Annotated in this window: 40 protein-coding genes (1 of these 40 only partly in view); 26 read left to right on the top strand and 14 right to left on the bottom strand. The window is 66.6% G+C overall.

The window, feature by feature from the left end:
* The 4 genes from U4Y88_RS35405 to gltA all read left to right on the top strand — a co-directional run.
* Nucleotides 1-988 (top strand): FAD-binding protein (locus tag U4Y88_RS35405; protein WP_321789516.1); only part of this gene is annotated, 988 nt, incomplete at its 5' end.
* Between the two features lie 29 nt (nucleotides 989-1,017).
* A complete protein-coding gene (locus tag U4Y88_RS35400; RefSeq protein ID WP_103703222.1) occupies nucleotides 1,018-1,719 on the top strand; it encodes a succinate dehydrogenase iron-sulfur subunit in 702 nt (233 codons plus the stop codon).
* Nucleotides 1,720-1,734: 15 nt separating this feature from the next.
* Nucleotides 1,735-2,001 carry a succinate dehydrogenase assembly factor 2 gene (locus U4Y88_RS35395; RefSeq protein ID WP_167068785.1) on the top strand — a complete coding sequence of 89 codons (267 nt, stop codon included), beginning with the start codon at nucleotides 1,735-1,737 and terminating at the stop codon, nucleotides 1,999-2,001.
* Nucleotides 2,002-2,080: 79 nt separating this feature from the next.
* Nucleotides 2,081-3,382, top strand: a complete 1,302-nt coding sequence (gene gltA, locus U4Y88_RS35390; RefSeq protein WP_224012352.1) for a citrate synthase — start codon at nucleotides 2,081-2,083, stop codon at nucleotides 3,380-3,382.
* A 118-nt stretch (nucleotides 3,383-3,500) separates the two neighbouring features.
* Here gltA and U4Y88_RS35385 read toward each other — a convergent pair whose 3' ends face one another.
* Nucleotides 3,501-3,965, bottom strand: a complete 465-nt coding sequence (locus U4Y88_RS35385; protein ID WP_321789514.1) for a VOC family protein — start codon at nucleotides 3,963-3,965, stop codon at nucleotides 3,501-3,503.
* Nucleotides 3,966-4,179: 214 nt separating this feature from the next.
* On the opposite strand from U4Y88_RS35385, the gene U4Y88_RS35380 reads away from it, so the two are divergent.
* Nucleotides 4,180-5,514, top strand: coding sequence for a HAMP domain-containing sensor histidine kinase (locus U4Y88_RS35380; protein ID WP_321789512.1), 1,335 nt, complete (start codon nucleotides 4,180-4,182; stop codon nucleotides 5,512-5,514).
* Nucleotides 5,515-5,574: 60 nt separating this feature from the next.
* Entirely contained in the window at nucleotides 5,575-6,231 is a 657-nt protein-coding gene (locus U4Y88_RS35375) for a response regulator transcription factor (RefSeq protein WP_065060017.1), read from the top strand.
* A gap of 109 nt (nucleotides 6,232-6,340) precedes the next feature.
* Here U4Y88_RS35375 and U4Y88_RS35370 read toward each other — a convergent pair whose 3' ends face one another.
* From U4Y88_RS35370 to U4Y88_RS35360, 3 genes are all read right to left on the bottom strand, one after another.
* Nucleotides 6,341-6,751 (bottom strand): TerB family tellurite resistance protein, encoded by a 411-nt coding sequence (locus U4Y88_RS35370; RefSeq protein WP_310633662.1) that lies wholly within the window; start codon nucleotides 6,749-6,751, stop codon nucleotides 6,341-6,343.
* A 49-nt stretch (nucleotides 6,752-6,800) separates the two neighbouring features.
* Nucleotides 6,801-7,067: a zf-TFIIB domain-containing protein gene (locus U4Y88_RS35365; protein WP_224012348.1), complete on the bottom strand. Its 267-nt coding sequence runs from the start codon at nucleotides 7,065-7,067 to the stop codon at nucleotides 6,801-6,803.
* Between the two features lie 195 nt (nucleotides 7,068-7,262).
* Nucleotides 7,263-8,246, bottom strand: a complete 984-nt coding sequence (locus tag U4Y88_RS35360; protein WP_321789510.1) for a TerC family protein — start codon at nucleotides 8,244-8,246, stop codon at nucleotides 7,263-7,265.
* Between the two features lie 243 nt (nucleotides 8,247-8,489).
* On the opposite strand from U4Y88_RS35360, the gene U4Y88_RS35355 reads away from it, so the two are divergent.
* Complete coding sequence (locus U4Y88_RS35355) at nucleotides 8,490-9,254, top strand: M48 family metalloprotease (protein ID WP_224012346.1); 765 nt, start codon at nucleotides 8,490-8,492, stop codon at nucleotides 9,252-9,254.
* A 58-nt stretch (nucleotides 9,255-9,312) separates the two neighbouring features.
* Here the strand turns inward: U4Y88_RS35355 and U4Y88_RS35350 are convergent, their stop codons facing one another.
* Both U4Y88_RS35350 and U4Y88_RS35345 read right to left on the bottom strand, forming a co-directional pair.
* Entirely contained in the window at nucleotides 9,313-9,792 is a 480-nt protein-coding gene (locus U4Y88_RS35350; RefSeq protein WP_224012345.1) for a hypothetical protein, read from the bottom strand.
* A 99-nt stretch (nucleotides 9,793-9,891) separates the two neighbouring features.
* Entirely contained in the window at nucleotides 9,892-10,833 is a 942-nt protein-coding gene (locus U4Y88_RS35345; protein WP_224012344.1) for a MipA/OmpV family protein, read from the bottom strand.
* Between the two features lie 435 nt (nucleotides 10,834-11,268).
* Here U4Y88_RS35345 and leuC point away from each other — a divergent pair, with 435 nt between their 5' ends.
* From leuC to U4Y88_RS35260, 17 genes are all read left to right on the top strand, one after another.
* A complete protein-coding gene (gene leuC, locus U4Y88_RS35340; RefSeq protein ID WP_224012343.1) occupies nucleotides 11,269-12,678 on the top strand; it encodes a 3-isopropylmalate dehydratase large subunit in 1,410 nt (469 codons plus the stop codon).
* Between the two features lie 12 nt (nucleotides 12,679-12,690).
* Entirely contained in the window at nucleotides 12,691-13,341 is a 651-nt protein-coding gene (gene leuD / locus U4Y88_RS35335; protein WP_224012342.1) for a 3-isopropylmalate dehydratase small subunit, read from the top strand.
* Between the two features lie 197 nt (nucleotides 13,342-13,538).
* Entirely contained in the window at nucleotides 13,539-14,606 is a 1,068-nt protein-coding gene (leuB, locus tag U4Y88_RS35330) for a 3-isopropylmalate dehydrogenase (protein WP_224012341.1), read from the top strand.
* A 340-nt stretch (nucleotides 14,607-14,946) separates the two neighbouring features.
* Complete coding sequence (asd, locus tag U4Y88_RS35325) at nucleotides 14,947-16,068, top strand: aspartate-semialdehyde dehydrogenase (protein WP_224012340.1); 1,122 nt, start codon at nucleotides 14,947-14,949, stop codon at nucleotides 16,066-16,068.
* A gap of 166 nt (nucleotides 16,069-16,234) precedes the next feature.
* On the top strand, nucleotides 16,235-18,553 hold the full coding sequence (locus tag U4Y88_RS35320) for a FimV/HubP family polar landmark protein (RefSeq protein WP_321789508.1): 2,319 nt from the start codon (nucleotides 16,235-16,237) through the stop codon (nucleotides 18,551-18,553).
* Nucleotides 18,554-18,563: 10 nt separating this feature from the next.
* Complete coding sequence (gene truA / locus U4Y88_RS35315) at nucleotides 18,564-19,367, top strand: tRNA pseudouridine(38-40) synthase TruA (protein WP_224012338.1); 804 nt, start codon at nucleotides 18,564-18,566, stop codon at nucleotides 19,365-19,367.
* Nucleotides 19,368-19,464: 97 nt separating this feature from the next.
* Nucleotides 19,465-20,157: a phosphoribosylanthranilate isomerase gene (locus U4Y88_RS35310; RefSeq protein WP_224012337.1), complete on the top strand. Its 693-nt coding sequence runs from the start codon at nucleotides 19,465-19,467 to the stop codon at nucleotides 20,155-20,157.
* A 62-nt stretch (nucleotides 20,158-20,219) separates the two neighbouring features.
* Nucleotides 20,220-21,413, top strand: a complete 1,194-nt coding sequence (gene trpB / locus U4Y88_RS35305) for a tryptophan synthase subunit beta (protein ID WP_224012336.1) — start codon at nucleotides 20,220-20,222, stop codon at nucleotides 21,411-21,413.
* Nucleotides 21,414-21,434: 21 nt separating this feature from the next.
* Nucleotides 21,435-22,367 carry a site-specific DNA-methyltransferase gene (locus tag U4Y88_RS35300; RefSeq protein ID WP_321789506.1) on the top strand — a complete coding sequence of 311 codons (933 nt, stop codon included), beginning with the start codon at nucleotides 21,435-21,437 and terminating at the stop codon, nucleotides 22,365-22,367.
* Between the two features lie 60 nt (nucleotides 22,368-22,427).
* On the top strand, nucleotides 22,428-23,243 hold the full coding sequence (gene trpA, locus U4Y88_RS35295; RefSeq protein ID WP_321789504.1) for a tryptophan synthase subunit alpha: 816 nt from the start codon (nucleotides 22,428-22,430) through the stop codon (nucleotides 23,241-23,243).
* 118 nt (nucleotides 23,244-23,361) lie between these two features.
* Complete coding sequence (accD, locus tag U4Y88_RS35290; RefSeq protein ID WP_321789502.1) at nucleotides 23,362-24,234, top strand: acetyl-CoA carboxylase, carboxyltransferase subunit beta; 873 nt, start codon at nucleotides 23,362-23,364, stop codon at nucleotides 24,232-24,234.
* Between the two features lie 253 nt (nucleotides 24,235-24,487).
* The gene (gene folC, locus U4Y88_RS35285) at nucleotides 24,488-25,798 is read left to right on the top strand and encodes a bifunctional tetrahydrofolate synthase/dihydrofolate synthase (protein WP_321789500.1); all 1,311 of its coding nucleotides are present in this window, start codon (nucleotides 24,488-24,490) and stop codon (nucleotides 25,796-25,798) included.
* Between the two features lie 61 nt (nucleotides 25,799-25,859).
* Entirely contained in the window at nucleotides 25,860-26,753 is an 894-nt protein-coding gene (locus tag U4Y88_RS35280; protein WP_321789498.1) for an SPOR domain-containing protein, read from the top strand.
* A gap of 7 nt (nucleotides 26,754-26,760) precedes the next feature.
* On the top strand, nucleotides 26,761-27,255 hold the full coding sequence (locus tag U4Y88_RS35275) for a CvpA family protein (RefSeq protein WP_224012329.1): 495 nt from the start codon (nucleotides 26,761-26,763) through the stop codon (nucleotides 27,253-27,255).
* 138 nt (nucleotides 27,256-27,393) lie between these two features.
* The gene (purF, locus tag U4Y88_RS35270; RefSeq protein WP_224012328.1) at nucleotides 27,394-28,938 is read left to right on the top strand and encodes an amidophosphoribosyltransferase; all 1,545 of its coding nucleotides are present in this window, start codon (nucleotides 27,394-27,396) and stop codon (nucleotides 28,936-28,938) included.
* Between the two features lie 252 nt (nucleotides 28,939-29,190).
* Nucleotides 29,191-30,381, top strand: a complete 1,191-nt coding sequence (locus U4Y88_RS35265; protein WP_321789496.1) for an O-succinylhomoserine sulfhydrylase — start codon at nucleotides 29,191-29,193, stop codon at nucleotides 30,379-30,381.
* 7 nt (nucleotides 30,382-30,388) lie between these two features.
* A complete protein-coding gene (locus U4Y88_RS35260) occupies nucleotides 30,389-31,258 on the top strand; it encodes an MOSC domain-containing protein (RefSeq protein ID WP_321789495.1) in 870 nt (289 codons plus the stop codon).
* A 63-nt stretch (nucleotides 31,259-31,321) separates the two neighbouring features.
* On the opposite strand, the gene U4Y88_RS35255 is transcribed toward U4Y88_RS35260, so the two are convergent.
* A complete protein-coding gene (locus U4Y88_RS35255; protein WP_321789493.1) occupies nucleotides 31,322-32,176 on the bottom strand; it encodes an AraC family transcriptional regulator in 855 nt (284 codons plus the stop codon).
* A gap of 35 nt (nucleotides 32,177-32,211) precedes the next feature.
* Nucleotides 32,212-32,553, bottom strand: a complete 342-nt coding sequence (locus U4Y88_RS35250; protein ID WP_065059993.1) for an FKBP-type peptidyl-prolyl cis-trans isomerase — start codon at nucleotides 32,551-32,553, stop codon at nucleotides 32,212-32,214.
* A 217-nt stretch (nucleotides 32,554-32,770) separates the two neighbouring features.
* Here U4Y88_RS35250 and U4Y88_RS35245 point away from each other — a divergent pair, with 217 nt between their 5' ends.
* Nucleotides 32,771-33,538: a HAMP domain-containing sensor histidine kinase gene (locus U4Y88_RS35245; RefSeq protein WP_321789490.1), complete on the top strand. Its 768-nt coding sequence runs from the start codon at nucleotides 32,771-32,773 to the stop codon at nucleotides 33,536-33,538.
* 176 nt (nucleotides 33,539-33,714) lie between these two features.
* The gene (locus U4Y88_RS35240; protein ID WP_321789488.1) at nucleotides 33,715-35,175 is read left to right on the top strand and encodes a hemolysin family protein; all 1,461 of its coding nucleotides are present in this window, start codon (nucleotides 33,715-33,717) and stop codon (nucleotides 35,173-35,175) included.
* Between the two features lie 9 nt (nucleotides 35,176-35,184).
* On the opposite strand, the gene treY is transcribed toward U4Y88_RS35240, so the two are convergent.
* The 6 genes from treY to treS all read right to left on the bottom strand — a co-directional run.
* Entirely contained in the window at nucleotides 35,185-38,118 is a 2,934-nt protein-coding gene (treY, locus tag U4Y88_RS35235) for a malto-oligosyltrehalose synthase (protein WP_321789486.1), read from the bottom strand.
* Nucleotides 38,115-40,361, bottom strand: a complete 2,247-nt coding sequence (malQ, locus tag U4Y88_RS35230) for a 4-alpha-glucanotransferase (protein ID WP_224012321.1) — start codon at nucleotides 40,359-40,361, stop codon at nucleotides 38,115-38,117. The genes treY and malQ overlap by 4 nt, the downstream gene beginning before the upstream one ends.
* On the bottom strand, nucleotides 40,358-42,283 hold the full coding sequence (gene treZ, locus U4Y88_RS35225; RefSeq protein WP_321789484.1) for a malto-oligosyltrehalose trehalohydrolase: 1,926 nt from the start codon (nucleotides 42,281-42,283) through the stop codon (nucleotides 40,358-40,360). Before treZ ends, malQ begins: the two co-directional genes overlap by 4 nt.
* A 27-nt stretch (nucleotides 42,284-42,310) precedes the next feature.
* A complete protein-coding gene (gene glgX / locus U4Y88_RS35220; protein WP_321789482.1) occupies nucleotides 42,311-44,542 on the bottom strand; it encodes a glycogen debranching protein GlgX in 2,232 nt (743 codons plus the stop codon).
* Between the two features lie 66 nt (nucleotides 44,543-44,608).
* On the bottom strand, nucleotides 44,609-46,825 hold the full coding sequence (gene glgB / locus U4Y88_RS35215; RefSeq protein WP_310630408.1) for a 1,4-alpha-glucan branching protein GlgB: 2,217 nt from the start codon (nucleotides 46,823-46,825) through the stop codon (nucleotides 44,609-44,611).
* Nucleotides 46,818-48,113: the end of a maltose alpha-D-glucosyltransferase gene (treS, locus tag U4Y88_RS35210; RefSeq protein ID WP_321789480.1), read on the bottom strand. The gene runs 2,166 nt beyond the window's last position; the window shows 1,296 of its 3,462 coding nt (coding positions 2,167-3,462); the start codon falls outside the window, past its right edge; its stop codon occupies nucleotides 46,818-46,820. Before treS ends, glgB begins: the two co-directional genes overlap by 8 nt.

Here is a 48,113-nt window from a genome sequence, read left to right as displayed (position 1 = left end):
TGGCGAAGGCGGCATTCTGCGTAATTCGAACGGCGAGCGTTTCATGGAACGTTACGCGCCGACGCTGAAGGATCTCGCGCCGCGTGACTTTGTTTCGCGTTCGATGGACCAGGAAATCAAGGAAGGCCGCGGTGTTGGCGCGCACAAGGATCACGTGCTGCTCGACCTGTCGCACATCGGCGCCGAGACCATCATGAAGCGTCTGCCGTCGATCCGCGAAATCGCGCTGAAGTTCGCGAACGTCGACTGCATCAAGGAACCGATCCCGGTCGTTCCGACGATTCACTACCAGATGGGCGGTATCCCCACGAACATCAACGGTCAGGTCGTTGGCACGCCGAAGGGCCACGAAGAAGTCGTCAACGGCTTCTACGCCGTGGGCGAATGCTCGTGCGTCTCGGTGCACGGCGCGAACCGCCTGGGCACGAACTCGCTGCTCGACCTCGTGGTGTTCGGCCGTGCGGCCGGCAACCACATCGTCAAGCACGTGAAGGAGCTGAAAGAGCACAAGCCGCTGCCGGCCGACGCCGCCGACTTCGCGCTCTCGCGCCTCGCCAAGCTCGACAACTCGACCTCGGGCGAATACGCCCAGAGCGTCGCGAACGAAATCCGCGGCTCGATGCAGAAGCACGCTGGCGTGTTCCGTACCTCGGCGCTGCTGGCCGAAGGCGTCAAGGACATCGCGCAAGTCGTGGAACAGGCGAAGCACATTCACCTGAAGGACAAGTCGAAGGTGTTCAACACCGCGCGCGTCGAAGCGCTCGAAGTGGCGAACCTCGTGGAAGTTGCGCAGGCAACGATGGTCTCGGCTGAAGCCCGTAAGGAAAGCCGTGGCGCGCACGCACACAGCGACTACGAACACCGCGACGACGAAAACTGGCTGCGCCATACGCTGTGGTTCAGCGAAGGCAACCGTCTTGATTACAAGCCGGTTCACATGAAGCCGCTGACCGTCGAGTCCGTGCCGCCGAAGGCGCGTACGTTCTAAGGCACACGCCAGTCAAAAGGAATTGGGAAATGGCCAAACGTATTTTTGAAGTCTACCGCTACGATCCGGACAAGGACTCGGCGCCGCGCATGCAGACGTACGAGCTGGACCTCACGCACGAGCGCATGCTGCTCGACGCGCTGGTGAAGCTCAAGGAAGTGGACGAAACGCTGTCGTTCCGCCGCTCGTGCCGTGAAGGCGTGTGCGGTTCGGACGCCATGAACATCAACGGCAAGAACGGTCTCGCGTGTCTCACGAACCTGAACGACCTGCCGGCGAAGATCGTGCTGCGCCCGCTGCCGGGCCTGCCCGTCGTGCGCGACCTGATCGTCGACATGACGCACTTCTTCAACCAGTACCACTCGATCAAGCCGTACCTGATCAACGACACGCCGCCGCCCGAGAAAGAGCGTCTGCAGTCGCCCGAGCAGCGTGACGAACTCGACGGTGTGTACGAGTGTATTCTGTGCGCGAGCTGCTCGACGTCGTGCCCGAGCTTCTGGTGGAACCCGGACAAGTTCGTCGGCCCGGCCGGCCTGCTCCAGGCTTACCGTTTCATCGCGGACAGCCGCGACGAAGCCACCGGCGAGCGTCTGGATAACCTCGAAGATCCGTACCGTCTGTTCCGTTGCCATACGATCATGAACTGCGTCGACGTCTGCCCGAAGGGGCTGAACCCGACGAAGGCGATCGGCAAGATCAAGGAACTGATGGTCCGCCGCGCGGTTTGACCACGGCGAGATTGAATGGACTCGCACCAGTCTGACCCTCATCGCCGCGCGCGCCTTCGTTGGCGCGCGCGGCGCGGTATGCTCGAAAACGACATTATTTTCGAGCGTTTTTTCGACCGCTATGAGCATGACCTCAGCGACGCCGACGTGGGCGCACTTACGCGCCTGCTCGAGCTGAGCGATAACGACCTGATGGACTTGCTGCTCGCACGCAAGGAACCAGAAGGCAACCTTGCCGACCCGGACGTGAAGCGGGTGCTGGAGCTGCTTCGCAACGTCTGAGACGCGGTGACGCCAGGAGGCGCCGCGCCGGACGTGCAAACTATCGAATCCTGTGTTTATCTTCGATTGAGGATGTGCTATGACCCCGTCTGATGTAAAAGCCACGCTATCGTTCAGCGACAATTCGCCGAGCGTCGAACTGCCGATCTACAAGGGCACCCAAGGCCCGGATGTAATCGACATCCGCAAACTGTACGGTCAGACCGGCAAGTTCACGTATGACCCGGGCTTCATGTCGACGGCATCGTGCAACTCGGCGATCACGTATATCGACGGGGACAAGGGCGAGCTGCTGTATCGCGGTTACCCGATCGACAACCTCGCGCAGAACGCCGACTTCCTCGAATCCTGCTATCTGCTGCTCAAGGGCGAGCTGCCGAACCAGGTGCAGAAGGACGAGTTCGTGAAGACCGTCACGCAGCACACGATGGTTCACGAGCAGATGCAGTTCTTCTTCCGTGGCTTCCGTCGCGACGCGCACCCGATGGCCATTCTGGTCGCGGCTGTCGGCGCACTGTCGGCGTTCTATCACGACTCGCTCGACATCAATAACGCGAAGCATCGCGAAGTTTCGGCAATCCGCATGATCGCGAAGCTGCCGACGCTCGTCGCCATGGCGTACAAGTACTCGATCGGCCAGCCGTTCGTGTACCCGCAGAACAATCTGTCGTACAGCGCGAACTTCATGCGCATGATGTTCTCGAACCCGTGCGAAGAGTACAAGGTCAACGACGTGCTCGTGCGCGCCCTCGACCGTATCCTGATCCTGCACGCAGACCACGAACAGAACGCCTCGACCTCGACGGTCCGTCTGGCGGGCTCGTCGGGCGCGAACCCGTTCGCGTGTATCGCGGCCGGTATCGCCTGTCTGTGGGGCCCGGCGCACGGTGGTGCGAACGAAGCCGCACTGAACATGCTCGAGGAAATCGGTTCGGTGGACAACATCCCCGAATTCATCAAGCAGGTGAAGGACAAGAACTCGGGCGTGAAGCTGATGGGCTTCGGTCACCGCGTGTACAAGAACTACGATCCGCGTGCGAAGCTGATGCGCGAAACGTGCCACGAAGTGCTCAACGAACTGGGCCTGCACGACGATCCGCTGTTCAAGCTCGCGATGGCGCTCGAAAAGATCGCGCTGGAAGACGAATACTTCGTGTCGCGCAAGCTGTACCCGAACGTCGACTTCTACTCGGGCATCGTGCAACGCGCGCTGGGCATCCCGACGTCGATGTTCACGTGTATCTTCGCGATGGCACGTACGGTGGGCTGGATCGCCCAGTGGAACGAAATGATCGCCGACCCCGAGCAAAAGATCGGCCGTCCGCGTCAGCTGTTCATCGGCAACACGCCGCGCGAAGCGAAGCCGATTTCGCAACGCTAAGCATCGCCGCCCGTTCGTGCGGCGCGCCGTTCACGGTGCGTCGCGCGGCGAGCGCACAACGCCCCGCCGGGTTCGTCCCGCCGGGGCGTTTTCTTTTTTGCGGCCTTGAATCCGCCGCTCAGATCCAGCCGTCGATCTTCAGTCCGCTCGCCTGTTCGGCTTCTTCGCGCGACACCTGACGTAGCGTCTCGCCGAAACTCCATACGTGGCCTTCCGGGTCGCAGGCCGCGTAGACGCGGTCGCCGTAGAACTGATCGTCGGGCTCGCGCACGATCGTCGCGCCCGCGGCGCGCGCGTGTTCGCAATGCGCGTCGAGGCCGCTTTTGAGTTGCACGTGTACCGACTGCGTGTTCTTGCCGCCGACGGCGGCGGGGCTCGTCGAGGGCATGCCGGGCCACTCGCCGCAGACCATGATGTAGCCGTCCTGGAAGCGCATTTCGGAGTGGCAGACCTTGCCGTCGGGCGTCGTGACGACGAACTGCGTCTTGAAGCCGAACGCCTTTTCCAGCCAGTCGAGCGCGGCGCGCGGGTCGCGGTAGTAGACGGCGCTGCCGAAGGCCGGGCGTTGCGAGGTATCGCTCATGATCGTCTCCTGTCGTGCCTCGAATGGAACGCCGCGGCGCGCTGCAGCGGCGAACCGCGTGCGACGAATCTAGCACCGGCGCGCGGCGCTCGCGCGCACCGTGCCTGTCTGCGCGCGGCCCACCGCACGGCCCGCTCCCACGAATCCTTTATGATGGACGCGTCCCCTTTTTCTGCCGCGATCGCCCGCATCGCGCAGATCGCCGAGCCGCTCCATGTTCTTCGCCGCGCATTCCCTGCATCGCCGTTTGAGCATCGCCATCGGCACGCTCGCGATCGTCGTGGGCCTGCTCGGCGCGCTCGGCACTTTCCTCGTGGTGCGCAGCCTCGCGAGCGAGTTCAGCGCGAGCCTGCGCGACGCGGCCGCGCACGTGCAGGCGGGCGCGCCGCCGCAGATCCACCACGCGGCCACGGCGAACGGCGCGCGCCGTCCCTCCGACGATTTCGTGGTGCAGATCTGGTCGGCGGGCGACGCCGCCGCGCCGAGCCGCACGAGCGACGCCGATATCGCCTTGCCGCGCGCGCAAGCGGGCTTTTCGTCGATCGACTACGACGGCGAGACGTGGGACGTCTTCGCGCTCGCGGCCGGCGACGAGCACATCCAGGTCGCCGAATCGCGCAGCATGCGCAACCGCAACGCGCTGCGCGTGGCGTTCTGGAGCCTGTTGCCTGTGCTCGCGCTGCTGCCGCTGCTGGCGTTCACGATCGCCGTGACGGTGCGCGTGTCGCTGCGGCCGCTTGAACGCGTCGGGCGCCGCGCGGCGCAGGTCGATCTGCACGATCTGCGCGAACTGAAGCCGCTCGACGTGGCGAAGGCGCCCGTCGAACTGCGGCCCTTCATCGAGTCGATCAACCGCATGATCGAGCGCCTCGCGCTGCTCGTGAACACCGAGCGCAAATTTATCGCCGACGCCGCGCACGAACTGCGCTCGCCCATTTCCGCGATGCAGTTGCAGATCGACAATCTGCACGACGCGCCGCCCGATCAATACCGCGAGCGCTTCGAGGAACTGCGGCGCGGCGTGGCGCGCACGGGCGCGCTCGTTTCGCAGCTGCTCGGGCTCGCGCGCGCGGAGATTGGCGGCGCGCAGCGTGCGCTCGCCGATATCGCGCTCGCGCCACTCGTGACCGAGGTGCTGGCCGATCTGCTGCCGCTCGCCGACGCGCGCAGCGTGGATCTCGGCGTCGAGCGTCTCGACGAGGCGAGCGTGCACGCGACCGAAGCCGATCTGCGCGTGCTGGTGCGCAATCTGATCGACAACGCGATCCGCTATGTGCACGCGGGCGGGCGCGTCGATGTGTCGGTGCGGCGTGAGGCGCGCAGCGTGACGATCGAGGTGATCGACGACGGTCCCGGCATCGCCGAAACCGACTTGCCGCGCATTTTCGACCGCTTTTTCCGCGCAGGCGCGAACGACACCGAAGGCAGCGGCCTCGGGCTCGCGATCGCGCAGGCGCTCGCGCACGGCTATCGCGGACGCGTCACGCTGGAGAATCGCGCCGACGGCCAGACCGGCATCGTCGCGCGCATCGTGTTGCCGGGTGTGTGAGGTGCGCCGTGACTCGTGATATCGACAGGAATGCTGAATAAAAGTGAGGGAAGCTGAGCGATGCGCATTCTGCTGATCGAAGACGATCTGCTGATCGGGCCCGCGCTGCTGCGCGCGCTCAAGGACGCGACCTATAGCGTCGATTGGGTGCGCACGGGCGAAAGCGGCCGCGCGGCGATCCGCGACGGCTCGTACACGGCGATCCTGCTCGATCTCGGCCTGGGCGACATGAGCGGCCTCGACGTGCTGCGCGGCCTGCGCGAGTCGAACGACACGACGCCGGTCATCGTCATCACCGCGCGCGACGATGTGGACACGCGCGTCGAAGGCCTCGATCTGGGTGCCGACGATTATCTCGTGAAGCCGTTCGAGAGCAAGGAACTGCTCGCGCGCATCCGCGCGGTGGTGCGGCGCAAGTCGGGTTTCGCTTCATCGACGATGGGCAGCGGGCGCGTGACGCTCGACATGAACGCGCGCCGACTCACGTTCGACGGTCAGAGCGACGATCTCTCCGCGCGCGAATACGCGCTGATGCTCGCGCTGCTCGAACGGCCCGGCGCGATCCTGTCGCGTCAGCAGATCGAGGAGCGGCTTTACGGCTGGGGCGAGGAAGTGGAGAGCAATGCCGTCGACGCCGTGATTTACAGCGTGCGCCGCAAGTTCGGGCATGCGGTGATCCGCAACGTGCGCGGGCTCGGTTGGGCGGTGTGCGTTTGAAGCGTGTTTGAAGAAAAACGCGGCGAGCGGGGGCTCGCCGCGAGGCGCGCGACGCGGGGGGAAGGGCCGCGCCGTCCGCGCCAGATAAACGGGTAACCTGCAAGCGCGCTTACGAAGCCAGCAGACGCTGCCACGGATGCGCCTGCCACGCCCGCGAGAGCGCCGCGAGCAGCGCGGCTTCGCTATCGGCGACGTGACGGTCGGCGTAGACCGCGACGTGGCACAGATTGAGTACCTCGGCGCGCAGCCCCGGATCCTGCAACTCACGCATGACGTGCTGCATGACGTCGGAGTCGAGCTTGCACGCGTCGCTCCAGTTCAGGTGCGCGCTCACGAGCAGATCCTCGCAGAGCCCTTGCATGATCGATCCGAACTCGCCGGGTTCGAGGCCGAGGCGGTCGGCGATGCGCGCCTGATGCACGGCGCTGAGTTCGCTGCTGCTGAGGTGGCCATCGGCGAGCAGGGCGATGGCGACGATCCGGCCCGCGGCCTGCGGGCTGTTGCTGGAGTAGGTTCGCATGGTCAGATGTCCTTGAGGTTGGTCGGTGTCGCGTTGCCAGGCCGCGCCGTTAGTCGAACAGGTCGCCGAGCCACGACTTGCGGCGGCGCTGCGCGTGCTCGTCGCGATGCGCGCGGTGATGCGAGCCTTGCTGCGCGCTGTAACCGTCGTCGAGCCGGCGCGATTGCGTCGCCTGCGCGCTTGCCGTGCGGTCGAGCAGCTTGTCGAGTTCCCCGCGGTCGAGCCAGACGCCGCGGCACTGCGGGCAGTAGTCGAGTTCGACACCTTGACGCTCCGAGATCGCAAGCGTGACGTCAGGGCAGTTCGGGCATTTCATGTTGCGCTCCGTGATGAATGGACAGGCCATCGGGCGCCGCCTGGGCCTCGCCGTCGCCGCCGTCGTTGGCGGGCTGGCGGGTTGTGCGGTGCCGATGGAATTCATCCTCGCAGACGAAAATGAGCGAAAAATGAGGAGCGTGTTTTCGGGCTGGAACGCGCGTCCGAGATGGGCCCGAAGTGCGCCCGAAACGCGCTATCGCGCCGCGTCCACGCCGCCGCCGCGCGTCTTCATCAGCGACAGCAGCACGCCGCCCGCGAGCAGCGCCGCCGTCACGCCGAGGCTCAGCAGCGCCGGCATCTTGCCGACGAAATGCACCAGCAAGATCTTCGCGCCGATAAACACCAGCACAAGCGCGAGCGCATGCTTGAGGTAGTAAAAACGGTGCGCCATCGCCGCGAGCGCGAAGAATAGCGCGCGCAGGCCGAGCACGGCGAAGATGTTGCTCGTATAGACGATGAACGGATCGGTCGTGATCGAGAAGATCGCGGGAATCGAATCGACTGCGAAGATCAGGTCGGCGAATTCGATCATCAGCAGCGCGACCAGCAGCGGCGTGGCGTAGCGCTTGAGCTTGCCGGTGGCGGGATCCGCCTGCCGCACTACGAACGCGCCGCCTTCGATGCGCGGCGCGACCGGCAGCACGCGGCGGATCGCGCGCAGGATGCGGCTGTCCTCCACGCGCGCCTCCTCTTTCGAGCCGAACAGCATCTTCACGCCCGTGATCGCGAGAAAGACGCCGAACACGAGCAGCATCCACTCGAAGCGCGCGATCAGCGCGGCGCCGAGTCCGACCATCAGCGCGCGCAGCACCAGCACGCCGACGATGCCCCAGAACAGCACGCGATGCTGGTACACGCGCGGCACCGCGAGCGCGCCGAAGATCGACGCGATCACGAAGACGTTGTCGAGCGAGAGCGACTTCTCGATCAGATAGCCGGTGAGGTACTCGGTGGCGGGCTCGGCGCCGATCTGCCACCAGACGAAGCCGCCGAACAGCACGCCCACGGCGATATAGCCGAGCGAGAGCCAGAGGCTTTCGCGGATGCCGATCTCGTGATCGTCGCGATGGAGCACGCCGAGGTCGAGCACGAGCAGTGCGATCACCACGGCGATGAAGGCGACCCAGAGCCACGCGGGCTGGCCGAGAAAGCTGGCGGAAACGATCGGCGTGAGCATGGCGGGCAGGTCCTTGGGCCTCGAAAGTGGGGAGGAGGGCGAGCGCGAGGGGCTCAACAGCCCAGCTTAGTCCCGAGGAATGAGCGCGGAATGAGGCGCGTCCTGGTGTGGGCGGGTCGGCGTCGAAAGTGACGCCGGATTGACGGACATCCAGGCGCGGCGCTTCCATCCCCGACGCGGCATTTATGCGAAACCGTGCGGTGCTAGATTCATCGATCCTTACAACAACGAAAGGACATGAGAATGACACGCATCAAAGCTGGCCTCGCTTGCGGGCTCGTCATCGCGCTGAGCGGCTGTTCGGCGCTGCAGAGCATGGACCCCAATGCGGCGGTGTCCGCGGGCACGACGCTTTTCAAGGCCGCTACGCTGTCGGACAGCGACATCGTCACGCTCTCGAACGACGCCTGCAAGGCGAGCGACGCGCAGTCGAAGGTGGCTGCGTCGAACAGCGCCTACGGCAAGCGTCTCACGAAGGTGATGGGCGGCTTCGGCGACATGACGCTGAACGGCCAGAAGATCAACTACAAGGTCTACGAGACGAGCGACGTCAACGCGTGGGCGATGGGCAACGGCTGCGTGCGCGTCTATAGCGGCCTGATGGACAAGATGAGCGACGACGAACTGCGCGGGGTGATCGGCCACGAGATGGGCCACGTCGCGCTCGGCCACTCGAAGAAGGCCATGCAGGCGGCCTATACCGTGAGCGCGGCGCGCACGGCAGCGGGCGCGAGCGGCAATTCGGTTGCGTCGGCGTTGAGCACGTCGCAGCTCGGCGACCTGACCGAGAAGTTCATCAACGCGCAGTTCTCGCAGTCGCAGGAAAGCGCCGCCGACGACTATTCGTTCGATCTGCTGACGAAGAAGGGCATGAATCGCGAAGGTCTCGTCACCGCGTTCCAGAAGCTCGCGGCAATGGACGGCGGACAGAGTTCGATGCTGAGCTCGCATCCGTCGTCGCCGAGCCGGGCGCAGCACATCCAGAATCGGATCAAGAAGGAAGGGTGATAGGGCGTTAGCCGAGGCGGTCAGCGGCAGGGTAGCGCGCGCTGGCCGCGGTTCGACGTTACAGCTCGTAGGAGGGCGTGGTTGCGGCGACGAGCAGGAAGACCACGAACATCATGGCAATCAACCCCGCCACTGCGACGCCGAAGGACTTCCACCCGGACTCCAGTTCGCCGCCTGCCTGCGTGTGTGCAGTGATGGCGGGCGTCTGCGTCTTGCCTGTGTAAAACGCGACGATGAACACGCCAATGAGCGCGCTGACATGCCCAAAAGCTTTGGCCAGCGCATTGGAGTCGTCGGTCGTCGCGGCGAACAGCAGCATGCCCAGCGTTCCGAGCGCGGTCACGGCTAGTTCGTTCCACGCGCGCGACGTGTTGCCCAGTCTTGAAGAGTTGCGCCACAGAAGATAGCCGCCCGCGAGTGGCGAACCCACAAACGTCGCCAAGACGATGCTGCGCGCGCTGAACAGTTTGAAGCGCGGCGTTGATGCGCGAAGGACTTCGGACGAAGGCGAAGGCGGGGCGTTCAGAAGGTCGGTCATGCTGTCCCAAGTGTGGTGAGAGGGTGAAAGCATGCGGAACTTACTGGAACGCGTCCGTGGCTTCTTTAGGCCATTTCTGATTTCTACGTCGTCTTTGCCTCAGAACTGATAGTTGATCGACACGTCGCACACGCCTTCGGTCTTGGTCTGGACGATCGGGCTGTGCGCGGCGCTGCCGAGCAGCCGCTTGATCGCGCCGTCGGCGCTCACGAACCAGTGCTTGTTGACGAAGTACACCATCGTGATGCCGAAGCCCGCCGATTTCAGGCCCGGACTCGCGTCGTACTGTCGATAGCCCGATGCGGCGGCCTGCTGCGGCGTCACGCCGAACCAGCTCTGCATGTAGTTCGAATCCGCGAACGTGACCGAAGGTCCGGCGAACCAGTAGAACGTCTGACTGCTGCCCGGCAGCGGCATGTAGGCGCCGAAGTCGGCGGTCCAGCCGTTCGAGCCGCCGAAGCTGCGCGTGAACGCGCCGCGGAACACCAGCGGGAAGTCCTTCGAAATCACGTATTCGCCCGCGATCTTCATCAGCGGCGCGGGATTGATGTTGCCCATGCCGTTCAGGCGCGACGGATCGTCGTGGCCGCGCCGGCCCAGATCGTAGGCGGCGGCGATGCTCAGACGCCAGTTCTGCCCCTGCAGGAAGTTCACGCCGAAGCCTTCGCCCGTCGAGCCGAACAGGATGTCCTTGTAGCGCAGGTCGATGCTCGGTCCGGCCATCATGTGATAGCGGTCCGAGCCGTCGTAGCGCGGCTCGAAGGTCGCGCCCACGCCGAGGCGCGCCTCGAAGTCGGGCCGGTCGGGCTGATAGAGCTTTTCGAGCGGGATGCCCGCGGAGTACTGCCATTCGCCGAGCGGCGAGGGCGTCTGCGCCTGCGCGCGCGGCGCGATCGCGAACACGCAGACGGTGGCCGCCACGGCGAGCGACGCATGGCGCACGCCGCGCCGCCGGGCGTCCGGGTTGGCCTGCGGTTGCCGCCGCGGGATCAGGCTTGTTCTGCTTGTTTTCTTGTACGCGGTACGGGTTGCAAATGGCATGAGGCCTCCGTGATTGCCTGTGCGGGCCGCGACATGTCCGTGGGTTCAGTGTGATGGAACCATGGAAACGGGGATCGTGCGGCGGCGCACATCACGCAAACGACGTGCCTGATGTGGCACCCACGGTGGCGCTACCACCGTATCGCATGGCCTCCGCGCGTGCGCTGAATCACAAGAAATCAATCGGAAAAACAAGGGCTTCCGCTGCGATGCTCACAAACGGCGCACGCAAAACACGTCGAAGCCGGGGCGAAGCCGCGACGAAAACGCCGCGCGCGCCACGCCGGGTAACACCGATACAGGTATCGACACTACCACCCAACTCACTGTTTTTTATCGCTTTTTTTGGATCGAGGCGATGCGGGAGGCGGCTTTCGCGTGGCATAATCGATTCACAAAGTATTGCCCCCCGCAGTCACTAACTCCCCGCATATCATGGCAAAGACGCTCTACGACAAGTTGTGGGACTCGCATGTGGTCCACACGGAAGACGACGGCACGACGCTCCTTTATATCGACCGTCATCTGCTGCACGAAGTCACCAGCCCGCAGGCTTTCGAAGGCCTGAAGCTGCATGAGCGCCCGGTGTGGCGCATCAGCGCGAACCTGGCGGTTTCCGATCACAACGTGCCCACCACGGACCGCAGCCACGGCATCGCCGACCCGGTGTCGAAGCTCCAGGTCGACACGCTCGATTCGAACTGCGACGCCTTCGGCATCACGCAGTTCAAGATGACTGACCAGCGTCAGGGCATCGTGCACATCGTCGGCCCGGAACAGGGCGCGACGCTGCCGGGCATGACGATCGTCTGCGGCGACTCGCATACGTCCACGCACGGCGCGTTCGGCGCGCTCGCGCACGGCATCGGCACCTCGGAAGTCGAGCACGTGCTGGCCACGCAAACGCTCTTGCAGAAGAAAAGCAAGAACATGCTCGTGAAGGTCGAAGGCACGCTGCCGCGCGGCTGCACCGCGAAGGACATCGTGCTCGCCATCATCGGCAAGATCGGCACGGCGGGCGGCACGGGCTACGCCATGGAGTTCGGCGGCTCGATGATCCGCGGCCTCACGATGGAAGGCCGCATGACCGTCTGCAACATGGCGATCGAAGGCGGCGCGCGCGCCGGCATGGTCGCCGTGGACGACACCACGGTCGAATACCTGAAGAACCGTCCGTTCTCGCCGCAAGCCGCGGAGTGGGACCAGGCCGTCGAGTACTGGAAGACCTTCCGCACCGACGAAGGCGCGCACTTCGACCGCGTGGTCGAACTGTCGGCCGCCGACATCGTCCCGCAGGTCACGTGGGGCACGTCGCCGGAAATGGTCACGTCGGTCGACGGCCGCGTGCCCGATCCCGAGCGCGAGAAGGACCCGGTCAAGCGCGACGCGATGGAGCGCGCGCTGCAATACATGGCGCTCGAACCGAACATGCCGATCGAGTCGATCCAGCCGGACAAGATCTTTATCGGTTCGTGCACGAACGCGCGCATCGAAGATCTGCGCTCGGCCGCTTATGTCGTGAAGAAGCTCGGTCGCCGCGTGGCGCCGAACATCCGTCTCGCGATGGTGGTGCCGGGTTCGGGTCTCGTGAAGGCGCAAGCCGAGCGCGAAGGTCTCGACAAGGTGTTCACGGAAGCGGGCTTCGAATGGCGCGAGCCGGGCTGCTCGATGTGCCTCGCGATGAACGCCGACCGTCTGGAACCGGGCGAGCGTTGCGCGTCCACCTCGAACCGCAACTTCGAAGGCCGTCAGGGCGCGGGCGGACGCACGCACCTCGTGAGCCCGGCGATGGCCGCGGCTGCTGCCATCGAAGGTCATTTCGTCGACATTCGCAAGCTCGGTTAAGGCAACACGATCATGGAAAAATTCACCGTACACACCGGCGTCGTGGCGCCGCTCGATCGCGAGAACGTCGACACGGACGCGATCATTCCGAAGCAGTTTCTCAAGTCGATCAAGCGCACGGGCTTCGGTCCGAACGCGTTCGACGAGTGGCGTTATCTGGACCATGGCGAGCCGGGTCAGGACAACTCGAAGCGTCCGCTGAATCCCGATTTCGTGCTGAATCAGCCGCGTTATCAGGGCGCTTCGGTGCTGCTGACGCGCAAGAATTTCGGCTGCGGCAGCTCGCGCGAGCATGCGCCCTGGGCGCTCGATCAGTACGGATTCCGCGCGATCATTGCGCCGAGCTTTGCTGATATTTTCTATAACAACTGCTTCAAGAACGGGCTGCTGCCGATCGTTCTGAGCGAAGCGGATGTCGATCATCTGTTCAACGAAACGTATGCGTTCAACGGTTTCCAGTTGACGATCGATCTGGATAAGCAGGTCGTGCGCACGACGGATGGGTCGAAGGAATATCCGTTCGAGGTGGCTGCGTTCCGTCGTTATTGTCTGCTGAACGGTTTCGACGATATCGGGCTTACGCTGCGTCACGCCGACAAGATTCGCCAGTACGAAGCCGAGCGGCTCGTGCGTCAGCCCTGGCTCAAGAATCGCGTTATTTAAGCGGTTTTTTACGCGGATGTTGTGGGGGAGGCGTGCTGGCGTTTTGCGCGTTTCCTTGGTTTCGTGTCGGTTTGCACAGGGGCAACGCATGCAGACCGACGCGGAAACAAGGAAACGCGCAAGAGCAGGCACACCACCAAAAGCCCACGCCACCGCGTAACCCAAACCCAACACGAAACACATCGAGGAATCAAAAAATGAAGATTGCAGTGCTGCCGGGCGACGGCATCGGTCCCGAGATCGTCAAGGAAGCCGTCAAGGTCCTCAACGCGCTCGGCGAAAAGTTCGAGCTGGAAGAAGCTCCGGTTGGCGGCGCGGGCTACGAAGCAAGCGGCCATCCGCTGCCTGAAGCCACGCTCGCGCTGGCCAAGGCCGCTGACGCGATCCTGTTCGGCGCCGTCGGCGACTGGAAATACGACTCGCTCGAACGCGCACTGCGCCCCGAACAAGCGATTCTCGGCCTGCGCAAGCACCTCGAACTGTTCGCGAATTTCCGCCCGGCCATCTGCTATCCGCAACTCACGGGCGCGTCGTCGCTGAAGCCGGAAATCGTCTCGGGCCTCGACATCCTGATCGTGCGCGAGCTGAACGGTGACATCTACTTCGGTCAGCCGCGCGGTCTGCGCGAGTCGCCGGACGGTCTCTTCAAGGGCGCGCGCGAAGGCTTCGACACGATGCGTTATTCGGAACCCGAAGTGCGCCGCATCGCGCACGTCGCGTTCCAGGCCGCGCAAAAGCGCCAGAAGAAGCTGACGTCGGTCGACAAGGCCAACGTGCTCGAAACCTCGCAGTTCTGGAAGGACATCATGATCGATGTCTCGAAGGAATACCCGGAAGTCGAGCTTTCGCACATGTACGTCGACAACGCGGCCATGCAGCTCGTGAAGGCGCCGAAGGCCTTCGACGTGGTGGTCACGGGCAACATGTTCGGCGACATCCTCTCGGACGAAGCGGCCATGCTCACGGGTTCGATCGGCATGCTGCCCTCGGCCTCGCTCGACAAGAACAACAAGGGTCTGTACGAGCCGTCGCACGGTTCGGCGCCGGACATCGCGGGCAAGGGCATCGCGAATCCGCTCGCCACGATCCTCTCTGCCGCGATGATGCTGCGTTACTCGCTCGGCCGCGAAGAACAGGCGGACCGCATCGAAAACGCGGTCAAGAAGGTGCTGGAGCAAGGCTATCGCACCGCCGACATCGTCACGCCGGATTGCAAGAAGGTCGGCACGGCGGAGATGGGCGACGCGGTCCTCGCCGCGCTGTAAAGCAGAACGAAAGGGCATGCCGTCGCTGGCGTGCCCTTTTTTGTTTGATCGCTTCGTGGCGCGCATTTGAAACGTGCGCGCTACATAGCGGAAAGTGCGGTTTTTGCCGCGCAAATTAACTGTTTCGTGTATATTGTCCCGATGGCGACGATCTCCCCGATCACGACTGTTACGAACATCCACGGCGATAAAACTGCCCGTGCGATTTCGCTCGCCATCACCACGAAAACGATTACGAAAACGATCATCACGCGTTGATCGCTCGTCGTGCCCGCTCATCTTCCCCGCGCGGCCACGCCGGGCGAGCGAAGCGGGGAAGTGTCCAAATCAAGGGTTAGTCATGAACGTAGGTCTCGTAGGTTGGCGCGGCATGGTCGGCAGCGTGCTGATGCAGCGCATGCAGGAAGAACGCGATTTCGACCTGATCGAACCGGTGTTTTTCAGCACCAGCAACGCAGGCGGCGCGGCTCCGTCGTTCGCCAAAAACGAGACAAAGCTCAAGGATGCGAACAGCATCGACGAGCTGAAGAAGTGTGACGCCATCATCACCTGCCAGGGCGGCGACTACACGAACGACGTGTATCCGAAGCTGCGCGCGGCGGGCTGGACCGGTTACTGGATCGACGCGGCTTCGTCGCTGCGCATGAAGGACGACGCGGTCATCATCCTCGACCCGGTCAACCTGAACGTCATCAAGGACGCGCTCGTCAAGGGCCAGAAGGACTTCGTCGGCGGCAACTGCACGGTCAGCCTGATGCTGATGGCGCTCGGCGGCCTGTTCCGCGAGAACCTCGTCGACTGGATGACGGCCATGACCTACCAGGCCGCTTCGGGCGCGGGCGCGCAGAACATGCGCGAACTGCTCTCGCAGATGGGCGCGCTGAACGCGGCCGTCGCGACCGATCTGGCGAACCCGTCGTCGGCGATTCTCGACATCGACCGCAAGGTGCTCGCCACCATGAACAGCGACGCCATGCCCACCAGCCAGTTCGGCGTGCCGCTCGCAGGCTCGCTGATTCCGTGGATCGACAAGGATCTCGGCAACGGCATGTCGAAGGAAGAGTGGAAGGGCGGCGCGGAAACCAACAAGATTCTCGGCAAGCCCGCCATGGGCCAGCCGGGGTCGATCCCCGTCGACGGTCTGTGCGTGCGTATCGGCGCGATGCGCTGCCACTCGCAGGCGCTCACGATCAAGCTGAAGAAGGACGTGCCGCTCGACGAGATCAACGGCATCCTCGCCTCGGCCAACGACTGGGTGAAGGTCGTGCCGAACGAGCGCGAAGCGTCGATGCAGGATCTGTCGCCCGCGAAGGTCACGGGCACGCTGTCCGTGCCGGTCGGCCGCCTGCGCAAGCTGGCGATGGGCGGCGAGTATCTGTCGGCGTTCACGGTCGGCGATCAGCTCCTCTGGGGCGCCGCCGAGCCGCTGCGCCGCATGCTGCGCATTCTGCTCGACAAGTGAATCATTTAAACTACGCGGCTAATGACGCGTAGAGGGTGGAAAAAGCGCCGCGCCAGTCGCGGCGCTTTTTTATTTTCGCGGATCGGCGCTTGCGCGACGATTGCGAGCACCCGCAACACAATCCCGTTTCATCGACAGCCGCGCGAGCGGTGTGCCAGGGCAACTGATGACCGTTCGACTCGACTCTGTTTCCACTCAATTTCCGCAAGGGCGCCTGACGCTGCGCGCCGCGATCGCGGCGACGGCGTTCGCGCTGGCTGCGGCAACCGGCGCGGCGTATGCGCAAGGCGGCACGGCGACGGCTGCGGCTGGCGCTTCGGCGGCGGCGTCGGCAACGGCGGCGTCGGGCGCCTCGGCTGCTCAGGCGGCGCTGCCCGTGGTCGGCCAGTACACGGTTCATCCGGGCCAGTCGCTGCATGACGTCGCCGTGGATCTCACGCAGTCGCACGACAAGACGGTGCTCGCGCGCGCGAGTTCGGCGCTGTTCGACGCGAATCCCAACGCGTTCATGAAGCATGACCCGAGCCGCCTCAAGGTGGGCGCGGTGCTCAATGTGCCGGGTACGCCCGATATGGCGTCGGCAGGTGCGGCGTCGGGCGTGACGGCGGCTTCCGCGCCAGCGGCTGCTCCTGCTCAGGCCGCGACGGCCAGCGCACCGGCTGCCGTGACCGCGCCCGCGAGCGCGGCGGCTTCGGCTTCTGCGCCGAACACGGCGGCTGCGACCGGCGCGACCGCCGCGGCGGCCTCCGCCGTGGCGGCGGCGAACGCGGGCGCGAGTGCGGCCACCGCAGCCACCGCAGCCACCGCAGGTAATGCGGCATCGAGCGCGGCGACCGTCGCGAGTGAAGCAGCAGGCGCTTCGGCGCCCGAGACGGCTTCGGCCGCGACGGCGGCATCGGCGTCGGGCGCCTCGGCGGCGCTCGCTTCGGGCGCTTCGGCCGTCGATCAGCATTCGTTCAGCGGATCGGTTCAGGCCGCATCGGCGGCTTCGGCTGCGTCGGCGCCGGTGTCGGTATCGAGTCTCCAGCAACTGCTCGCGCTCAAGAATCGCGTGCTGATGGCCTTGCAGCACGGCATCGGCAAGCCGGCGCAGGTGGCGGGCGGTGCGAACGGCGCATCGGGCGCGCACGCGCCGGCAGGCGGCGCACAGGCCGCGCAGCAGCCCGAGGTGTCGCCGATGACGCTCGGCATCGTGGCGGCGATCGTGCTCGCTTTTGTCGCGCTGCTCGTGCGCCTGCTGATGCGCAAGCGCCGCAAGCCCGCAGCGGCCGACAAAGCCCAGGCAACGACGGAAACGCCGGTCGCTCCGGCCGCACCGCTCGCAGCCACGCCCGCGCAAGCCGAAGTCGACGACATGCCCGTGCTGGACGAGCCGCTGACGCCCGTGCCCGCCGCGACGGCCACTGTGGCCGCTGCCGCCGCAGGCGCGGCTGCCTACGCGCAAACCCATACCGAAGCCGAAGCGGCCCAGCCCGCCCCGACGCTCGATCACGCCACCGACGCCGCGAGCCTGTCCGCCGCGGCGGAACTCGGCGGCGACGCCTTGCCGCCGACGCTGCACGACAAGCTGCACACCGAAGCCAACGGCCCCGACGCCCTGCACGAAGACCGCGCGGAGCACGGCACGCATGCGCAAGGCGTGACGCCGGGCGAACCGGAAACGCTCGCCGACGCCACCGACGCCGCGAGCTTCGCCGCGGCCTCGGAACTGGGCGCATCGGCGCTGCCGCCGGAAGGGCTGGCCGCAAGCACGGTTGGCGAAACGGAGGAGCACGCGCGCCGCGCCGAGGCCGAGCTTCACGCAGCGACCGAATCCAGCGAAGCCAACGAAGCCGACGAATCCGAACCCGCACCGTTCGCGCCGCACGCGCGCGAACCGCAGCCGCTTGAACTGCGCATGCCCGGCGATCCGCAGCCCGAGCCGGTCGCGCCCGCAGAACCCGTAGCTCCCGCAGTCTCTGCAGAAGAATCAATGCCCTACCAAGAAGTCCCGCAAGAGTTTCCGAAAACCGCTGTCGATGCGCTCGGCAGCATCGAAATGTCGTTGCCGCCGCGCGTCGAAGTGCCGGACGCGCCGGCCATGCCCGATTTCCCGTTCTCGACCGAACCGTCCGCCACGCCTGGCGCGACCCTCGGCCAGGCGCTGCCGTTCGGCCAGCCGCCCGCGCCGCTCGCGGGCCAGGCCATCGAAGCCGGCACGGCGGGCATCGGCTCGATCGCCGGTCTGGGCGCGCCGCGTTTCGGCACGCTCTCGCTCGATTTCGACCTGAACCTGCCGCCCGATTCCGCCGAGCCGCTGCCGGTCTTTTCGCCCGACCAGCTCGCGCGCATCGCGCGTAACAAGCTCGATCTCGCGCACGAATACATCGCGCTGGGCGACCTGTCGGGCGCGCGCGCGCTGATCAACGAAGTGATCGCGTCGAGCGACGCCGCCACGCGCGCCGATGCGCAGGCGCTGCTGTCGACGCTTTCGCCGCTGTCCTGACGCCTGCCGCATGCGTATCGCCTTAGGTATCCAGTACGACGGCGCCGCGTTCTGCGGCTGGCAATCGCAGCCGCACGGCAAGACCGTGCAGGACGCGCTCGAACGCGCGCTGCGCGAGTTCGCCACGGTGCCGCTGTCGACGGTGGTCGCGGGCCGCACCGACACGGGCGTGCACGGGCTCGGCCAGGTCGTGCACTTCGACACCGAGCTCGATCGCACCGATTTTTCGTGGGTGCGCGGCACCAACGCGTTCTTGCCGTCGACGGTCGCGGTGCAGTGGGCCAAGCCCATGTCCGACGACTTTCACGCGCGTTTCGCGGCCTTCGAGCGCACGTATTACTACGTGCTCTACGTGCATCCGGTGCGCTCGCCGATGCTGGCGGGCCGCTCCGGCTGGATCCACACGCCGCTCGACGTCGATGCGATGCGCGAGGCGGCCCAATGCCTGATCGGCGAGCATGACTTTTCGGCGTTCCGTTCGTCGGAATGCCAGTCGAAGACGCCGGTCAAGCACCTGTACCAGATCGACATTCGGCCGCAGGGCGATTTCATCCACTTTCGCTTCCGCGCCAACGCCTTTCTGCATCACATGGTGCGCAACCTGATGGGTTGCCTCGTGGCGGTGGGGCGCGGGCGCTATCCGGCGTCGTGGATGGCCGAGGTGCTGGCGGGGCTCGACCGTGGCAAGGCCGCGCCGACTTTCATGCCCGACGGCCTCTATCTCGCCCAGGTAGGCTATCCTGACGAGTTCGCGGTACCCGCGCCGCATACGGCGAGCGTGCCGTGGAGCGCGATCTGGGACGATCCGGCCTGACGCGTTTCGACGCTGCAGAATCGCATCATGACGCGCAAGATCGCTCAAATCCGCGCAAGTTGCTTTCAACCACCGAGATAACCACGAGTCTCAATTCATGACGCAAGCCGATCCCGTCGCTCAAGCCGACCTCGCCGCGCACCGCACGCGCATCAAGCTGTGCGGGCTTTCGACGCCCGATGCGGTCGAGCGCGCGATCGATCTGGGCGCGGACGCGATCGGCCTCGTGTTCTATCCGCCGAGCGCGCGTTCGGTGAGCATCGCGCAGGCCGTCGAACTGACGCGCGACATTCCGCCGTTCGTTTCGGTGGTGGGCCTGTTCGTGAACCCCACGCCGCAATGGCTCAGCGAAGTGGCGAGCAACGTCTCGCTCACGCTGCTGCAATTCCACGGCGACGAAACGCCCGCGCAGTGCGAGTCGCTGGCGGCCGTTGCCGGTTTGCCCTGGTTGCGGGCGCTGCGGGTGGCGGCGGATACTCGGCAGACCGATTTGGTAGAATCGGCGAATAGTTATTCATCAGCCAGCGGCCTACTGTTCGACACGCACGTCGACGGCTACGGCGGCGGCGGGAAGGTCTTCGATTGGTCACTTATCCCCGCAGGGCTCGCGCGTCGGGCCGTTTTGAGTGGTGGCTTGAACGCGCAAAACGTCGGTGATGCGATTCGCCAGGTGCGTCCGTACGCCGTCGATGTCTCCAGTGGCATCGAGGTACCGGGCGCGAAGGGCGTGAAGGATCACGCCCGTATGGCGGCGTTCGTGCGCGCAGTGCGCGAAGCGGACGCGGGATAATTTCCTGGGCCGGCAAGCCCTTGCGCAAGGCAAGGCGCCCATCCGGCCAGAGCGAGTGACTTATGTACAATTTGCCCGATGAACGAGGCCATTTCGGCCAATATGGTGGCGTGTTCGCTGCCGAGACCCTCATGCAGGCGATCGACGAACTGCGCGACGCCTACGCGAAATACAAAGACGATCCCGACTTCCGCGCCGAATATGAGCGCGAGTTGAAGCATTTTGTCGGCCGTCCGTCGCCGATCTATCACGCGCAGCGTTGGAGCGAGCTGGTCGGCGGCGCGCAGATCTATCTGAAGCGCGAAGACCTCAACCACACCGGCGCCCACAAGGTGAACAACGTGATCGGCCAGGCGCTGCTCGCCCGCCGCATGGGCAAGCCGCGCGTGATCGCCGAAACCGGCGCGGGCCAGCACGGCGTGGCCACGGCCACGATCGCGGCGCGCTTCGGCATGGAGTGCGTGGTCTACATGGGCGCGGAAGACGTGCGCCGCCAGGCCGCCAACGTCTACCGCATGAAGCTGCTGGGCGCGACGGTCGTGCCGGTCGAGTCGGGCTCGCGCACGCTCAAGGACGCGCTCAACGAAGCCATGCGCGACTGGGTCACCAACGTCGAAAACACCTTCTACATCATCGGCACCGTGGCGGGCCCGCACCCGTACCCGATGATGGTGCGCGACTTCCAGCGCGTGATCGGCGACGAATGCCGCGTGCAGATGCCCGAAATGACCGGTCGCCAGCCGGACGCCGTGATTGCGTGCGTTGGCGGCGGATCGAACGCGATGGGTATCTTTTACCCATATATCGAGGATAGTTCGGTGCAGTTGATCGGCGTCGAGCCGGCCGGCGACGGCATGGAAACGGGCCGTCACGCGGCCTCGCTCGCGGCCGGCACGCCGGGCGTGCTGCACGGCAACCGCACCTATCTGCTGCAGGACGAGAACGGTCAGATCATCGAGACGCATTCGGTGTCGGCGGGCCTCGACTATCCGGGCGTCGGTCCCGAGCACGCGTGGCTCAAGGACAGCGGCCGCGCGCAGTACGTGACGATCGACGACGAGGAAGCGCTCAAGGCGTTCCACGACTGCTGCCGCATCGAAGGCATCATTCCGGCGCTCGAGTCGAGCCACGCGCTCGCGTACGCCGCGAAGCTCGCGCCCACGCTGCCCAAGGACAAGGTTCTGCTGGTGAATCTGTCGGGCCGCGGCGACAAGGACATGCACACGGTCGCCGAGCGATCGGGCATCCAGTTCTAAGCGCCGGGAGCGACATCAGCGATGCGTGACGAGTTCGACGAGCCGACCTTGCCGGCGGCCGCAGGCGAGGCGGGCGAAATGAGCAGCCAGACGGCGGAGCAGGAAGCCGCCGCGGCGCTGGCTCATGCCGCCGCTTTGCCGGCGGTGCCGGTGGTGCCCGACGGCATCCGGCTCCTGAACCGCGATTTTCTGACCGATGCGGCGAACTTGCCCGATGCCTCGATCGACCTGATCGTCGCCGACCCGCCTTATGGGCTCGGCAAGGACTACGGCAACGACTCCGACATGCGTTCGGGCGAGGATTTTCTCGCCTGGACCTACGGGTGGCTCGATCTGGCGATTCCCAAGCTGAAAGCCAGCGGCTCGCTCTATGTGTTTTGCACGTGGCAGTACGCGCCCGAGATCTTCGTTTATCTGAAGTCGAAAATGACGATGATTAACGAGATCGTCTGGGATCGTCGCGTACCCAGCATGGGCGGCACGACCCGCCGCTTTACCTCCGTGCACGACAACATCGGTTTCTTCGCGGTCTCGAAGGATTACTACTTCGATCTCGATCCCGTCCGCATCCCGTACGATGCCGCCACGAAGAAGGCGCGTTCGCGCAAGTTGTTCGAAGGCAGCAAGTGGCTGGAGCTTGGCTACAACCCCAAGGACGTCTGGTCCGTCTCGCGGCTGCATCGTCAGCACGCGGAACGTGTCGATCATCCGACCCAGAAGCCCCTGGAAATCGTCGAGCGCATGGTGCTCGCGAGCTGCCCGCCGGGCGGCCGCGTGCTGGACCCGTTCATGGGCAGCGGCACCACGGCAGTCGCTTGCGCGCGTCAAAAGCGCGAATTCGTCGGCTATGAAATCAACGAAAGTTACTGCGCGATCGCGCGCGAACGCGTGAGCGCGGCAGCCGCCGCGCCCGCGTCCGCTGCCCGCGCCACGGCTGTCGCGGCCGGCGCCTGAGGCGCCGCCGCCGCCGTCGGCCTGCGACGCGCGGTCTCCATTGAGATTGAGGACCCTGAAATGTCCCGCATCAAAACCACGTTCGAGGCGCTCGCCGCCGCCAGCAAGAAAGGCCTGATCCCGTTCATGACGGCAGGCGACCCCGATCCGGCCCGCACGGTCGAATTCATGCACGCGCTCGCCGCCGGCGGCGCCGACGTGATCGAACTCGGCGTGCCGTTCTCGGACCCGATGGCCGACGGCCCGGTGATCCAGCAGGCGTCGGAGCGCGCGCTCGCGAAGGGCGTCACGCTCAAGAGCGTGCTGGCCGACGTCAAGCGTTTCCGCGAAACCGACAACACCACACCCGTCGTGCTGATGGGTTACGCCAACCCGATCGAGCGCATGGGCGCCGACGCCTTCGCGGCCGCCGCGAAGGACGCGGGCGTGGACGGCGTGCTGGTGGTCGACTATCCGCCCGAGGAATCGGTGGAATTCGCCGCGAAGATGAAGGCGGCCGACATCGATCCGATCTTCCTGCTCGCGCCCACGTCCACCGACGAGCGCATCGCCGAAGTGGGCCGCGCGGCCAGCGGCTACGTCTATTACGTCTCGCTCAAGGGCGTGACGGGCGCGGCCAATCTGGACGTCGCGAGCATCGCGAGTAAAATCCCGGCGATCAAGGCGCGCGTGCCGCTGCCGGTCGGCGTGGGCTTCGGTATTCGCGACGCGCAAACCGCCGCCGCGGTGGCCGAAGTGTCCGACGCCGTGGTGATCGGCAGCCGCATCGTCACGCTGCTCGAACAGGCGCCCGCCGACACTGCGGCCGAGGCGCTCACGCAGTTCATCGCGGGTATTCGCGCGGCGCTCGACGCGCTGTCGGACAACGCGAAATGAGAGTGCTGTAAAATCCACTTTTCGCCATGCGCGGTCGGGGTCGGAACCCGGTCGGTTTTACCTGTCGGGTCAGCTCGATCCGCCGCGCCCGCGCATCACGAAGGTCAAGGAAGAAAATATGAGCTGGCTCGATAAACTGCTGCCGCCCAAGATCAAGCAAACCGATCCGAAAAGCCGCAAGAGCATTCCGGAAGGTCTGTGGATCAAGTGCCCGAAGTGCGAAGCGGTCCTGTACCGCAACGACGTCGAGGCGAACCTCCACGTCTGCCCGAAGTGCGACCACCACATGCGCATCAACGCGCGCGAGCGCCTGGACGGCCTGCTCGATCCCGAAGGCCGCTATGAAATCGGCCAGGAAATCGTTCCGGTCGACGCGCTGAAGTTCAAGGACAGCCGCAAGTACCCCGATCGCATCAAGGAAGCGATGGACGATACGGGTGAAACCGACGCCATGGTCGTCATGGGCGGCGCGATCCACACGCTGCCGTGCGTGGTCGCCTGCTTCGAGTTCGCGTTCATGGGCGGCTCGATGGGTTCGGTGGTCGGCGAGCGTTTCGCACGCGGCGCGCAGACCGCGCTCGAGCAGCAAGTGCCGTTCATCTGCTTCACCGCTTCGGGCGGCGCGCGCATGCAGGAAAGCCTGCTGTCGCTGATGCAGATGGCCAAGACCACGGCCATGCTGACCAAGCTGTCGGAAGCCAAGCTGCCGTTCATCTCGGTGCTGACCGACCCGACCATGGGTGGCGTCTCGGCGAGCTTCGCGTTCCTCGGCGACGTGGTGATCGCCGAACCGAAGGCGCTGATCGGCTTCGCCGGCCCGCGCGTGATCGAGCAGACGGTGCGTGAAAAGCTGCCGGAAGGCTTCCAGCGCGCGGAATTCCTGCTGACGAAGGGCGCCATCGACATGATCGTCGACCGCCGCAAGCTGCGTGAGGAAATCGCCCAGCTCATGGCGCTGTTGCAGCGCCAGCCGGCCGACGCCGTGGCGTAAAAACCGCCGTCATCCGCACTCAAGCCAACGCGCCGCGAGCGAAAGCAAGCGGCGCGTTGTCATTTCCGCGATAATGCCGTTCTTTCGTGGCGGATCGTTCGCGCGAGATCGCGGTCGAATGGGGCATGTTCGATTGCGGCGCGCGCGGGCAGGCCGCCGCGGCGCACGTCCGCTGTCGTTCGCGCGGTTTTTGCGCACTGTTGTTCCGCACAGCTTTCCGGCTTCCATTCGAATCGTTTCACATCGCGTATTCATGAGCACTTTTCCCACCCTCGACGCGTGGCTCACGCATCTCGAAACCGCGCACCCGGTCGGCATCGACATGGGTCTTGCCCGCATCACCCAGGTCAAGGAAGCGCTGAACCTCCAGTTCGAGTGCCCGATCTTCACCGTCGGCGGCACGAACGGAAAGGGCTCGACCTGCGCGATCCTCGAAACGATTCTGCTCAAGGCCGGTTATCACGTGGGCTGCCACACGTCGCCGCATCTGCTCGCGTTCAACGAGCGCGCGCGCATCGACGGCGAGCAGGCCAGCGACGCTGAACTGCTGCCGCACTTCGAGGCCGTGGAAGCCGCGCGCAACGCGCTGCCCACGCCGGTCTCGCTCACGTACTTCGAGTTCACGACGCTCGCGATCATGCATCTGTTCGCCTCGCGCGGGCTCGATGCGGTGATCTTCGAAGTGGGTCTCGGCGGGCGTCTCGACGCCGTCAACGTGCTCGACGCCGACTGCGCGATCGTCACGAGCATCGACCTCGACCACACCGAATATCTCGGCGATACGCGCGAGAAGATCGGCTTCGAAAAGGCCGGCATCTTCCGCGCGGGCAAGCCCGCGATCTGCTCGGACCCGCTGCCACCGCAAACGCTGGTCGACCATGCTGAGTCGATCGGCGCCGATCTGTGGCTCTTTGGCCGCGATTTCCGCTTCGAAGGCTCGCCGGGCAGCGAGCGCCAGCAATGGAGCTATGTGGGCCGCGCGCAACGCCGCTCGGCGCTTGCGTATCCGGCGCTGCGCGGCGCGAATCAGCTGATCAATACCTCGGCGGCGCTCGCCGCGCTCGAAGCCATGCGCGACCGCGTGCCGGTTTCGGCGCAGGACATCCGCCTCGGCCTCGCGAACGTCGAACTGCCGGGCCGCTTCCAGGTGCTGCCGGGCAAGCCCGCGATCATTTTCGACGTCGGCCACAATCCGCACGCCGCCGCCGTGCTCGGGCAAAATCTCGGCAGCATGGGCTATTTTCCGTACACTTACGCGGTATTTGGCGCCATGCGCGACAAGGACATCGCCGGCGTGATCGGCCACCTGAAGGGCGAAATCGACCACTGGTGCGTCACCGATCTGCCGCTGCCGCGCGCGGCGTCCGCGCAACAGCTCGAAGACGCGCTGCGCGAGGCCGGTGTGGAAGACAGCGCCGACAGCAGCATCACGCATTACGAATCGCCCGCCGCAGCATTTCAAGATGCGCTAAAACGAGCGACTGAAAATGATAGAATTATCGTCTTCGGGAGTTTCTTGACCGTCGCCGGCGTCATGGCCTGGCGAAAGTCACAGCAGCACTGAACGCGCGGCGAACCTACGCCACCACGGCAAGCACCACGCAGACAGGCAAAAGCAGCCATACATGGGAATTTTCTCGTTCGGCAAGAAAGACGAGGCGCCCCGCCGACGCGGCGCCGATGCCGGCTCCAGCCGACGGAGCAGCCAGAACACGCGCGTTGAGCGGCGCAGCCGCCGCACGGACCGGTCCGCCGACGCCGAAGCCATGCTCCTCGATCCCACCCTGCCGGAGAAGCAGCGCGCGCGCCGCCGCCTGGTCGGTGCGATCGCGCTGGTGCTGGCCGCCATCGTGATCCTGCCGATGGTGCTCGACTCCCATCCGAAGCCCGTCACCGACGACATCGCGATCGACATTCCGAGCCATCCCGCGTCCAGGGGGCCCGCGGCCTCCGCGCGCGATGACGACGACACGCAAGCCGGCGTCGCGCCCGACAATCCGCCCGCGCCGGGCGCGTCGGGTCTCGCCGCGGCGTCCGCGCCCGCAGCCGCGCCCGCTGTGAAGGCGCCGGCCACGCAGACCGCACAAAGCGCGCCGGCCAAGGCCGCGCCCGCGCCGACGCAAGCTCCGCAAGCCCAACAGCAAACCGCACAAGCCGCACAAGCCGCACAAGCCGCACAGGCCCAGCCGAAACCGGCGGCCAAGCCCGCGCAACCGGCCGCGAACGACGCGAAAACCGCCGCCAACAGCGACGAATCCGGCGCGCCCGCCGCGCCGCCTGGCGCGCGTTTCGCGGTGCAGCTCGGCGCGTTCAGCAGCGAAGCGGCCGCGAATAAATGGGTCACGAAGTTGAAAGCCGCGGGCGTACCCGCATATACCGAACAACGTAAGGATGCCGACGGCACGACGCGCACATTGCTGCGCGCCGGCCCGTTCGCCGACCGCGCGGCCGCCACGGAGGCGATCGCGAAAGTGCGCGGCGCGGGCCTGACGGCCGGTTCGAACGCGAACGCGGAATAAGCCGCCGATGTTCACGGCATTCGACTACGCTGTAATGGCGGTGATCGGTTTGTCCGCGCTGCGCGGTGCGTGGCGCGGATTCATCGGCGAAATTTTTGGCCTGATCGGCTGGATCGCGGCGTTTATCGTGGCGTGCCGCTACGTGGACCGCGTGGTGCCCTGGATTCCGGCGAACCTGCCGGGCCATGCGCTGACCCAGTGGCTGATCGCCTTCGCGCTGATCGTGATCGGCGTGGTGCTCGTGGCCGGCGTGGCGAATGCGCTGCTCGGCCGGTTGGTGCAGGTGAGCGGATTGTCCGGCGTGGACCGTTCGCTCGGGTTGTTGTTCGGCCTCGCGCGAGGCGTCGTGCTGGTGCTGATTCTCGTCGTCCTTGCCGGACTGACCGAGCTGCCCCAGCAGGACTTCTGGCGCAACGCGCTGCTGCGGCCGTATGCCGTGCAGGGCGTGCACGAACTGAAACCCATGTTGCCCGATACGCTCGCGGCCTACGTTCACGTCTGATCATCTGCTGATCGGTGTGTGACAGGGCCCGGGTTGTCAGGCGGCGCTGCTTCGCGGCGTACCGGCCGGATTCGTTCGGCCGCCGCGATCCGACTGTTCGCGAGCTGTTACCGATTTCGCTTTTTTGAAGGACCTGCCATGTGCGGCATCGTAGGCGTAGTTTCCCGCTCTCCCGTCAACCAGCTCCTCTATGACGCGCTGCTGCTCCTGCAGCATCGCGGTCAGGACGCGGCCGGCATTGCCACCGCGAACGGCAGCACGTTCCACCTGCATAAGGCCAACGGCATGGTGCGCGACGTGTTCCGCACGCGCAACATGCGTAGCCTGCCCGGCACCTGCGGCATCGGCCAGGTGCGTTACCCGACGGCCGGCTCGGCATCGAGCGAAGAAGAAGCCCAGCCGTTCTACGTGAACGCGCCGTTCGGCCTCATCCTCGCCCACAACGGCAATCTCACCAACTGGCAACAGTTGAAGGAAGAGATGTTCCGCGTGGACCGCCGCCACGTGAACACGAACTCCGACACGGAAGTGATGCTCAACGTGCTCGCGCACGAAGTGCAGCTCGCGACCACCGGTCTGCAACTCGATCCGGCCGCGCTGTTCAAGGCGGTCTCGGGCGTGCACCGCCGCGTGCGCGGCTCGTACGCGATCGTTTCGCTGATCGCGGGCTACGGCCTGCTGGCGTTCCGCGACCCGTTCGGCATCCGTCCGCTGTGCATCGGCAAGATCGAAACGCCGGAAGGCACGGAATGGATGGTGGCGTCGGAGTCGGTGGCGCTCGAAGGCATCGGTTTCGAATTCGTGCGCGACGTGGAGCCGGGCGAAGCGGTGTTCATCGACTTCGACGGCAACCTGCATTCGCAGCAGTGCGCCGAGAAGCCGAAGCTCAACCCCTGCATCTTCGAACTCGTGTACCTCGCGCGTCCTGACTCGGTGCTCGACGGCGTGCCGGTCTACAACGCGCGTCTGCGCATGGGCGACTATCTCGCGGAGAAGATCCAGCGCGAACTGCCCGACGTGAAGATCGACGTCGTGATGCCGATTCCCGATTCGTCGCGCCCCGCCGCGATGCAGGTGGCGAACAAGCTCGGCGTGGAATACCGCGAAGGCTTCTTCAAGAACCGCTACGTGGGCCGCACCTTCATCATGCCGGGCCAGGCGATGCGCAAGAAGTCGGTGCGCCAGAAGCTCAACGCGATGGGCATCGAGTTCAAGGGCAAGAATGTCCTGATCATCGACGACTCGATCGTGCGCGGCACCACCTCGCAGGAAATCGTGCAGATGGCGCGCGATGCGGGCGCGACCAAGGTGATCTTCGCCTCGGCGGCGCCGCCGGTGAAATTCCCGAACGTCTACGGCATCGACATGCCCACGCGCGGCGAACTCGTCGCGCATGGCCGCACGGACGAAGAAGTCGCGCGCATCATCGGCGCCGATTACCTCGTGTATCAGGACGTGGAAGCGCTCAAGCAGGCGGTGCGCGACATCAATCCGGCGATCGAGGAATTCGAGGCATCGTGCTTCGACGGCGAGTACATCACCGGCGACATCACGAGCACCTATCTCGACAAGATCGAAACGGCGCGCCTCGCGCCGCAGGCCCAATCCGACCGCGACGCCGCCAGCGACGCGCAGGACGGCGGCTCGCGCTCGCAGCTGCATCTGCAACTGTCGGTCGAGTGAGATGTGCGACGGGAAACGCCTGCGCGTTTCCCGTGTTAGCATGTGGGCTTGCGTCGATTTGATCTCAGCTTGCGGACGCGGGGCAACCCAAAACAGCTAAAGCGAACGGTGCAGCATTGGCCGCCGCTCATTTGCTACAGCGCCCCCGAATTCCCGAAAAGCCCGCTTCTGCCGACGCAAAGCGGGCTTTTTTGCGCCTGCGCGCGCCGCGCGCGGGCCTGAAACACGGTTCTGGCTACGGAAAACACGAACATGGACGACAACCTCAACTTCGACACGCTGGCAGTTCGCTCGGGCACGCTGCGCAGCGAGTTCAACGAACATTCGGAAGCGCTCTATCTGACGTCGAGCTTCTGTTTCGGCAGCGCCGCCGAAGCCGCCGATCGCTTCAAGAACTCGGAAACGGGCTACACCTACGCACGCTTCACGAACCCGACCGTCACCATGTTCCAGGACCGCCTGGCTGCGCTCGAAGGCGGCGAGGCGTGCATGGCCACGGCATCGGGCATGGCCGCGATCATGTCGGTGGTGATGTCCGCGTTGCAGCAGGGCGATCACATCGTCAGCTCGCAGAGCATCTTCGGCTCGACGCTCGGCATGTTCTCGCAGATCTTCAGCAAGTTCGGCATCACGACCACCTTCGTCGATCCCACCGATCTCGACGCATGGAAGAACGCCGTGCGTCCCGAAACGAAGATGTTCTTCCTCGAAACGCCGTCGAATCCGCTGACCGAAGTCGCCGACATCGCGGCCGTCAGCAAGATCGCGAAGGAAGCGGGCGCGCTGTTCGTCGTCGACAACTGCTTCTGTAGCCCGGCGCTGCAGCAGCCGCTCAAGCTCGGCGCCGACGTGGTGATGCACTCGGCCACCAAGTTCCTCGACGGCCAGGGCCGCGTGCTCGGCGGCGCGCTGGTGGGCTCGAAGCAGTTCATCATGGAGAAGGTGTTCCCGTTCGTGCGCAGCGCAGGCCCGACGCTCTCCGCGTTCAACGCGTGGGTGCTGCTCAAGGGCATGGAAACGCTGTCGCTGCGCGTGGAAAAGCAGTCGGCCAACGCGCTCGAAATCGCGCGCTGGCTGGAGGCGCATCCGTCGGTCAAGCGCGTCTACTATCCGGGTCTCGCGTCGCATCCGCAGCACGAACTGGCGATGCGCCAGCAGAAGGCGGGCGGCGCGATCGTGTCGTTCGAAGTGAAGGGCGAGACGCCCGAGGAACAGCGCGCGAACGCATGGCGCGTGATCGACAGCACCAAGGTGTGCTCGATCACCGGCAATCTCGGCGACACGCGCACGACGATCACGCACCCGGCCACCACGACGCACGGCCGCATCACGCCGGAAGCGCGCGCGGCGGCGGGCATCACCGAAGGGCTGATCCGCCTGGCCGTGGGCCTCGAAGATCCGCAGGACGTGCGCAGCGATCTCGCGCGCGGCCTCGGTCAGTGAGCGCGTCATGACCGTCATCCGCGGATTGTTCGTCTATCCCGTGAAGTCGTGCGGCGCGATCGCGCTCGATCGCGCGCAGCTCGACACGAAGGGCCTGGAGTGGGATCGCCACTGGATGGTGATCGACGCGAACGGCCGCTTCGTTTCGCAGCGCGAATACGCGGCGATGGCGCGCATCGTGCCGGCGTTCGCGCAAGACGGCGTGCGCCTCACGATGGATGGCGTGGCGGGCGATCTGCTGCTGCCGTTCGCGCCGCGCGGCGGCGAGGCGCGTGTGCAGGCCACGGTCTGGGGCGATACCTTCGAAGCGCTCGACGAAGGCGACGAAGCGGCGCACTGGTTCTCGCAGGCGCTCGGCGTGCCGGTGCGGCTCGTGCGTTTCGCGCACGACGTCACGCGTCTCGCGAGCAGGAAGTGGACGAACGACGAAGCGGTGCCCACGCAGTTCGCCGACGGCTTCCCGATTCTCGTGACGAGCGAGTCGTCGCTGGCGGACCTCAACGCGCGTCTCGCGGCGAAGGGCGCGCCTGCGGTGCCGATGAGCCGCTTTCGTCCGAATATCGTGGTCGACGGCGGCGAGGCGTTCGACGAGGACTTCATCGACACGCTGTCGATCGAAGGCGAGAGCGGGGCGGAAGAAGTCGTGCTGCGTTTCGTGAAGCCGTGCGCGCGCTGCCCGATCACGACGATCGATCAGCTCAGCGGCGAGCGCGACGCGCAGTGGCCCGCCGAGCCGCTCGACACCTTGCAGACCTTCCGCGTGGATGCGCGCGTGGACGGCGGCCTCACGTTCGGCCAGAACGCGATGGTCGTGGCGGGCGCGGGCACGCGTCTCGCGGTGGGCGCGCAGGCGCAGTGGGAATATCGCTTCGAGTGAAGCCGATGTGATTGAAGCGGTAAGCGAGGCAGTAAGCGAGGCAGTAAGCGAAGCGCGCGCCGCTCAATGCGGCAGCGCACGCCACTGTCCGGGCGCGAGCCCGAAGCGCCGCGTGAACGCGTGCGTGAAGGCGCTTTGATCGCCGAAACCGACTTCGAGCGCGATGTCGGTGAGCGTATGGCGCGGATCGGCGAGCAGCGTGACGGCTGTATCCAGACGCAGCCGTTGCAGATAGCGATGCGGCGTTTCGCCGAACGCTTCGATAAATAACTGATGAAAGCGCCGCATGCCGAAGCCGCAATGCGCAGCCAGATCGGCGATACGCAGCGGCTGCGCAAGATGCGCGCGCAGCCAGCGGTCGATGCGCGCGAAGTCGAGACCTGCGGCGGCGTCGAAGGCGTCATTGCCGGCGATGCCGGTTTGCGAGAGCATCGCGGCGCACAGGCGCGCCGAGGCGTCCCAGTGAAAGCGCCGCGCGCGCATCTCGTCGTTTTGCGGCAGCGAGGCGGGCGACGAAGCGGACGAAGCTGACGAAGCCGATGAAACCGACGTAGCCGCACCCGCAAGCACAGCGCGCTGCGCGATCTGGCGCACGAGCGCCGCGAACGCGGGATCGATGCGCACGGCGCGCGCCGCGTTGAACAGCCGCTCGGGCACCGCGAGCGAGGCCGCGGGCAAATCGAGCACGAGCTGGCGGTTTTCGCCGATGCCCGCATAGTCGTGCCGCGCGCCGGCCGGAATCAGCCACGCGGAGCACTGGTCGATGCGCTCGCCCACGCCGCCCACCGTCATCTCCATCGAACCGTCGAGACCGAGCACGATCTGGTGAAAGTCGTGCAGATCGGTTTCCTCGATGGCCCCGTACTGGCGCAGCTCGACGCCGGGCGCGGTAACGGGCGAATGATGATGCGGATTCATCGTGGCGGAGGCGTGGGCGCGCGATGCCGACGCGCTTAGACGTCGAGCAGTTCCACTTCGAACACGAGCGTGGCGTTCGGCGGAATCACGCCGCCCGCGCCGCGCACGCCGTAGCCGAGTTGCGGCGGGATCGTGAGCTTGCGCACGCCGCCGACCTTCATGCCCTGCACGCCTTCGTCCCAACCCTTGATGACCATGCCGCCGCCCAGCACGAAGGCGAACGGGTCGTTACGGTCCTTGCTCGAATCGAACTTCTGGCCGTCCGTCAGCCAGCCGGTGTAATGCACGCTGACGGTCTGGCCGGCGGTGGCTTCTGCGCCGGTGCCTTCGGTCAGGTCCTCGTACTTGAGGCCGGATGCGGTGGTCACGATAGACATGAAAGACTCCTGAATCGGAAAGGGTAAAAACGGTATTGTAGGCGGTTTGCAGGTTGCGCAGAGGGCCCAGGCAAGCGGAACGCAAACCTGCCCGCAAGCGCGGCGGTGGCGGGCATGGCGCATGCGCGCCGTCCGGCGCGCCGCTGCCTGCCTATAATGGGCCTGGCCGGACCGGCAGAACACGGCCCCCCGCAGCGGGCGAAAGAAGAGGAATCCGATGGCGTCGACTTCACACTCCCCTACCGAACGCACGGCGCGCCTGTGCGCCGAAGCCGCGCGCTTCATGCGCGATCACGTGCTGTCGCGCGTATCGCACGATTTGCGCAGCCCACTGAACGCGATCCATAGCTGGGCCTACGTGCTCGAACGCAAGATCGACAGCGCCGATGCCGCTGCGCAGCGCGCGCTGGCGGGCATCCGCACGGGTGTCGAGCAACAGGTTCATCTGCTTGAAACGCTCGTCGATACGACCCGCGCCGAAACCCGCAAGCTCGCGATCGAGCGCGCGCCGTTCGCGTTCGGCCCGCTCGTCGACGAAGCCCTGAACGACGCACGCACCGCGCTCGGCGACGCGCGCGGCGTGAGCTACACGGTGCAAGGCGTGCCCGCCGATGCGGCGGCGGGCTTCGAAGCCGACCGCGAGCGCCTCGCTCAGTCGCTCTGGCTGATGCTGGTGTTCGCGGCGGAAACCAGCGCCCAGGGCGCGCAGATCGCGCTGAACGTGAGCGCGACGGCCACGGCGGCCCAGTTCGAGGTGCAGTGGACCGCAAGCCCGCAGACGCTGACCGACGACGCGCTGCCGCACGCGCTCGAAGCATTCGCGCGCGCCCAGGCGGCCGAGCCGCAGGAGGCGGGGCGCGCCGCGTGGGTGCTCTCGCTGTGCCAGCGCGTGGCGGAGGCGCATGGCGGCCGTTTCGAGGCGCAGCCGCTCGTGGCGGGCGAGGCGGCGACGCTCACGCTCAGCGTATCGGCCAACGGCGGCTGAACCCCACACTCCCTCAACCGCAGGGTCGCCGCGCGCGGCCCGCTTCGCGTCATACGTAACGGCATCGGAGCTGCATCAAGATCGCCGGCGCGCGGGACGGCCGAATCGCCCGCCATCGCCTTACAGGCCGCTTGCACCCCTTATACTGATCGCTTCGTTTTCTGGAGCCTTATCTCTTGATGCAGGTTATCGCCCTGATCGGCGCGCTGTTCCTCGTTGCCCTCAACGGTTTCTTCGTCGCGGCCGAATTCGGTCTGGTCAAGCTGCGCGCCACGCGCGTGCAAAGTCTCGCCGAGCAATACGGCATGCGCGGGCGGCTGCTCGCCAAGGTCCACGGCCAGCTCGACGCCTATCTGTCCGCGTGCCAGCTCGGCATCACGCTCGCCTCGCTCGGCCTTGGCTGGATCGGCGAGCCCGCGTTCGCGCAGCTGCTCGAACCGGTGTTCGACATCGTCGGCATCCGCTCGCCCGAGCTGATTCACGGCATCTCGCTCGTGTTCGCGTTCACGGTCATCTCGTTCCTGCACATCGTGGTGGGCGAGCTTGCGCCGAAGTCGCTCGCGATCCGCCAGGCGGAAAAGATCTCGCTGTGGTGCGCCGCGCCGCTCTACGGCTTCTACTGGACGATGTATCCGGCGATCTGGGCGCTCAATTCGAGCGCGAACGCCGTGCTGCGGCTCGCGGGCCTGTCGTCGGAGCACGGCACCGAAGCCCATTATTCGACCGACGAACTCAAGCTGATCCTGCGCAGCCGCCGCGCCGCCGCGCAAGCGGAGGCCGACGCGCACGCGAATGGTCACGCGCAAGGCCACGCGCAAGGCCAGAGCGCTCCGGCAAGCGGTCACCCGAATGCCCACGCGCAGGCGCGATCGCCGCGCCGTTCGCAGGCGTCGCTCGCGCAGACCGCGAACAACTGGAGCGCCGACGAGTGGAACGCGCTCGCGCATTCGCTCGACTTCTCGCGCCTCACGGTCTCCGACCTCATGCGTCCCACGCACGAAATGGTGGGCCTGCGCCGCGACGTGCCGCTCAAGGACAACATGCAGATCGTGGCGCGCCATCGCTTCAGCCGCTATCCGCTGTTCGAGGATGGGACCGGCGAGGAGGTCGTCGGCCTGATTCACCTGAAGGATCTGCTGCTCGCGCGCGAAGCCGGTCACGCGCTCGACGACCTCGGCAAGTTCGTGCGTCCGGTGCAGTACGTGAAGCCCGAAACGCCCGCGCTCGCGCTGTTCCGGCGCTTTCGCAAGGGCGCGCCGCATTTCGCGCTGGTGGGCCGCAAGGGCCAGCGGCCGAACGGTTTTCTCACGCTCGATAATCTGCTCGGCGCGCTGGTCGGCCAGATTCACGACGAATTCCATCAGGCCGATACCGACTGGACCCGCATGGACGACGGCACGCTGATGGGCCGCGGCAGCCTGCCGGTGGTGTCGCTCGAACAGGCGCTCGGCATCGATATCGACGAAGGCCGCGCCGAATCGGTCGGCGGCCTCGTGATTCATGCGCTCAACGATCTGCCGACCGAAGGTCAGCGCGTGTCGTTCGACCGCTTCGATATCGTCGTGAAGAAGATGAAGGGGCCGCGCATCGTGCTCGTGCGCGTGTATCCGAAGGATCTCGAAGACGAGGGCGGTTAAGCGTCGTCGTCAAGCGTCTTCGCGCGCGAGATTCGACAACACGGCCACGGGCAGCGCGGCGAGCGCGTCGCGCAGATACAGCACGGGTTCCTGAGCGTCGCGCGCAGCCGTGTGCGACGCATCGCTGAGCCAGTCGTGGAGCGCCGTGTCCGCGCACGCTTTCGGCAGCACCACGGCGGTGTCGTCCCAGCGGTCGGGCGCGACGAGCGGCGTGTCGCCGTCGAGCAGCGCCGCCGCGTGGCGCGTGCCGATCACGATGGCCCACGCCTCGCCGTGGCGGCGCGCGAACGCAATCGCCTGTGCGGCCCGCGTGCCGCGCACTTCCAGCGGCACATAATCCCCTTCCCGCAGCAGCCCAGGCGCGCGAGCGCGTAGCGCGAGCACGCGCTGGATCGTCGCCTGCTTCACGCGCGCGTCGCGCCACTGCGCGAGCTTCGCGGCGGGCGCGTCGTCGTCGAGCGCGGCCGAACGCTGCGCGTAATCGACGGGCCGCCGGTTGTCGGGATCGACGAGACTCCAATCCCAGAACTCGGTGCCCTGATACAGATCGGGCACGCCCGGCGAGGTCAGACGCAGCACGGTCTGCAACAGCGTATTGACGGCCCCGGCGGGCGCGACGCGCGCAACGAATGCCGCGAGCGAGTGCAGAAACCCTTCGCGGCGCTGCGGCGCGAGAATGTCGAACAGAAATGCCTGGCAGTCCGACTCATAGGCTTCGTCGGGCACGAGCCAGTTAGTGCGCAGCTTCGCTTCGCGCAGCGCCTTCAACTGCCATTGCGCGACGCGTTCGGCGAGCGCGCACACACCCGCTTCGTCGCCGGGATCGAGATCGGGCGGCCAGCAGCCCACCAGCGTCTGATAAAGCATCGCCTCCGCCGTGGGGCCGGGCGACCATTGCGCGGGCGGCGCGGCGTCGTTGCGCCGCTGCGGCTGATTGAGCGTCGACCACGCGCGCAAGGTCGAGCTCCACTCCGGCGCGATCTCGCTGAGCACGGCGAGGCGCGCGCGCACGTCTTCGCCGCGCTTGTGATCGTGCGTGGCGGTCGTGAGCAGCGCGTAGGGCACGTGGCGCTGGCGCAGGTGGTTGGCCGCGTGGAAGTCGGCGGCGCTCAGCGAGAAGTCGTCGGGATCGGCGCCCACTTCGTTGCGCGAAAGCAGCCGTCCGTAGCGATACAACGCGGTGTCCTCCGTGGCCTTGGCCGCGAGCGGCGCGGTCAGTTGCGAGAACAGCGCGAGCGCGGTGCGCTGTGCGATCAGCGCATGACTGAGCGGCACAGGCGCGCTGCTTTGCGCGGTGTTTTTCTGCGGGCCTCGGGCGGCGTTCTTCGCATGTTGAGCGTGCTGGGCGTTCTGCGTGTTCTGGGCAGAGCCGCCGTTGGCGGCTTCAGGGCGCGGGCTCTTGTTGCCATTGCCGCTCGCCGCATCGGGCGCGCGCGCGCCGAGCCACGCATCGACCTGATCGAGCGCGAGGCGGCTCGCGCTCGGCAAGGCCTCGCGCGCCGCTTCCAGCGCGACGCCGAAGTAGCGGTTGTCGGTCGCGCCGCGCAAGCCGTTGACCGGATAGATGCGGTAGACGGGAAAGTGCATCGCGAGTTGCGCCGCGACGCGATGCACGGCCGCGTAAGTGAAGTCGCGCGTGCCCGGCTGTTCGCGCGCAATCCGATGCAGCGCGCGCGCCGCGTGATCGAGTTCGGCGGCCAGATACGCGGCCAGCATCTCGCGCCGCGCGTCGAGCGCCACGCGCGCGAACGGCGCGTCGTCGCCCGAGATCGCGGCCCAGGTTTCGGCGAGCGGCGCGGCGCCCGCGGGATCGTGCAGCAGCGCGCCCACGTCGTTCATGAAGTCGTAGCCGGTCGTGCCCTGCACGGGCCAGTCGTCGCGCAGCGCCTCGCCGCGCGCGAGAATCTTCTCGACGACGATATACGGCACCGTGGCGCGCAGCGAAGCGAGCCGCTGGCGCAGCCGGTCGCAATACTCGCGTGGATCGGCGAGCCCGTCGATATGGTCGATGCGCAGGCCGTCGATCACGCCATCGGCGTACAGGCGAAACACGAGCTTGTGCACGGCTTCGAACACGTCGTGCCGCTCGACGCGCACGCCCGCGAGCGCGGTCACGTCGAAGAAGCGCCGCCAGTTCACTTCGTCGGTGGCGGTGCGCCACCACGCGAGCCGAAAGTGCTGGCGCTCCAGCAGCCGATGCAGCTTGTCGCGCGGCACCGGATCGAGACTTGCATAGGATTCCAGAGCAAATTCGATCGCATCGGTGCCTTCGCGTTCGACGAAGGCGCGCAGCGCGTCGCGCGCGGCGCTCGCGCGGGTCTGATCGTCGGGCTGCGTGGTGATGCCCTGGAACGCGTTGGCGAGCGTGCTGAGATCGGCGCGGTCGGCCGATTGCAGGATCGCGGCGTAATCGGTCGGGCAGATCGGGCAGACGTGCGGGCCGTACTGCACGTAGAAGCGCGCGTCGGCGGCGTCGAATTTCAATTCGATGCGGCCCGCCGCGAGTTCGTCGCCGTATTGCGCGCCGAGGAAGGGCATCAGCACCTTGCCGCGCAGCGCGGGGTCGGGCGAGTGCCAGTCCACATCGAAATAGCGCGCGTAGGCGCTATGACGTCCCCATTCGAGGATGTCGCGCCACCAGGCGTTGTGCGCGCCGCCCACGCCCATATGGTTCGGCACCAGATCGACGATCAGGCCCATGCCGCGCGTGTGCGCCGCGTCCGCGAGACGCCGCAGCGCCGCTTCGCCGCCCAGTTCCGCGCTCACGGTCTGATAGTCGACCGTGTCGTAGCCGTGCATCGAACCGGGCTGCGCGGTCGTGATCGGCGAGAGATAGAGATGGCTCACGCCGAGCGCGGCGAAGTAGTCGAGCTGCGCGAGCGCGTCGTCGAGAGTGAAGCCGTGGTGGAGCTGCAGGCGCAGCGTCGCGCGGGGTAGTGTCATGGCGTGGGCGGACCGGAGAGCGTGGCGTCGGTGGGGGCGTCGTTGGCGCTTTCGTTGGCGATCTTGTCGGCGATTTCAGCCGATACCGGCGCCGTTTCGCGTGCGTGCGCGATCGTGCTCACGCGTTGCGCGACGGCGGCGTCGGTGTAAAGCGCATCGACGGGCAAGGGCAGGCGCTGACGCCAGTTCGGATGCTCGTCGATCGAGCCCGGCAGATTCGGCTGATCGACGAGACCGAGCAGATCTTCGAGCGGGCAGGTCACAAGCGGGCTCGCGCTCGCCGCCACGTAGCCGAGCGCGCCCGCGATCGGCAGTGCGTCGAGCGGTGCATCGGACGGCGGCGTGGCGGCGTCGCGCGGCGTGAAGCCCGTGTCTTGCAGCGCGCGCCAGAGCGCGTCGCGGTCGGCGGCGCGTTGTGCGTGTTCGAGCGCGACGGGATCGCGTCCGTCCGCGCGCGGCAAGGTCTGGCCGATGCGGTTGCGCCAGTCGATATCGGCGCCGCGCCACCAGCCCGCCACGGTCGGCAGATCGTGCGTGGTAGTGGTCGCCACGCCGTGCGGATCGTAGCGCGCGGGCGCGAGAAAGCCGCCGCCCTCGCGCTCGAACCACAGCACGCGAATGCCGTAGAGCGCGTGCGACGCGAGCCGTTCGCGCAGCCCCGGCGGCACGGTGCCGAGATCCTCGCCGATCACGATCGCCCGATGCCGCCACGATTCGAGCGCGATCAGACGCACGAGGTCGTCGAACGGATAACGCAGATACGCGCCGTGTTTCGCGCTTTCGCCTTCGGGCACGAGCCACAGGCGGCGCAAGCCGAGAATGTGGTCGATGCGCACGCCGCCCGCGTGGGCGAACGCGGCGCGCAGCATGTCGATGAAGGCGCGAAAGCCGGTGTTGTGCATCGCGCGCGGCGAGAACGTCGTGAGGCCCCAGCTTTGTCCGGCCTGATTGAAGATGTCGGGCGGCGCGCCCACCGATACGCGTTGCAGCATGTCCTGCGGCAGCGACCACGCATGCGAGCCCGCGCCGTCGCAACCCACCGCGAGATCGGCGACGAGGCCGATCGACATGCCCGCTTCGCGCGCCTCGCGTTGCGCGCGCGAAAGCCCTTCGGCGGCGAGCCATTGCAGGAAGCAATGAAAGTCCACTTCGCGGCGATGCTCGGTCGCGAAGGTCGCGACGGCCGGGCTGCGCGGATCGCGCAGCGCCTCGGGCCAGTCGCGCCAGTGGCGCAGGCCTTCGGGGCCGCTGAGCATCGCGGCCTGAAGCGCCTCGAAGCGCGCGTGATCGTCGAGCGCCTGGCCGCCGCGCGCGCAGAACGCGTCGAAGGCGGCGGCGCGCGGCGAGCCGCTGCTGCGTTCGTCGGCGTCGAAGCGGTCGAACAGCACGCGCAGGATCTTGAGCTTGAGCGGCTGCGCGCCTAGCCAGTCGATCTGCGGCAGCGCTTCGAGTTCGCGCCAGGCGTCCTGCGCTTGCGCGGCGACGATGGCGTCGTGGGCGGCCTGCGCGCCGAACACGGCCGCCGGATCGATATGCGCGACGTTGAGCCAGAGCCGCGACGACGGCGCATACGGGCTGAAATGCCCCGCCTGGGCGCTGAACATTGCGTGCGTGGGACTGACCGCGACCGCCTGCGCGCCGCGTTGCGCGCTCTGCGTCGCGAGCGTGGCCAGCGCGCTATAGTCGCCGATGCCGCCGTCGCCATTACGTCGGAGTCCGTACAATTGGGCGGCGACGCCCCAGAGCGGCGGCACGCGCGAATCCGCGCCGCGATGCGCGCGCCACGCGTCGCCGACGCGCCAGCAATGCGGCGGCGCGACCGCAATCGTCAGACGATGATCGTTGACCGTGAGCGTGTGATAGCCGGGCTCGGAGAGCGGCGCGAGCAGCGCGGGCTCGCCCTTCGGCATCGTGAAGCGGCCTTCGATATGCGCGCCGTTTTCCAGATCGATGCGATAGTGGCTGCCCGAGCGCACCGCCGACGGCGGCAATTCGATCGCGCTTTCGTATTCGGCGGTGATGAGCGGCGGCAGACGCCGCGTCGATTGTTCGGCGTTCAGTTGCGAGGCGCTGTGGCGCAGCTGCGTGGCGTTCGCGCAGGGCAGGCCCGCGCATTCGAGCAGCGCGGCGAGCGTGCTGTCGGGCACGCGCTGCATGACGCCGTGCGCGTCGGACCATTCGACCTCGAAGCCCGCACGGCGCGCGAGCGCTTCGAGCGTTTCGCTGCGGCGCGCGGTGCTCATGCCTGCGGCTCCTCGCGGCGGACTGCGCGCGCGTCGTGATGCAGCGCGTACTCGGGCACGTCGCCGGTCAGCCAGGCGAGGCAGGCGTTCTCGGGCAGCACGCCGTTATCGGCGAGATCGCGCGCGCGCGGCGGCGTTTCGAACACGACCATGCCCTCGGGCGCACGATCGAGACGCACGCATTCCTGGCCGAGATTCAGCGCGATCGTGTAGATCTCGCCGTCGTCGAGACGCCAGCGTGCGATCAGCGCCTCGCGGCCCGTCGTGGCGCCGTCGCCGCGTTCGTCGGCGAGCACGGTCGCGCCGAGCGCGCGCGCATGGCGCAGGCGCGGCATCAGCAGACGCGCGCGCACCGCGAGCGCCGACTTGTAGAAGTGCATCCAGTCGAGCCGGTCGCCTTCGAGCGGCGCATCGGCGGGCGGCGAGGAGTTTTCAAACGTGCGCGCGTCGTTCGGATCGGGAATCTGCTCGCGCCGCGCTTCGTCGGTGAAGGCGCTGAAGGCCTTGAATTCGCGGCGGCGGCCTTCGCGGACCGCATCGGCGAGATCGCCTTCGAACGCCGTGAAAAACTGGAACGGCTGCGTCGAGCCGTATTCCTCCTCCATGAACAGCAGCGGAATCTGCGGCGACAGCAGCAGCAAGGCCGTGGCCGCGCGCAGCGCGTCGTCGGTGCCGGCGAGCGTGCGCAGACGGTCGCCGAATGCGCGGTTGCCGATCTGATCGTGGTTCTGCAGGAACATCACGAACGAGGTGGGCGACAGATGCGCGCTCGGTTCGCCGCGTGGCTGGCCGTCGTGTACCGGCGACGGGTCGCCCTGATACGCGAAGCCTTCGCCGAGCACGCGCGCGAGCTGCGCGATGGGATGATCGGCGAACGCGCGGTAATAGCCTTCCGATTCGCCGGTCAGCATCACGTGCAGCGTGTGATGCGCGTCGTCGTTCCATTGCGCGGTGAAATGCGTCTCCAGCAGATTCGCTTCGTTGTGCTCGTTTTCGAGCACGAGATGGACGTGACGGCCCGGCTCCACGCGCGCGCGCACGTGGTCGGCGAGTTCGCGCAGCCAGTCGGGATTCTCGATCGCGTGCACGGCGTCCAGACGCAGTCCGTCGAAGCGATATTCGTTGAGCCAGTAGAGCGCGTTGTCGCTGTAGAAGTCGCGCACTTCGGGGCGCTCGAAGTCGAGCGCGTCGCCCCACGGCGTGCGTTTTCCGGCCTTGAAAAAGGGCTTCGCGTAGTGGCCGAGCCAGTTGCCGTCCGGGCCGAAGTGGTTGTAGACCACGTCGAGCAGCACTTGCAGGCCGTGGCCGTGCGCGGCGTCGATCAGCGCCTTGAGTTCGTCGGGCGTGCCGTAGGCCGCGTGCGGCGCGTAGGGCAGCACGACGTCGTAGCCCCAGCCGCGTTCGCCGGGGAAATCGTTCAGCGGCATCAGTTCGATCGCGGTGACGCCGAGTTCCGCGAGCGCGGGCAGGCGGTTCATCACGCCCGCGTAGCCGCCGAGCGCGCCCACGTGCAGTTCGTAGAGCACGGTTTCTTCCCACGGGCGGCCTTGCCAGTACGCGTGCCGCCAGGCGAACGCGCGCGCGTCGACGATTTCGCTCGGGCCGTGCACGCCTTGCGGCTGAAAACGCGAAGCGGGGTCGGGCACGAGTTGTTGTCCATCGATGCGATAACGATAGAGCGTGCCGGGCGCGCACGGCGCCTGCGCCTCGAACCAGCCGTTATGCGAGGGCGTCATGTCGAGCGGCGCGCTGGCCGCGCTGCCGTCGGCGTTTTCGAACACGATCTGCACCGAGCCGCACGACGGCGCCCAGAAGCGAAACCGCGTATGCGGATTGCCGGGCGCGGCGCCGGTCAACTGCGCGCCGAACGGCAGGCAGTGCGAGTAGTGGCGGATGAGCGAATCCTGCGAAAGCGGGGACATGGCCGATTCCTGTAGCAGATTCCTGCGCTATCCAGCTGAGTCTTCCTGCGCCGCGTGCGGCTGGCGCGGGTCGGGCGGCGGCGTCCTCGCGGACGCAGCGTCGTCTTGCGCGGCCGCGTGCGTGCCTGTGTGCGTGGCGCCCGCACCTTGCGCCGCGTGGCGCGCGGGCCGCGCGCACAGCACCGCAAGCGCGTGCGCGCCGACCTCGAAACCGGCGTCGTACAGCGTGTGCGGCGCGTCCTCGGGATGCGCGGTGTCGAGCAGCACGCTCCACGCGAGTCGCGGCGCGGGCGCGCGGAACGTCACGGCCTGCGAGGACGCGTTCAGCATCATCAACAATACTTCGATTTCGCCGTCGAGTCCCGGGCCCGCGCGCCGCACCGCGAATGCGCGCGCCTCGGGGTCTTGCCATGCCGCGGGCGTGAGCCGCTCGCCGTGCTCGTCGAACCAGTCGATGTCGTGCACGTCGGGCAGCACCTCGCGGTCGCCGAACAGGAAGCGGGTTTCTCTCAGCAAGGGATGATCCCGCCGCAGCGCGATCGCGCGCGCGCAGAACGCCGTCATCGCCTCGCCTTGCGGCGTCGCGGCGAGCGCCCAGTCGACCCACGAAATCTCGTTGTCCTGGCAATACGCGTTGTTGTTGCCTTGCTGCGTGCGGCAGGTTTCGTCGCCGGCCAGCATCATCGGCGTGCCGAGCGCGATGCAGAGCGTCGCAAACATCGAGCGCGCGACGCGGGCGCGCGTGTCGAGAATCGCCGGATCGTCGGTCGGGCCTTCGACGCCCCAGTTCGCGCTCCAGTTTTCGTTGTGGCCGTCGCGGTTCTCTTCGCCGTTCGCTTCATTGTGCTTGCGCTCGTAGGCGACGAGATCGGCGAGCGTGAAGCCGTCGTGCGAAGTCACGAAATTCAGCGAGGCCCACGGGTGGCGCTTGCGCTTGTCGAACAGATCGGCGGAACCGGTGAGACGCGCGGCGAGATCGGCGCGCTGCGCGGGCGCGCCGCGCCAGTAGCGGCGCACGCTGTCGCGATAGCGGTCGTTCCATTCGGCGAAACCGGGCGGATGATTGCCGAGCTGATAGCCGCCGGGACCGACGTCCCACGGCTCGGAAATCAGCTTCACCTGCGAGAGCACGGGGTCCTGGCGCAGCACATCGAAGAAGCCGCTGCCGGGATCGAAACCTTGCGGCTCGCGTCCGAGCGTGACGCCGAGATCGAAACGAAAGCCGTCGATGCGATACGAGGTGGTCCAGTAGCGCAGCGAGTCGGCAACCATCTGCAGGACGCGCGGATGCGAAAGATTGAGCGTGTTTCCGCAGCCGGTGTCGTTGATCAGATGGCGTTCGTCGCCGGGCACGCAGCGGTAATAGCTTGCGTTGTCGAGGCCGCGCCACGAGATCGTCGGGCCCATTTCGCCGCCTTCGCAGGTGTGGTTGTAGACCACGTCGAGAATCACTTCGATACCGGCCGCATGCAACTGGCGAATCGCGATGCGCATTTCGTCGGTGTCGTTGCCCGCGAGATACGAGGGCTCGGGCGCGAAATACGCCGCCGAGTTATAGCCCCAGTAATTGCGCAGGCCGCGCTCGACGAGAAAGCGCTCGGGAAGAAAGGCGTGCACGGGCAGCAGCTCCACGGCGGTCACGCCCAGCTTCTGCAGATGGTCGATGAAATGCGGCGAGCCGAGCGCGGCGAAGGTGCCGCGCTGGTGATGGCGCAGATCGCGGCGCAGCATCGAGATGCCACGCACATGCGTTTCGTAGATGACGGTCTCGCTCCACGGCGTGTTGGGCCGATGGTCCTGCGACCAGTCGAAGGTGTCGTGCGTGACCACGCCCTTGGCCATCGCGGGCGCGGAGTCGCGCCGTTCGAGCGAGAGGTCGGCGCGGTTCGAATGCACGCGATAGCCGTACAGCGTGTCGGACCAGCGGAACTGGCCGACGAGGCGGCGCGCGTACGGATCGAGCAGCAGCTTGTGCGGATTGAAGCGATGGCCTTCGTGCGGCTGATACGGGCCGTGCGCGCGAAAGCCGTAGACGGTGCCGGGATGCGCGTCGGGCAGATAGCCGTGCCAGATTTCATCGGTGCATTCGGGCAGCTTGTAGCGCATGCGTTCCTTGCGGCCGGTCGGGTCGAAGAGGCACAGCTCGATGCGCCACGCGTGCGCCGAGAACACCGCGAAGTTGGTGCCCAGCCCGTCCCACGTCGCGCCGAGCGGGTAGGGCGCGCCGGGCAGCAGCCGGTCGGGCATGCCGTTAGCCATATCGATGCTCCTTCTGCTGATTCTTGTATTGCATCGGATTCCTGATGAAACGCGCGTGCTGCCATATCAACGTCGCAATCGCAGTATCAGCGTGCCGAGCGGCGGCAGCACGAGCGCCGCCGATTGCGGGCGGCCGTGGCTCGGCACCGGCTCGGTCGAGACGAGGCCGCCGTTGCCCATGTTCGAGCCGCCGTAGACTTCGGCGTCGCTGTTGAGCGCTTCTTCCCACTGCCCCGGCTGCGGCATGCCGATGCGGTAGCCGTGGCGCGGCACCGGCGTGAAGTTGCAGACCGCGACGATCTCGTTGCCCGAACCGTCGACGCGCCGCCACGCGAGCACGCTGTTGTCGCTGTCGTCGGCGACGAGCCATTCGAAGCCGCCCGGCTCCGTGTCGAGCACGTGCAGCGCGGTTTCGTCGGCATAGAGGTGGTTGAGGTCGCGCACGAGCGCCTGCACGCCGCGATGCAACGGATCGTCTAGCAGATTCCAGTGCGGCGTGCCGTCGTGATCGAACTCCGCCATCTGCCCGAACTCGCCGCCCATGAACAGCAGCTTCTTGCCCGGATGCGCCCACATGAAGCCGAAATACGCGCGCAGGTTCGCGAACTTCTGCCAGCGGTCGCCGGGCATCTTGCCGAGCAGCGAGCCCTTGCCGTGCACCACTTCGTCATGCGAGAGCGGCAGCACGAAACGCTCGGACCACGCGTAGACCATCGCGAACGTCATCTCGTGATGGTGATAGCGGCGATGCACGGGGTCTTCGTGCATGAAGTGCAGCGTGTCGTGCATCCAGCCCATGTTCCATTTGAACTGGAAGCCGAGTCCGCCGTCCTCGGGGCGCGCGGTCACGCCGGGCCATGCGGTCGATTCCTCGGCGATGGTGATCACGCCGGGCCGCTGCGGCACGTATTGCGTTTCGTGATTGAGGCGCTTGAGAAACGCGATCGATTCGAGATTCTCGCGCCCGCCGTAGATGTTCGGCACCCATTCGCCCTGCGCGCGCGAATAGTCGCGATAGAGCATCGACGCGACGGCGTCCACGCGCAGCCCGTCGATGTGATAACGCATCAGCCACGCGAGCCCCGATGCGATCAGGAACGCACTCACCTCGCGGCGGCCGAGGTTGTAGATCATCGTGTTCCAGTCGGGGTGGTAGCCCTCGCGCGGATCGGCGTGTTCGTAGAGCGCGGTGCCGTCGAATTCGATCAGGCCGTGCGCGTCGTTCGGAAAATGCGCGGGCACCCAGTCGAGAATCACGCCGAGACCGGCCTCGTGCGCGCGATCGACGAAGGCCGCGAAGTCGAGCGGCGAACCGAGACGCGCGGTCGGCGCGAACTGCGAAAGCGGCTGATAGCCCCACGACCCGCCGAACGGATGCTCGGCCACCGGCAGCAATTCCAGATGCGTGAAGCCCATGCCCTGCGCGTAGGGAATCAGGCGGTCGGCGAGCGCGCGCCAGTCGGGCGCGGGCGCGTCGGCGCCTTGCGTCGGCAGCCAGGACGATGCGTGCACTTCGTACACTGACATCGGCGCGCGCGCGTTCTGGCGTTCGGCGCGCGTTTGCAGCCAGTCGTGGTCGTGCCACGCGAAATGTTCGAGCGCTTCCACCGGCGCGACCACCGACGCCGTGGCGGGCGGCGGCTCGGTCTGGAACGCGCAGGGATCGGCCTTCAGCGGCAGCACTTCGCCGCGCGCGCCGAGGATCTCGAACTTGTAGCGCGCGCCCGCGGCCACGCGCGGAATGAACAGCTCCCACACGCCCGCTTCGTGGCGCAGCCGCATCGGATGACGCCGCCCGTCCCACGCGTTGAAGTCGCCGACCACGGAGACGCGTTGCGCGTTCGGCGCCCACAGCGCGAAGCGCACGCCCGGCACGCCGTCATAGACGAGCGGCCGCGCGCCGAGGCATTCGAGCACGGCATATGGATCGCCGTCGGCGAGACGATGCAGCGCTTCCTGCGGCAACTGCGCGCCGAAAGAATAGGGGTCCTCCACTTCCTGCGCCACGCCATGCCAGTCGATTTCGAGCCGATACGCCGTGCCTTCCGCGAGCGGTCCGGCGAACAGCCCGGCGGGATGCACGCGCGTGAGTTCGGCGAGCGTGTGCGCGCGATCGCGCGCGAGCACGCGCACGTGCGTGGCGTTCGGCAGCCAGGCGCGCACGTAAGGCGCGCCGTCGACCCAATGCAGCCCGAGCACGGCGAACGGATCGCGATGACGCGCATGCACGAGCGCGTCGATGTCGTGATGATGCAGGCCGGCGTCCGGGGCGCGCTCAGGCATGTCCGCCTCCGTGGGTCGGCGTGGGGCCGAGCAGGCGGCTCGCAAGCGCCGCGAGGCCACGTACCGGCAGGGCGAGCCACGAGGGCCGGTTGGCGGCTTCGTAGCGGATCTCGTAGGCCGCCTTCTCGATCAGGAACAGGTCGAGCAGCGCCTGTTCGTGCGACGCGCTGACGAGCGTGAGCGGCGCGTTGACGACCGCCGCGCGGTACTGGCTCAGGAAGGTTTCGGCGGCGTGGCCGCGGAAGCGCTCGAACAGTGCGCGCTTGCGGTCTGCGATCTGCTGCGGCGCGCTTTCGGTGGTCGATTGCGCGGCGGCGTTCGCATACGAGAGCGAGCGCAGCAGGCCCGCGACGTCGCGCAGCGAACATTGTTTCGCGCGCCGGTAATCGAGCGAACGCGCGGGCTCGCCTTCGAAGTCGATCAGATACGCGTCGCCTTGCGCGAGCAGCACCTGGCCCAGATGGAAGTCGCCATGAATGCGGATGCGCCACGCGGCGGCGTCGAGCGGCACGAGGTCGTCCACGGCGGCCAGCAGCGCGTCGCGCCGCTCGATCAGACTGCGCGCGAGTTCCTTCGCGTCGTCGTCGAGCGTGTGGTTGTCGTCGCCGATACGCTGCGCCACGATGTCGAGCGCTTCCACGAGCATCTTGCGCGCGTCGCTGACCCACTGGCGCACATCGTCGGGCGTTGCGGCCTCGGGCGTGAAGGCGTCGCCCTCGTCGTCGTCCTCGCCGGGCTGCGCGAGCGCGGCGTGCAATTCGCCGAGCCGCTTGCCGATCGCGCCGATCACGGCGGCGTAGTTCTGCATCACCTCTTCTTCGTGAGCCTGATCCTGCTCGCCGGTTTCGCCGTCGTCGGCGGCGAGCGCGAGGTCGTCGATCGTGCGGCGCAGATAATCGAGCGCCCATTCCCACGCGTCGCCCTGATTGTCGATGAAGCCTTGCAGGATCGCGAGCGTATGCGGCACGCCCTGCGGATCGACGCGCACGACTTCGCCATAGAGCGGCGCCGTGTTTGCGTAGCCGAGCTTCGTCAGATGGCGGCTCATTTCCGCTTCGGGATGCACGCCCGCCATCAGGCGGCGCACGAGCTTGAGCACCAGCGTTTCGGCGATGATCAGCGAGCTGTTGCTCTGTTCGGCGGCGAGCCAGCGGATTTCGGGTTCTTCGCCGAGATCGATTTCATCGATGCGCGTGGTCGGTTCGAAGCGGATCGTGCTGCCTTGCACGGTCGGCACCTGCGCGCGTTCACGCAGCTTGCGCAGCACGCCATAAGCGAACCACGGCAG

This window comes from Paraburkholderia sp. J94 (assembly GCF_905220285.1).
GTDB classification, from domain to species: domain Bacteria; phylum Pseudomonadota; class Gammaproteobacteria; order Burkholderiales; family Burkholderiaceae; genus Paraburkholderia; species Paraburkholderia tropica_A.
This window is presented reverse-complemented; position numbering and strand designations above follow the sequence as displayed.

What these genes read in the sequence shown, in the direction of transcription:
- U4Y88_RS35280 (WP_321789498.1), top strand. Translation starts at nt 25,860, where the DNA reads ATGGGAATTTTCTCGTTCGGCAAGAAAGACGAGGCGCCCCGCCGACGC.
- U4Y88_RS35260 (WP_321789495.1), top strand. Translation starts at nt 30,389, where the DNA reads ATGACCGTCATCCGCGGATTGTTCGTCTATCCCGTGAAGTCGTGCGGC.
- U4Y88_RS35395 (WP_167068785.1), top strand. Translation starts at nt 1,735, where the DNA reads ATGGACTCGCACCAGTCTGACCCTCATCGCCGCGCGCGCCTTCGTTGG.
- U4Y88_RS35320 (WP_321789508.1), top strand. Translation starts at nt 16,235, where the DNA reads ATGACCGTTCGACTCGACTCTGTTTCCACTCAATTTCCGCAAGGGCGC.
- U4Y88_RS35355 (WP_224012346.1), top strand. Translation starts at nt 8,490, where the DNA reads ATGACACGCATCAAAGCTGGCCTCGCTTGCGGGCTCGTCATCGCGCTG.
- truA (WP_224012338.1), top strand. Translation starts at nt 18,564, where the DNA reads ATGCGTATCGCCTTAGGTATCCAGTACGACGGCGCCGCGTTCTGCGGC.
- U4Y88_RS35370 (WP_310633662.1), bottom strand. Translation starts at nt 6,751, where the DNA reads ATGCGAACCTACTCCAGCAACAGCCCGCAGGCCGCGGGCCGGATCGTC.
- leuC (WP_224012343.1), top strand. Translation starts at nt 11,269, where the DNA reads ATGGCAAAGACGCTCTACGACAAGTTGTGGGACTCGCATGTGGTCCAC.
- U4Y88_RS35360 (WP_321789510.1), bottom strand. Translation starts at nt 8,246, where the DNA reads ATGCTCACGCCGATCGTTTCCGCCAGCTTTCTCGGCCAGCCCGCGTGG.
- U4Y88_RS35380 (WP_321789512.1), top strand. Translation starts at nt 4,180, where the DNA reads ATGTTCTTCGCCGCGCATTCCCTGCATCGCCGTTTGAGCATCGCCATC.
- U4Y88_RS35375 (WP_065060017.1), top strand. Translation starts at nt 5,575, where the DNA reads ATGCGCATTCTGCTGATCGAAGACGATCTGCTGATCGGGCCCGCGCTG.
- U4Y88_RS35385 (WP_321789514.1), bottom strand. Translation starts at nt 3,965, where the DNA reads ATGAGCGATACCTCGCAACGCCCGGCCTTCGGCAGCGCCGTCTACTAC.
- U4Y88_RS35310 (WP_224012337.1), top strand. Translation starts at nt 19,465, where the DNA reads ATGACGCAAGCCGATCCCGTCGCTCAAGCCGACCTCGCCGCGCACCGC.
- gltA (WP_224012352.1), top strand. Translation starts at nt 2,081, where the DNA reads ATGACCCCGTCTGATGTAAAAGCCACGCTATCGTTCAGCGACAATTCG.
- glgX (WP_321789482.1), bottom strand. Translation starts at nt 44,542, where the DNA reads ATGGCTAACGGCATGCCCGACCGGCTGCTGCCCGGCGCGCCCTACCCG.
- malQ (WP_224012321.1), bottom strand. Translation starts at nt 40,361, where the DNA reads ATGAGCACCGCGCGCCGCAGCGAAACGCTCGAAGCGCTCGCGCGCCGT.
- U4Y88_RS35345 (WP_224012344.1), bottom strand. Translation starts at nt 10,833, where the DNA reads ATGCCATTTGCAACCCGTACCGCGTACAAGAAAACAAGCAGAACAAGC.
- U4Y88_RS35300 (WP_321789506.1), top strand. Translation starts at nt 21,435, where the DNA reads ATGCGTGACGAGTTCGACGAGCCGACCTTGCCGGCGGCCGCAGGCGAG.
- asd (WP_224012340.1), top strand. Translation starts at nt 14,947, where the DNA reads ATGAACGTAGGTCTCGTAGGTTGGCGCGGCATGGTCGGCAGCGTGCTG.
- glgB (WP_310630408.1), bottom strand. Translation starts at nt 46,825, where the DNA reads ATGCCTGAGCGCGCCCCGGACGCCGGCCTGCATCATCACGACATCGAC.
- U4Y88_RS35265 (WP_321789496.1), top strand. Translation starts at nt 29,191, where the DNA reads ATGGACGACAACCTCAACTTCGACACGCTGGCAGTTCGCTCGGGCACG.
- U4Y88_RS35245 (WP_321789490.1), top strand. Translation starts at nt 32,771, where the DNA reads ATGGCGTCGACTTCACACTCCCCTACCGAACGCACGGCGCGCCTGTGC.
- treZ (WP_321789484.1), bottom strand. Translation starts at nt 42,283, where the DNA reads ATGTCCCCGCTTTCGCAGGATTCGCTCATCCGCCACTACTCGCACTGC.
- purF (WP_224012328.1), top strand. Translation starts at nt 27,394, where the DNA reads ATGTGCGGCATCGTAGGCGTAGTTTCCCGCTCTCCCGTCAACCAGCTC.
- accD (WP_321789502.1), top strand. Translation starts at nt 23,362, where the DNA reads ATGAGCTGGCTCGATAAACTGCTGCCGCCCAAGATCAAGCAAACCGAT.
- U4Y88_RS35275 (WP_224012329.1), top strand. Translation starts at nt 26,761, where the DNA reads ATGTTCACGGCATTCGACTACGCTGTAATGGCGGTGATCGGTTTGTCC.
- treY (WP_321789486.1), bottom strand. Translation starts at nt 38,118, where the DNA reads ATGACACTACCCCGCGCGACGCTGCGCCTGCAGCTCCACCACGGCTTC.
- U4Y88_RS35400 (WP_103703222.1), top strand. Translation starts at nt 1,018, where the DNA reads ATGGCCAAACGTATTTTTGAAGTCTACCGCTACGATCCGGACAAGGAC.
- trpA (WP_321789504.1), top strand. Translation starts at nt 22,428, where the DNA reads ATGTCCCGCATCAAAACCACGTTCGAGGCGCTCGCCGCCGCCAGCAAG.
- leuB (WP_224012341.1), top strand. Translation starts at nt 13,539, where the DNA reads ATGAAGATTGCAGTGCTGCCGGGCGACGGCATCGGTCCCGAGATCGTC.
- U4Y88_RS35255 (WP_321789493.1), bottom strand. Translation starts at nt 32,176, where the DNA reads ATGAATCCGCATCATCATTCGCCCGTTACCGCGCCCGGCGTCGAGCTG.
- trpB (WP_224012336.1), top strand. Translation starts at nt 20,220, where the DNA reads ATGTACAATTTGCCCGATGAACGAGGCCATTTCGGCCAATATGGTGGC.
- folC (WP_321789500.1), top strand. Translation starts at nt 24,488, where the DNA reads ATGAGCACTTTTCCCACCCTCGACGCGTGGCTCACGCATCTCGAAACC.
- U4Y88_RS35250 (WP_065059993.1), bottom strand. Translation starts at nt 32,553, where the DNA reads ATGTCTATCGTGACCACCGCATCCGGCCTCAAGTACGAGGACCTGACC.
- leuD (WP_224012342.1), top strand. Translation starts at nt 12,691, where the DNA reads ATGGAAAAATTCACCGTACACACCGGCGTCGTGGCGCCGCTCGATCGC.
- U4Y88_RS35365 (WP_224012348.1), bottom strand. Translation starts at nt 7,067, where the DNA reads ATGAAATGCCCGAACTGCCCTGACGTCACGCTTGCGATCTCGGAGCGT.
- U4Y88_RS35350 (WP_224012345.1), bottom strand. Translation starts at nt 9,792, where the DNA reads ATGACCGACCTTCTGAACGCCCCGCCTTCGCCTTCGTCCGAAGTCCTT.